This window comes from Streptomyces sp. NPDC057136, from assembly GCF_042670885.1.
GTDB lineage: Bacteria > Actinomycetota > Actinomycetes > Streptomycetales > Streptomycetaceae > Streptomyces.
Map to the genome: position 1 here is coordinate 1 of NZ_JBHUUV010000043.1, position 50964 is coordinate 50964.

The window sequence follows — 50964 nt, forward strand, 5'->3', positions numbered from 1 at the left end:
TGGGGGGTGGTGGTGTGGGGCGGGGCTCGGTCCGGCGGGGTGCTTTGCCCGCCCCCCCCCGGACCGTCGCTGATCAGCCGGTGCCCGCTACAGCAGAGGCTTGGTGCACGCCGTCGCGGTGCCGTCGCTGATGCAGGCCCGTACCGACTGCCCGCTCGTCGCCTTCATAATCTTCTCGGCGGCGACCTTCGTGTACGTCCCTCCGGGCGCCTTGTCCTCCAGCCACACCGTCGTACCCGTGGCCGTCGTGTGGGCCCAGGCGTAGTAGTCGGTGACCGACCAGGACGGACGGGAGCCGCTGAGAGTGACCTGCTGCCCGCCCGGCAGTTTCGCCGTCGACCAGTCCGTGGCGACCGAGTCCCACTGCGTGACCGTGGCGGGGGCCACGCCCTCGCACGCCTCGCCGGGGGCGCAGGGCCCCATCGTCCCCTCCTGGTCGCTCATGCTCATGTTGTTGCCCTGCTGGGTGGCGAACGCCCAGTTCTTGCCGTCGACGACCAGTCCGGCGATCTCCTTGCCGGACAGGGGGTCCAGGGCGAACATCTTCGTCCTGCCGGTTGCCGTGAGCCGGGACCCGGGCACGGGGACCGGCCGCTGGGCGCGTGAGTCGGCGCCCGGGGTGCTGTGTGTCATCAGGGTGGCGAACACGCCCTCGCGGCCCGTCGGGAGCTCGGCCTCGCCCCAGTAGTACATGTGGTACGGGTCCCAGGCGGGACGGCCTTCCCAGATCTTCAGCCGGCCGCCCTGGTAGACGTTGGCGTCCTCCACGAGGCTCGGCTCGTAGTTCGGCATCCACTCGGTGACGGTCGTCGAGTCGACGCCCGCGCAGGGCAGTGTGGCGCACGGTGCCTGGGCCGGGGCGGTCGTCGTGACGTCCGGGTCGCGGGTGCAGGCGGTGCCGCTGCTGTCGCTGACGCAGGCGCGCAGTTCAGGGAGCCACGAGTAGGCGCGGGTCGCACCGGAAGTGGTCCGCGAGGCGCCCTTGGGCGTGAACTCGGTGTACACATCGCCCCAGCGGCCCGCGCCCTGCCATGCCTCCAGCCAGAACCTGCCGCCGGAGGGCGTCAGTTGGCCTTCTGCCCAGCCGAGGTAGCTGCCCTGCTTCAGCCGCCCGTCGACCTTCTGCACGGAGGCGCCGGAGGGCAGTGCCACGCGGTCGAGGTCGGAGCGGTCGACGTAGGACCAGTCGGATGCGGCGATCGCACTCGGATCGGCGTCGGAACACCAGCCCACGCATGGCCCGTTGGGCACGACCTCGGAGAAGGTGGCGTTCACGCACCCCGTCTGCTTGCCGTCCGTGACGCACGCGCCGTTGGCGTACACGACCCCGTACCTGGTCGTGTCGTAGAGGAACATGCCCGTGGTGCCGGTGGTGTCGCGGTACGAACGGGGGTGTTCCAGGGATGACTTGATGTTGATGCCGTCACCGAGATTCTCCTCGGTCCGCAGCCAGCCGCGCCCCTGGGTCGTGCCGGTGAGGGTCACCTCGGCCCAGGAGTAGACCGTTCCGACGGTGTCCCAGGCGGGTTTGCCCGTGTACAGCTTGATACGGGTACCCGAGGACAGGACCGCCTCCTTGACGAGCTTCGGAGCGCCGCCCGTCTGCCATGCGGTGACGGCTCCGGGGTCCGATCCCTCGCACGGCAGCTCCGGACACGGTGCCGCCTGCGCCGCGGGTGCGGCTTGCGCGGCCGTTGCCGAGGGCGCTGTCAGCAGGGCACCGGCGGAGATCGCGACAATGAGTGGAACGCACCCCGCCCATAACCGTCTCCACCGACCACCGTCCGACGTGCTGTTCATGTCTTCTCCTCCGCCTCGTATGCGTGTCGGGTCCGTGACGAAGTGATGCAATGCGCCGCGCCTCTCCCGCCCGTCTCTCCGTTGTCTTCGCGGTGCGGTGCCTGGCTCGTTCGCGATGCTTCAGGGGCGCGGCCAGGGGTGCCCGTCCAGGCGCTCGATGTCGCTGTTGAAGCGAGTGAGGAAGCCGGCGAAGGCGGCCACCTCCTCGGGAGTCCAGTTCTCCAGGACCCTGCCCAGGCCCTGGGTGTAGTCGGCGCGGTCGGCGTCCAGCCGGTGCTTGCCCTCCGCGGTGATGCTGAACTTGCGGGCCATTCCGCCGTCCGGGTCCGCGATGCGCTCGACGACGCCGGCGCGCAGCATGGCTGCGGTCTGCCGGTTCAGCGTGGAGGCGTCCAGGCCGAAGGCGTCGCTGAGCTGCCCGATGGACATCGGACCGTCCATCTCGATGCGGCTCAGCAGGAGATAGGCGCTACGGTCCAGGCGCCCGCCGGTCTGCCGCGTACGGGGATTGAACAGGTGCGAATGCCGCCCGAGCAGCATGGTCTCGAACTCGATCAGATGAACTGGTTTGTTCACGCGAGGCATCCTTCGGCTCCTGGCTCGCTCCGGTACGGGCTGCCCTCGCCAGCCCTCCCGCACATGATGCATGGTATCCCGAATATGCATAATGCATGGTGTGTGTATAGTGCACACTCGGATCTGATCGGGGATCCGGGAACAGCCGAGGGAGACACACAGTGGTCAGCTCCAAGCCCGACGTCCGTCACGGACGGGTCGTCGGGGTGCTCGCACTCGCGGGAATCGTGGCCGCGATCATGCAGACCCTGGTGGTGCCACTCATCGGGGACCTCCCGAAGCTGCTGGACACCAGTGCGTCCAACGCGTCCTGGGTGATCACCGCCACCCTGCTGTCGGCCGCCGTCGCGACGCCCGTGGCCGGGCGGCTCGGTGACATGTACGGCAAGCGGCGCATGCTGCTCGTCTCCACGGTCCCGCTCGTCCTGGGATCGGTGGTCTGCGCCCTCGCCTCCTCCGTCGTGCCCATGATCGTCGGGCGCGGGCTGCAGGGCCTCGGCATGGGCGTGGTGCCGCTGGGCATCAGCCTTCTGCGCGACGTGCTGCCGGCCGAGCGGCTGGGTGCCTCCATCGCCCTGATGAGCGCTTCCATGGGCGTGGGCGGCGCGCTCGGCCTGCCGTTCTCCGCGGCCGTCGCCGAGCACGCCAGCTGGCGTGTGCTGTTCTGGGTCGCAGCCGCGCTGAGCCTCCTGGTCGCCGTACTCGCCCTGCTCTTCGTACCCGACGGGCGGGCCGGGACCGGCTCGGCACGCTTCGACGTACTGGGCGCGTTCGGCCTGGGCGCCGGACTCGTCTCGTTGCTGCTCGCCGTGTCGAAGGGCTCCGACTGGGGCTGGACGAGCGGCACCACCCTCGGACTGTTCGCCACCGCGATCGTCGTGCTGCTGACCTGGGCGTGGTGGGAACTGCGAAGCGACGAGCCGCTGGTCGACCTCCGGGTGACCGCACGCCCCCAGATCCTCATGACCAACGCGGCCTCGATCCTGGTCGGCTTCGCGATGTACGCCTCTTCGCTGGTCGCGCCCCAGCTGCTCCAGCTGCCGGAGGCCACCGGCTACGGCCTGGGCCAGTCGATGATGGCCATGGGGCTGTGGATGGCCCCGGGTGGACTGATGATGATGGTGCTGGCGCCGCTGGGTGCCAAGCTCTCGGAGGCCCGCGGTCCCAAGGTCACCCTGGTCGTGGGGAGCCTGGTCATCTCCATCGGCTACGCGTCCGCACTGCTGCTCCTCGGCTCGACCTGGGGCCTGCTCGTCGTGACCATCGTCTGCAGCGCGGGCGTCGGCCTGGCGTACGGGGCGATGCCCGCCCTGATCATGGGTGCGGTGCCGCCGGAGGAGACCGCATCGGCCAACAGCTTCAACACGCTGATGCGCTCGATCGGCAGCTCCGTCGCCGCCGCCGTGATCGGCGTGGTCCTCGCCCAGATGACGACGGACTTCGGCGGATTCCTTCTGCCGTCCGAGGACGGCTTCCGTGCGGCGTTGATGATCGGCTGCGGTGTGGGCCTCGCGGCAGCGGTCGTCGCCTCCTTCATCCCCGTACGCCCCACCGCCGAGGCTTCCGAGCCCCGGACCACGACCGAGCCGCTTCCGGCGACCGAGGTCAAGGTGTGACGTGACCGGCCGATGAGCTTGTCACCAGGATGAGGGCAGACGGGGGCATCCGTGGATACGGGGATGCGACCGCGGGAGTTGACCAGTCAGGCGGGGCCCGGCAGTAGCTACATGCCGGGCCCCGCCGACGTCTCGCAGCGGCGGGTGGACGTCGGCTCCGGCGAGTCCGGCGAAGCGGCCTGCGCCGCTCGTTGTGCCGCCTGGCCTCGTCAACTCGCGTAACCCGGAGCGTAGTTCCGGCTGGCAGCGGCCCGAACTCGCCTTCCGCTGGCGGGGTGCGGCCCGCGACCCGTTATGGACTTCCGTCGAGGCGACGTCCTCGTAGCCGTCCTTGTTGTGCTCTCCGTGAGCCCGGTCCACCTCGCGTCGCGGCAGTCCTCCGGCACCGCCGACCGGCAGCCGCATCCGAGTGCGAGAGGGCCGGGCCTCGGCCGTGGCGACACCCTGCCTCTTCGTCACGATCCGATCTCGGACGGTCGGAGAGGTCTTGTTTTCAGCCATGTAATCGATTCCAATCATCCTTGTAATCGATTCCACGGCCATCGACCGCTGGTTTCGAGGCTTACGGAAACCACAAGGAGGTGGTCCGGAAATGGCGAGCATCAAGGATGTCGCGGCCCAGGCAGGAGTGTCTGTCGCCACGGTCTCCCGTGTCCTCAACAGCCATCCCTCCGTCAGCCCCGACGCGCGCAGACGCGTCCTTGCCGCTGTCGACGCCCTCGGCTACCGGCCCAATGCCGTGGCCAGGTCGCTGCGCACCGACCAGACGCGCACCCTCGGCCTGGTCATCAGTGACGTACTCAATCCGTACTTCACCGAACTGGCCCGCTTCGTCGAGGAGGAGGCCCGCGCGCACGGCTACAGCGTCATCATCGGAAACGCCGACGAGCGGCCCGAGCTGCAGGACCACCATGTCCGAACGCTGCTCGACCGCCGGATCGACGGACTCCTCGTCTCCCCGGCCGACGGCGGTACCCCGCTCATGCTGGACGTCGCGCGCAGCAGTACGCCGATGGTCTTCGTGGACCGTTGGATCCCGGGCGTCGACGTCCCCGTGGTGCGCGCCGACGGCCGCGACGCCATCCGGGACCTGGTCGCCCACCTGCACCGCCTCGGCCATCGCCGACTCGCGATCATCGCGGGCCCGGCGGCCACCACCACGGGCAACGAGCGCGTCGAAGCGTTCCGTGAGGCGCTGCGCGAGCACGGACTCGCGCTGTCCGACGCCTACATCGGCCAGGGCGACTTCCAGGCCGACAGCGGCCGTCGCGCCACCGAGAGCTTTCTCGCACTTCCCGAACCGCCCGAGGTCGTGTTCGCCGCCGACAACCTGATGGCGCTCGGCGCGCTGGACGCGATCCGCGCACGCGGGCTGCGCGTCCCGCAGGACATCGGGCTCGCGGCCTTCGACGACATCCCGTGGTTCGTGCACACCGATCCGCCGATCACGGCGATCGCCCAGCCGACCGGCGAGCTGGGCCGTGCCGCCGTACGGGCGCTCGTCGACCTCATCGAGGGACGGTCCCCGCAGTCCGTCACCCTCCCCGCCCGCCTTGTCGTACGCAGCTCCTGCGACGAGAACGCTTCGAACCAGAGGAGCAACGTGTGAGCAGCCCCGACGAGTTGCTGCGCATAGAAGGCGTACGCAAGTCCTTCCCCGGCGTCGTCGCGCTCGACAGCGTCGACTTCGACCTTCGACGCGGCGAAGTGCATGTCCTGCTCGGTGAGAACGGAGCGGGCAAGAGCACCCTCATCAAGATGCTCTCCGGTGCCCATCGCCCGGACAGCGGGCGGATCCTCGTCCAAGGGCGCGAGGTCCGCATCCACTCCGCGCAGGACGCCGAACGGCTCGGTATCGCGACCATCTACCAGGAGTTCAACCTGGTGCCCGATCTGACGGTCGCCGAGAACATCTTCCTCGGCCGGCAACCGCGTCGCTTCGGGCTCATCGACCGCAGGCGGATGGAGGCGGACGCCGAGGAACTGCTCCGCCGGGTCGGCGTGCAGGTCTCTCCGAAGACCAAGGTGCGCGAACTGGGCATCGCCCGGCTCCAGATGGTGGAGATCGCCAAGGCCCTCAGCCTGGACGCGCGCGTCCTGATCATGGATGAGCCGACGGCGGTTCTCACCTCCGAGGAGGTGGAGAAGCTCTTCCGGATCGTGCGGCAGCTCCGCGAAGAGGGGGTGGGGATCGTCTTCATCACCCATCACCTCGAAGAGATCGCGGCACTCGGCGACCGCGTCACCGTACTGCGCGACGGCCGCAGCATCGACCAGGTGCCGGCCTCGACGCCGGAGGCGGAGCTCGTACAGCTGATGGTGGGACGCAGCATCGAGCAGCAGTATCCGCGGGAACGCCCGAAGGCCGGGGAGCCCCTGCTCTCCGTCCGCGGACTGACCCGGAACGGCATCTTCCACGACGTCGGCTTCGAGGTCCGGGCAGGTGAGGTCGTCGGACTGGCGGGCCTCGTCGGCGCCGGGCGTACCGAAGTTGCCCGCGCCGTGTTCGGCGCCGACCCCTATGACGCCGGCACCGTCGACGTACTCGGCGAACGGCTGGCCAAGTACGACGTGACCGCCGCCATGAGCGCCGGGATCGGCCTCGTACCCGAGGACCGCAAGGGCCAGGGCCTGGTCCTCGACGCCTCCGTGCAGGAGAACCTCGGCCTGGTCACGCTGCGCTCGGCGAGCCGCTCGGGTCTCGTGGACCTCAAGGGGCAGCGCACCGCAGCAGCCCGGATCGCCGAACAGCTGGGCGTACGGATGGCCGGGCTCGGCCAGCATGTCCGCACCCTGTCCGGCGGCAACCAGCAGAAGGTCGTCATCGGCAAATGGCTGCTCGCCGACACCAAGGTGCTCATCCTCGACGAGCCGACCCGCGGCATCGACGTCGGTGCCAAGGTCGAGATCTACCAGCTCATCAATGAACTGACGGCCTCCGGGCACGCGGTCCTGATGATCTCCAGCGACCTGCCCGAGGTCCTCGGCATGAGCGACCGGGTGCTGGTCATGGCCCAAGGCCGCATTGCCGGTGAACTACCCGCGCACGAAGCGACCCAGGACGCGGTGATGGCGCTCGCAGTCAGCGCTCCGACCCCCACGACAAACCCCGCAGTGAACGAAGTGGAGGGCCCCCGTGGCCACTGACACGCTCAAGAGCAATACGGGCGCGAGTGGCGCCGCAGTCCGAACTGGCCGCCGCATCCTGCTCGACAACGGCGCGCTGAGCGCCCTGGTGGTCCTGGTGGTGGCGATGTCGCTGCTCTCCGGAGACTTCCTGACCACTCAGAACCTGCTGAACGTCGGTGTGCAGGCCGCCGTCACCGCGATCCTCGCGTTCGGCGTCACCTTCGTCATCGTCTCGGCGGGCATCGATCTGTCGGTCGGCTCCGTGGCAGCCCTCTCCGCGACCGTCCTGGCATGGTCGGCGACGTCCGAGGGGGTGCCCGTATGGCTGGCGGTCATTCTCGCCGTCGCGACCGGCATCGCTTGCGGCTTCGTCAACGGCGCCCTCGTCTCGTACGGCAAACTGCCGCCGTTCATCGCGACGCTGGCCATGCTCTCGGTCGCTCGCGGCCTGTCCCTGGTCATCTCGCAGGGCAGCCCGATCGCCTTCCCCGACTCGGTCTCCGTACTCGGCGACACGCTCGGCGGCTGGCTGCCGGTCCCCGTCCTCGTGATGATCGCGATGGGACTTGTCACCGCGCTCATCCTGGCCCGCACCTACATAGGCCGCTCGATGTACGCGATCGGCGGCAACGAGGAGGCGGCACGCCTCTCCGGCCTGCGCGTCAAGCGGCAGAAGCTCGTCATCTACGCCCTGTCCGGCCTCTTCGCCGCTGTCGCGGGCATCGTTCTGGCTTCCCGTCTCGTCTCCGCGCAGCCGCAGGCAGCACAGGGATACGAGCTCGACGCGATCGCCGCGGTCGTCATCGGCGGCGCCAGCCTGGCGGGCGGCGTCGGCAAGGCGTCCGGCACCCTGATCGGCGCGCTCATACTCGCCGTGCTGCGTAACGGCCTCAACCTGCTCTCGGTGTCCGCCTTCTGGCAGCAGGTCGTCATCGGCGTCGTCATCGCACTCGCCGTTCTCCTCGACACGCTGCGTCGCCGGGCAGGATCCGGAGCCGCACCCGCGTCCGCATCCGGCGCACCGGGTTCGGGCCGGAACGGGCCGGGGGCGGCCAAGCTTGCGATCGGTGCCGTGTGCGTCGCGGCCGTTGTCGCCGCCGTGTCGTTCTTCAACTCCGGCACGTCCGGTGTGACCACCAAGGTGGGCATGTCACTCTCCACCCTCAACAACCCCTTCTTCGTCCAGATGAAGATGGGCGCACAGGCGGAGGCCAAGGCCGCAGGGGTCGACCTCACCGTCACCGATGCGCAGAACGACGCGTCCCAACAGGCCAACCAGCTCCAGAACTTCACCAGTTCGGGGATGAAGTCCATCATCGTCAACCCGGTGGACTCGGACGCGGTCGGCCCCGGCGTACGGAGCGCGAACAAGGCCGACATCCCGGTGATCGCCGCGGACCGGGGCGTCAACAAGGCGGACACCGCGACCCTCGTCGCCTCCGACAACGTGGCCGGCGGCAAACTCGCCGCCAAGGCGCTGGCCGAGAAGCTCGGCGGCAAGGGCAGCATCGTGATCCTCCAGGGGACCGCGGGCACCTCCGCCAGCCGCGAGCGCGGCGCGGGCTTCGCGGAGGGCATCAAGGCATACCCGGGCATCAAGGTCGTCGCACGACAGCCCGCGGACTTCGACCGCACCAAGGGGCTGGACGTCATGACCAACCTGCTCCAGTCCCACCCCGACGTCACCGGTGTATTCGCCGAGAACGACGAGATGGCGCTCGGCGCGGTCAAGGCGCTCGGAAGCAAGGCCGGCACGTCCGTTGCCGTCGTCGGCTTCGACGGAACTCCCGACGGTCTGAAGGCGGTCGAGGCAGGCACGCTGTACGCCTCAGTGGCTCAGCAGCCGAAGGAACTGGGCAGGATCGCCGTCCGGAACGCGGTCAGGGCCGCGCAGGGCAAGGAGGTCGACAGCATGGTGAAGGTACCGGTCAAGGTCGTCACCGAGAAGAACGTCGCCGACTTCTCCTGAGCGCCCCTCACTCGCGAACAGACCTGACCACGGAACACACGGAAAGCAGGAGAGATGCACGAGTACGACCACGGCCGGTACGACCTGTTGGTCGTGGGGTCGGCCAACGCCGACCTGGTGATCGGCGTCGAGCGCCGCCCCGCACCGGGCGAGACCGTGCTCGGCTCCGATCTAGCCGTCCATCCGGGCGGCAAGGGCGCAAACCAGGCGGTCGCCGCCGCCCGGCTGGGCGCCGGCGCCGCCCTGCTGGCCCGGGTCGGCGACGACGCCCACGGCCGGCTGCTGCTGGAATCACAGCGCGCGGCGGGCGTCGACACCGTCGGCGTCCTCGTCGGCGGGGCGCCCACCGGGGTCGCACTGATCACCGTGGACCCCTCGGGCGACAACAGCATCGTGGTGTCGCCCGGGGCCAACGCCCGGCTGACCCCGGAGGACATCCGGGCTGCCGGGTTCCTGCTGGCCGGGGCGCGGGTCGTCTCCGTACAACTGGAGATTCCCCTGGAGACCGTGGCCGAGGTGGCTCGTACGCTTTCGCCGGACACCCGGCTCGTACTCAACCCCTCGCCGCCCGCGCCCCTGCCCGATCAGGTGCTCGCGGTCTGCGATCCCCTGGTCGTGAACGAGCACGAGGCGCTGTTCATCCTGGGCGACACAGCGGGGCACACGCCGGAGGACCGGGCGCGGGCACTGCTCGCTCTCGGACCGAGGTCGGTAGTGGTCACGCTGGGGGCGGCGGGCGCACTCGTCGCCGACAGCCGTACGGATGACTTCGTACGCGTACCGAGTCCGAAGGTCGACGCAGTGGACACCACCGGGGCCGGTGACGCCTTCACCGCCGCGCTGGCCTGGCGGCTCGGCCAGGGCGAAGAACTGGCGAAGGCTGCGGAGTTCGCCGTCCGGGTGGGCGCCGCCGCAGTCACCCGGAAGGGCGCGCAGGACTCCTTCCCGACTGCCGATGAGGTCTCCGCACTGTGAAGAAGTCAGGCATTCTCAACCGCCATCTGTCGGGCGCGCTGGCCGAGTTGGGCCACGGCGACGGGGTCCTGGTCTGTGACGTAGGCATGCCCATCCCGGACGGCCCCCGGGTCGTCGACCTGGCGTTCCGGGCCGGGATCCCGTCGTTCGCCGAGGTGCTCGACGGGCTGCTGGCCGAACTCGTGGTGGAGGGAGCGACGGCCGCGTACGAGGTACGGGAGGCCAATCCGGAGGCCGCACGTCTGCTGGACGAACGACTCCCGGACATCGCATTCGTCCCGCACGACGAGCTGAAGGCACTCTCCGCGGGTGCCCGGCTGGTGGTGCGGACCGGGGAGGCCCGGCCCTATGCGAATGTGCTGCTGCGCTGCGGTGTCTTCTTCTGACTCCGGTGAATCCGCTTCATGCCCGCTCCACCTGCTCGTCGCCCCGGGACAGCGCATCCACCAGTGCCGCCAGCGCCGTGGCCAGGGTGGTCAGGCCGGAACCGGCCGGGCCCCCTGGCTCCCGCATATACACATCGCGCCGGATCTCGATCATCAGCGCGGTGACGCGGCTGTCCCTGCCGTATTGCTTCAGCGGCACATACGTACCGGCGAAGGGGCTGTCGACCCCCGTCCCGCCGAACGCGGCGAACGCCTTCTCGGCCTCGGCCAGCAGCCCGGGCGGTGTGTGAAAGGTGTCGGTGCCCAGGCAGACCGGCGGGCGTGGTCCCGCGCCGTGGAGTTCGTACGGCAGCGGGGCGGTGGGGTAGGAGTGGACGTCGATGACGACGGCGCGCCCGGTGGCGGCGAGCCGTTCGTCGACGGCCGCTGTCATCGCCTCCGCGTACGGGTGGAAGTAGCGGTCGATCAGGGGCTGCGGATCGGCGTCCTGGGCGCGCAGACGCTCGCGATGCGTCGTCTGCGTATAGACGGCGCCCATACCGACGGCGAGCATCTCCTCGCGCTCGTCCGGGAATCGTTCGGGGTCGATCACGAGCCTCGACAGTCCGTTGACGAACCTCCAGGGCGCCACAGTCGAAGCCGTCGCCGCCCGCGCCGCCAGCTCGGCGGTGTGCGAGTCGGTGATGTGGTCGATCTCCTGCTCCAGGGCCTCGTCGTCCAGCACGATCCCGGCCCGCACCTCTGCGGGGACTACGCGCGAGGAGTGCGGTACGTGGAGCAGCACCGGCGAATCGGCCGCTCCCGGCAGGAGGTGGAACGGCTGGGGAGCGGGGCCCATGGCGGGGTTCCTTCGGTGTGACTGGCGGCGGATGGCGCGGACAGCGGCGGGGAAGGGGCGGTGCACTGTGCCCGTTCCCCGCCGTGTCCGATTATTCACCGGCTGCCGTTACTGCCCCGACGCGACCACCGGGTAGTGATCCGAGAGGTTCGTGTACGTGTACGCCGTGCCCCAACTGGAGACGGTCCAGGGGGCGCTCTGCTCCTTGATGACCTCGTTCGTCCAGCCGGACGGCTTCACGTGCCCGGCGCGGTGCAGGATGTAGTCGAGGTCCTCGCGCGGGTCGTCCGGGTAGCGCTCGGAGGCGATCGAGTTGTCCTGGGTGTCGAAGGAGTAGAGGTGACCCGTCCGGGCATCCGCTCCGGCGAGCCCGGCGTCGGCGAGAAGGGACGCGTACTCGGCGGAGTGCGAGTCGACGTTCAAGTCGCCCGCCACGATGACCTGTTCGGATGCCGGGATGTTCTTCGCGTCGAGGAACGCGTCGATCTGCTTGAACTGCAGGCTGCGCTTCTGTGCCGCCTCACCGGCCTTGCAGCCGGGGTCGGTCGACTGCGCGTGGGTTCCCACGACATGGACGCGGGTGCCGTCGACGTTCAGAACCGCGTAGGCGAAGCCCTTGTTGGACCACCAGTCGGCGCCGCAGGCGTCCTTGAAGATGTGCTGCTCCTTGCGGATGACCGGCCACTTGCTCAGGACGGCGACGCCGCCGTCCTCCGGGGTCGTCGAGGAGTAGGCGCCGCCCGTCGCGTCCCAGCCGCTCGTGCTCCGGCCCACCACCGGAGTGCGGTACGGGTAATCAGCGGAAGCGTTCCGCATGAGCGCGTCCGAGGCGCCGTTGTCGAACGCCTCCTGGACCACGACGACATCATTGCCGCGGAAGAACGAGGTCTTCGGTATTTCCGCGGCCCGGTGGTCCTGACCCCAGTTCGGGTAGAGGTTCTTGCTGAACAGGAACGTGTTGTACGAGAGCACGCGCAGCGACGGGGTCTCGGCCGCCGAGGCGGGGGGAGCGCCGACGGTGAGCGTGACCGCGGCGAGTGCGGCGGACAGCGTCACGCCCGAGAGGCGGCGGAGCGGGGGGTGCGACACGAGGTCTCCAGGTTCTGCTGAGGGTGTGGTGAACCGGCGACACACATCAAATCAGCGGGAGTTACTTGCGGGTAGACCTCGGGTGGACCCGATCTGTCGATCCGCGCACAACCGCGCCAGGTCGGTCAGCAGCTCCTCGGCCACATGCTCCTCAAGGACGGATGTCCCCCTGGCCGCGAGGGCCGGCGCCAGGTCGGCGTCCCAGGGGGCGTCGGTGATCCGGCCGGTGGCGGGGCCCGAGGGTGCGCGGGTGTGTGCCGTGACGAAGTCGGACGTGGACATGCGCCAGAGCGTGGCAGTGCTCCGGGCCAGGACGTGGGCGGCGATGCGCAGGCCCTCCCCGTCGAAGTCGCCGTGGTAGCGCAGCGGTGCGCCCGCCTCGGCGAGACGGTCGAGCAGGAGGATCACCGCGCTGTTCGGCCAGCCGGAGGTGCAGACCAGGGGCGGGCAGGCCGGCCCGAAGCGCTGAAGGGCAAGGGCCGGGATGCTGGGGTTCTCCGTGATGTGCACGGTCGTACGCGGGAAGTGGAGCTTGCCGGGGTTGCGCAGCTGGGCCAGGGTGAGGTGGGTGGCGTGGCCGGCGGCGGAGAACGCGGCCAGGGCGCGGGCCACCGGGCCCTGACCCGTGGGGTGCATGCCCGCGGTGAGCACCGTGGTGGAGAGCGCGTCGTCGGCGAGTCCGGCGCGCGACCACAGCGCACGCCGGTCCGATGCCGTCTCGGGGGCCGGGACGCCGTAGAGGGCGGACAGTGCGCGCAGTACCAGGGAGGAGAGGCGGGTGCCGTCGTCGAGTGCGTGGGAGTCGTCGAGAATCCGGGTGGCGAAGACTGGCAACGGCTCCCTGCAGGCGGGCAGTTCGGCCAGTACATCGAGGGCGGCGCCGAGGGTGCGCCGGGTGGCGGGTACGGAGCCGCCGATCACACCGGCCCGTCGGACCGGAGCGGCCCAGGCGTCGAGTGCGGGCTGTGCCAGGACGACCGGGTGCGTGGCGAACCATTCCCACAGGGCGGCACGGTCGGCGGCGTCGGAGGCCCGGTCGGCCGCCTGGTCGCCGAGCGGGCCGACGATCCCGGCGACCACGGAGCGGGTGTCCTGGCCGCAGCTGTCGAGAAGGGCTTCGTCGAGCCGCGCCAGTGCCAGCGTGGGGTGCGGACCGGGAAGCCGGTCGAGCCCGAGGAGGTCCGCGAGCGCACTCCGGGCATCCTCGTCCAGTGGCCCGATCCGTACCCGAGTGACCGGCTGCCCGGCGGACAGGCGCGCGTGGAACGCCTGCCACAGCGGGGCCATTTCGGGACGGTCGAGCGGGTGCTTCACGGCTGCTCCTCGCGGGGCAGCGGCACGGGCGGTGTCTCCTCCCCGTGCGGAGACGGTGCCGGCGCCTCGTCCGCCACCAGGTCCGCGCCGTTCCACACGAAGCGAGCCGTGGTCACCGCGTCGTCGTCGGGGCCGCCGCCCCCGGTGATCAGCTGGTGCACGGCGATGCCGTCGAGCTCCCGGTACGTGCACCACTCGTGGTCCGACGTGAGCATGAGATCGAGGTCGAGCGAGCACAGCAACTCGAAGACCTGGCCCCGGTTGGTGGAGTCGACTCCGACGAAGACCTCGTCCAGCAGGATCAGCCGGGGCGCCCTCGGCACCGCCTGATAGTGCGCGGCGACCGCCGCGAACAGCGGCAGATGCAGCGCGATTGCCTTCTCCCCGCCGGACAGCGCGCCATGCAGCTTCTTGGTGAGCAACTGCCAGCCCTGACCGTTGGCCCGGTCCAGCTTCACCACGAACTGGTGCCACGCCGTGTAGTCCAGCACCCGGGTCAGCTGCTCCTCCCAGTTCTTCGCGGTGTCGGACGCCTTGGCCTCCTCGATCCGTTCGCGGAAGAAACGGTGCAGTGCCTCCCGGTCCCCGTCCGACATCCGTACCGGGTCCTTCAGCAGCATGTCGCGGGCGGCCCTGGTGCCCGGCGGCAGCCCCGGATCGACCTGCCACACCAGACGTACGGCGACCCGGGACGCCGTACGCACGCGCTCCAGCCGGGCGTTCATCGCGTCGACCAGCTCGTTGGCCTGCCGGATACGGGCCGCGAGATGGCGTCGGGTGTTGCCCGTGAGCGTGCGGTCGAACAGCTCGCGCTCATCGCTGGTGATCTCGTCCCGGCTGCGGTCGCGCTCCGCCGTCAGCGCGGCGAGCAGGCCCGCCGCGCCCATGCGTACGCCGTCCATCGCGGCGGACAGCACTTGCACGTCGTCATGCGTCTCCATCGCGAGGTCGGCCCGCTCTCCGAGCGCCTGGCGGCTCATGTGGACGGTCTCGCTGAGCCGCCCGAGCGCGTCCGCGACGTTCTTCGGCTCGTACGGTACGGACGGCCACAGCGCGCCGAGGGTGCGGGCGGTCTCCAGCGTGGCCCTGGTCCCTTCGCCTGCCCGCAATTCGGTCTCGGCGCCCGCGTCGGCGGGGAAACCCAGCCGCAGCAGATACCGGAATCGGTCCGCGGCCCCGTCGCGGGCAGTCACCGCGGCGTCGCGGCGTGCCGCCGCCACGGACCGTTCACTGTTCAGCGCGCCTATGCGCCCCTCGATCGTTCGCAACAGTGCGGTGCAGTCGCGCAGTTGGGACTGGGCGTGCCGGTGCGCCGCCCGCATTTCCTCGATCCGGGCGAGCGTCTCCTCGTACGCCGCACCGATGGTGTGCGCGATCTCCTCCAACTGCGCGGCCAGCGCCCGCGCCGTCGATGCCGCGCGGCCCGCCTCCGCCTCGTGCTCCTGCGCGGCCCGGCCGGAACGCTCGGCCCGGGACCGCAGCTCCAGGGCCGTACGCCGCTCCGAGGCCAGCTGCACATGGGCGAGGAGCCACTGACTTCCGGTGTCCTGAAGCCCCTGGACGGTCTCCGCCACCGCGCGCAGCGCCTGCGCGTCGGCCGGCAGCCCGTGCTCGGACGCCACATGGTCGAGTCCGTCCTGCGCCGCCCGGGCGCCGGACTCGCACCTGGTGAGCCGTGCGACCGCGTCCCGTACCGCGTCGTCCCGGGCCTCGGTATCGGACTGGGCCCGGTCGAGCTCGCGTTCCGCCGTGGCGACGGCACGGTGATCGGGGCGGCACTGCCGGTCGAACTCCAGCGTGTCCCGGCGGGCCGTGACCGTCGCCAGCTGTGCTTCCAGCCCGGCCAGCGTGTGATCCAGAGCGCCGATCGCCTCGGCCAGTTCGGCGACGCGGCGCTCCCGGGACCTGGCCCGTGCCGAGGCCCCGATGTAGGCGACGTCCGACTTGGCCCAGCTTCCCGTGGCACTGGCCAGCCGCCAGGTGCCGTCCGCACCGACCGCGGCGCCGTGCTCCGGGGGCAGCGTGTCGCCGTACGCGATGCCGGTCAGCAGCTGGCCGACGCGCTCCGCCGAGACGGGCGCACCCGGCTCCGGCCGCAGCACCTCGCCGAGATGGCGGCCCGGGGCGGGCTCGGCCCACTCGGCCTCGGCGAACGTGTCGTGACCCAGCGCGAACGCGCCCCCGTACGGCGCGACCCACGCGTCGAGCAGGCCACTGGCCTCCAGAGCGGCTTCGACCGCGTTGCGTGTGGCCGCCGGCACCGCATCGTGGAAGGCCACGAGCTTCCACAGGGGTGCACCGGACAGCCGGGAACGGTCGGCGGTACGGAACACCGGGGTCGGAGGCGGCAGTTCAGTGGTGTGCTGCAACCGTTCGGCCTCCGCCGCCAGAGCCTCGCGCTCCGCGCGGGCCGTGGCGGTGCGGGCGGTGACCGTGGCCTCGGCCGTGGTCAGGGCGTGGTCGATCGTACGAGCCGCGGCGTCCACCAGCGCCAGTACCTCGGTCTCTCCGGTGGCCCGGCCGGCCAGTTCCTCCAGGGCGCCCTCGTCGAAGGAGAGCTCCCCGCACTGCCGGGCCCAGGTCCGCAGCCGCTCCGCCTGCGTCGCGGCCGCCTGCTGATACCGGGCAGCGGCCTCCGCACGCCGTTCGGATGCCGCGGCGAGTCCGGCCCGCGAAGCCTCCACGCGCTCTTCGGCGGACGTACGTTCGGCGAGGGCGGCGCGCAGCACGTCGAGCGCTTCGCGTACGTCCTCCACCTGACTCCGCCGACCCCGTACCGCACCGTGCAGAGTTTGCCTGGCCCGGTCGGCGTTGCCCGCTTCGAGCGCGCCGCTCACTTCCGTACAGGCGGCGGACATGCCGGCCCGCCGTGCGACCTGCCAGGAGTCGCTCTCGGCGAGGCGGACCCGCTCCGCCTGCGCGTCCGCCGCCTCCAGCGCCTGGGTGTGGCGGGCCTCGTCCTGGTCCGCGGTCGTCCGGGCCGTACCGGCCGTCAGATGCCGCGCCTCCGCGTCCCGGTGTGCGTCCGCCGCCCGCTGACGGCGCTGGTCCAGGTCCCGCCCCTCCCGGTAGGCGTCGGACTCCGTCAGCACCTCGATCCTCGCGACGAGTTCGGCGCCCGACGCCTCCGTCTCGCGCTGCTGCTCCTCGGCCTTCTCCCGCTCCGCCACGGCAGCGCGGAGATCCTCTTCGCTCTCCGTGGCCGTGCGTGTCCGGTTGTCCATGTCGGTGGTCGCCGAGACCAGGGCGGCGGCCCCGGCACGCAGCACCCGCTGGGCGTACGAGCGCTGGCGGGCGCCCAGTGCCTGCGCGGCATGCACCTCGTCCTCCAGCCGGGCCAGATGCTCGCGGCGGCGGTCCAGCCGCTCGAACCCGTCGGCCAGTTCGGAGATCTCACCCTGATCGAGCGGGGGCAGGGCGCGCGACAGCAGCTCCGAGAGCAGCGAGGGATCGAGGCGCTGGGACAGCTTCGGTGTGCGCAGTTGGAGCAGCGCCGTGATCAGCGCGTTGTAGCGCTGCTCGCTGAGGCCGGGGAACAGCGTCCGGCGCACGGTGTCCCGGTAGTCGGACGCCGACGCGTGCACTTCTCCGTGCCCGGACAGCTCCGCTGCGAGGGCCGCCCTGGTGAGTGGCTGACCCGACTCGTTGACCAGGGAGAGGCCGCCGGGGATGCCGACACGTCGACGGCTGGTGAAGAAGTCCGTGGTGACGGTCGTGGTCCGCTCCCCGGCCTGCAAGCGCGCACCGATGGTGAGGAACCCCTCCGCACCGTCCTCGCCCCGCTCCGTCCGGAACTCCAGCCATACGTATCCCACCCGGGTGAGCCCGGTGGCACCCTCGCCCATGAGGTTCCAGTGCATGGTGCGTTCCGAGCCGCCGAACGTGGACAGCCGGTGGGGGCGCAGACTCGCGTCGAAGAGGAAGGGCAACAGGACTTCCAGCGCCTTCGACTTCCCGGTGCCGTTCGGCCCGCGCAGCAGCAGCCGCCCGCGGTGGAAGGTGAACACCTCGTCGTAATAGCGCCATACGTTGAGCACACCGGCCCGGGTCGGCTGCCAGCGCTCGCCGGGGCCCGGATTCCCGGAGGGGGAGCCGGAGGAGCGGAGGGGGAGTGCGGTGACCGTCATGCGGGGTGTTCTTCCTTGAGAGTGGCACTGGTGACGCGGTAGCGGGCGGCGGCGGGTCTGGGCACGACCCGGCCGCCCTCGCGGCGTACGAGCCGGAAATCGGCCAGGACCTGCACGGCGTCGTCTGCGAGCGCCGCCGCACCGCCCTCCGTCCGGTATGCCTTGCCCCAGCGCGGGAACCGGTCCAGAATCCGTTCGGCTTCGACGGCCAGCTGCTCGGGTGCGCACCCGGTGGGCGCGGCGTTCAGCGTGTCCAGGAGCAGCAGCGCGGCGACCTTGGCGTGGTTCGCGTCGTCGGGGAACCGGCTGTCCGTGGCGATGGCGTCCGGATCGACCAGCAGGAGCCCTTCGGCCCGCTCCTCCAGCACGAAACCCGCCTGTTCGGCGGCGCGCCGCAGGATCTGCCGGCCGGTGGGGGAGGTCAGATAGCCGAGCTCGGCTTCGGTCAGCTCGTCACGGTGCAGCACCGGCTGGTCGAAGAGGCGCCGCAGCACCGAATGCCGCAGCCACAGATTGCGCTGGACCGGGGAGAACGACGTCTCCGGCCGCGCGTCGTCCTCCGCGTCGCCGGTGCCGGGCAGCCCGTACCGACGCTCCTGCACGAGCCCGGTCAGCAGCGCTTCGAACCCGGTCGGTATGTCGGCGGCCGGTACCGCGAGCCGTGACGGCCCGCACGGGGCGGCGAGCAGCCGTATCAGCACACTCGAATCCACCCGGTAGAGAACCTTCGCCTCGGCCGATTCGGCGAAGCTGTCCGTCGTCCCGTCCACGGTCTGCAACGCCCCGTACGACTCCAGCAGCCGTAGGACGTCGACGAACGCGACGCGCTCCGAGCGCTGCGCCGTGTCGAAGGCGGGCAGGGTCTCGTCCGCCGACGCGGCCTGCACGACCCGGTCGGCCAGCAGCCCGATCGTGGTGACCGGGACGGAGAGCAGCTCGGCGGCGGTGAGGCACAGCAGGACGTACCGCCGCCGGTCGAACGGGGCCCGGCCCGCCCGGGTCCGCCTGGCCGGACGGGACGCGTCGGCGTCCGCGTTGACCTTCAGCAGCCGGGCGTACCCGAGACGGGGCTCGACGGCCAGCGTCCAGCCGCAGTGATAGTCGAACCAGTGCGTCAGCGGGTCCCGGCGGCGACGCACGAGATCGAACACCACCGGGTCGGAACGCTCGGTGAGCAGGGGCCGGACCAGCAGCGTACGGATGCAGCGGGACATCTCCTCCCGCTCGGCCACCACGAGTTGATTGGCGAAATTACTCATCAGGCCACGACCTCCCGGTCCGTGACGTCAGCGGCTCCAGACGTACCTGCCGCGTCCCGGACCACGCCCGCGCCCGAAGCGCCCGCCGTGTGCACCGCGATGACGTAATCCGGACAGGTCAGCGTGCCCCGCGCGGTCCGCAGGACAGCGGGTGCCCCCTGCGCGTCGAGGGGTGGCCGAAGCACCACCTCGACCCGCCCGTCCCCGGTCACGGCGCGTCGCACCCCCGTCGAGTCCGGTCGCACCGCCAGCGCCCGACCCAGCAGATCGAGAAGCCGCTCGAACACCTCGTGGTCGAGCGCACCGAAGTGGGAGAGACGCACCGGAGATTCGGTACGCAGCAGACTCCACGCGGCTTCCAGCTCGGCCCGCTCCACCCGCGCCCGCTCGGCCCGTTCCGCCTTCAGCGCCGCCACGTCCCGCACCCGCCCGGTGCGGGTGAACCTCTCGGTACGGCCGCTCGTGCGCAGCAGTGTGGAGACCTCCACGGGCGGGGCGTCGTGCCAGCTCTCGGTAGCGGCGACGAGCTCCGGGTCGGCGTGGGCGAGATGCGCGTGGCGTGACGGCCCGAGCCCGAACGCGGTCGCCCACAGCCGGTGCAGATCGTCCTCGCCCGGGGCGGCGGCGAACCACCGGGCCAGCTCCCGGAAATCCTGCACGGCGCCGGTCGACCTGCGCCGCGACTCGGTGATCCGGTCCAGCACCTGGAGCAGGGTGACGATGGCTCGGCGCGCGACATGGTGCAAATGCTCCACGCGCGCGGGCGAGCCGTCGGCGGGCAGGAACCAGGCCCGCAACCCGTCCCAGCGGGCCTGTCGGCGTGCCAGCCACGCGGGTGCCGGATCGTCACCACCGGTCGGCGGCAGCTCGGCCCCGCGCAGCGCCCGCTCCCACAGCGTCTGCGGGCCGTGCTCCTCGACCCGGGCGACGGCCGCCGAGACCGCGTGGGCCCGTTGATCGAGATTGGTGAGGAATTCCTGGAGATAGGCGACCGTGGCCCCCTTCACCTCATGGAAGGTGGACAGCTCGGCGCCGTCGGTCCGCAGCAGCCGCTGGAGCTCGCCGTTGAACTGCTTGGTGTTCCCCCGGAGGGCGTCCAAGTGCCCCTCCAGCTCCTGCAGGGTGGCGAATATCCGTCGGTCTCCCGAGGTCGCGTCCTGCGCCAGCCGGTCCAGCTCCGCCAGCCGGTCCGCGATCGCGTCGAGCACAGCGGTCTGCAGCGCACCGGTCGACACCAGTACGGCGAGGGCGTGCTGCACCCCCGCGAAGGCGGCCTCCCCGCGCCGCGTCAGCGAATACTGGAGGTTCCGCCGCTCGTACTCCTCCGCGGTGCGGTAGTTCTCCGCGTGGTTCTGGATGACATCCAGCAACTCCCACTCCCGGAGCTGCTTCAGAGCCCCCGTGAGATCGTCGTCCGTCAAGGCACCGAACCACCCGACACCCCGCAGTTGCTCCCGTACCTCGTCCAGCCCCAGCGCCGTCACCAGACGCTCGTTGGCATCGCCGAAGGTCTGCAGAATCGCCGAGTACAGCGGCGCCCTGTCGCCCATGGTGAACCGGAACATCTCGGCCGGGACCCGGTGTGTCATGACCACTGCTCGCTCCCTGCTCCTCACTGTTCCGATGCCGTACGACGAACTTCCCTTGCCGGATGACGAACATCCATTGCCGTACGACGAACATCCGACGCCCTGCCAAGAACAGTAGACGGCACTACTGACACGACGGACATACCAGGCCAGGAAGGCCGATCAGCCCCGCTCCCACCTCGCCTGCCGCTAACGTTGATCCACACGGTGACAGCGCCGGTGCCGGGGAGGGCGCATCGCGCGGAGCACCGGGAACGGGGAGCGCCACATGCTGGAACCCATGTCGCTGGCCGCCATCACGGCGGTGCTCGGCGCGGTCGGCTCAGGCATGGCCAACGAGGCCGGAAAGTGGGCCTGGGAGTCGACCGGCGGTTTCGTCCGGAGAATCGCGGGACGTGAAGTGCCCGCCCCCGGCGCGCCGGGCGACATCGACGAAGTGGCACGCCTGGTGCACGAGCGGGTGAGCGGCGATCCGCGGCTCGCGGCCTCCTGGGAAAGGTTCGCCGCAAGGGTGAGCGCCGACGGTATCCAGGGCATTCCGACGGGACAGCCGCGCATGCCGGCTTCGATACGGTTCTTCACGGACCGCACGGAGGGGATGAAACTCCTCCACCGGGAAGCGACACGCCGTCCCGACGGCAGCCCCCGCATCGCCCTGGTACACGGCCCCGACGGCATGGGCTCCAGCACTCTCGCCGTCCACTACGGCACCCGTCACGCCCAGCACTTCCCCGACGGACAGCTCTACGCCGACCTCATGGGCCACACCACCACCGGCCCCCGTGACGTGGGGACCGTACTGCGCGGCCTCCTGCGCCAACTCGGCGTCCGCGACGAGGAGATGCCGCCCGCGACCGACCGGCTCGGCGACTTCTTCCGGCGGTGCGTCGCGGACCGCAAGCTCCTCGTCGTCCTCGACCACGCGCACTCGGCGGCCCAGATCCGGCCGCTCCTCACCTCGGCCCCCGCCGTGTTCACCATCGTGGTGGCCCGGCACCCGTTCCCCGGCCTCGACGCCGTACGCGTCCCCGTAAGCCCGCTCACCGACAGGGACTCCGTGCGGCTGCTCACCGACCTCGCGGGCAAGCCCGCCGTCGCCGCGGCCCGCGCCACGCTGCCGTCCCTGCTGGCCCGGTGCGGCGGATCACCGTACGCGCTGCGCGCGGCGGTGCCCCGGCTTTCCGTACCGTCGCTGCCGCCCACCACCTCCCCGGAGTCGCCCGCCATGGCCGACAACGATCCTGTGCGCGCAGCGGCGGACGACGCCTACCGCTCACTGGAACCGGCGGCGGCCAGGCTCTACCGCCTCATGGCCCTGCGGGAGTGGCCGGCCTTCGACGCGGCGGCTGCCGCGCACGCCACAGGTCAGGACCCGGCAGCCTGCGGGACCCTGCTGGAGGACCTGGCCGACCGGATGCTGCTGGAACGCCGTACGGACGGGCCGTCCCAGGGCCGCTACCACTACCGGGCCGCCATCCGCGCACACGCCGAGGCCGCCGCCGTCCGCGAGGACGGCATCGCCGCCTGCTCGGCCGCCCTCACCCGGACACTGCGGGGCTACACCGCACTCGCGGCGTCCGCGGCCCACGGTGCGCTCCCGGAAAGCTGGCGCGTGCCCGCTCCGAACTCCGGGCCCCAGGAGCCCGGTTACGCGGACCGGGGCGCGGCGCTCGACGTACTGATCGCGGAGTCCGGCAACCTCGTCCAGGCCGTGCGATGCGCCGAGGAGTCCGATGATCCGGACACCGTCGTACACCTGTGCCGATCACTCTGGCCGCTCCAACTCAAGGCCGGCCACCACGAGATGCTCCTGCCCGCCCTGCGGATCGGGACCCGTATCGCCGACGCACACTGCCCCGGAACGACGGATGCGGGTGCCCTGCACGCGCAACTGGCCCACACATTCACCGAGTTGGAGCACTGGGACGAGGCTCGGGCCGAGGCACTGGCGGCGGCGCGGGACGAGGAGGTGGCGGGCCACACGCGCGGCCACGCGTCGGCTGTCGAATTCCTGGGACTGCTGCGACTGCGGCAGTGGCGCTACCCGGAGGCGTACGAGTGCTTCGACGAGGCCGGAACCATCCTGGACGCGATGGGTGCGCAGGACGAGGGGGCCGCCGATCTCCCGCGCGCACGGGCCCTGTTGGAGCGCCACCGCGGGCGTGCCCTGCGTGGCCTCGGACGCCGGGACGAGGCCATCGAGGCTCTGGGCAGGGCGGTCGAGCGTTTCCGGGCGATCGACGACATGTACAACACGGCCCGCGCCCTGACCGACCTCGCCGAAACGCGACTGGACGGCGACGAGACGGACGCGGCGCTCCCGCTGATCGACGAGGCGATCACGACGCTCACCGGGCTACGAGCCGAGTACCACCTGTCACATCTCCTGCGCATGCGCGAGCGCTGCACGGCCCCGTGAGGCCGCGCCTCTCACGTCGCGGCGAGCGGAGCGACCCGCACCCGCCTTGAGGAGCCGTCTCCCACCCGTACCCACAGTCCGTCGTCCGCCACCTCCGCGACCGGACGCCCCGCCGAGAGCAGCGCGTGCAGGGCCGAGGCGGCGACGGCGGGGTCCGGCCCACCGTCCCGCTCGGTGACCATCCGCAATAGCCCCCCACCCCGCGTACGAACGACGGCTTCGCCCGGGCCGGTCACATAGGCGGCCAGGGAACAGCCCGCATACCGCTGGAGCACTTCGGCCGTCCAGACAGCCGGCGAACCGAAGCGAGGATCGTCCGCCGCCCCGTACCGGAAGATGACGTCGGCCAGATCGAGCTGGTCGACGTCTCGTGTGTCCTCGTGCACCGCGACATGCAACTCCGCGTCCGCAATCGTCACCGGCGCGGGACCGGCCCACCGGCTGACCGAGATCTCGCCGGAGGCGAGCATCCGCGTGACCACGCGCAACGGAACGGTCGGAGTCACCGACTCGCAGGCGGGCAGGGGGAGCGGCGCCAGCGAGGCTTTCCACTCCGGTTCCGGGGCATCCATCAGCGCATAGAACAGCGTCCGTAGCCGCGCGGCCGCCTCGCCCGGTACCGAGGTGGTGAACTCGGCGGGCCCCGGCAGCGGCCGATGGCAGGCGACGAGTGTGTCGATCTGGGCCCGCAGCGCCGCGCCGGGGTCGAGTCGGGGCGCGAGCCGCATGAAGGCGGAGATCGGCGCGTCGGGATCGAGGCAGTCCAGCGGCGTGGCCCCCAGCAGTACGGGAGTGCCGAGCGCCGCCGCGTAATAGGTGACGGAACCGTGGTCCCCGATCACGGCATCCGCCGCCAGCAGCGCCTGCCGCCACCCCGCCAGCGGATCGATCAGCATCAGGCCGCCGCGCCGCGCCCGGTCCAGCCAGGCGCGGATCTGACCGGGGCCGTGACCGTGCCAGATGTTGGGGTGCAGGATCGCGGCGAAGCGGTACTCGTCCACGGGGAACTCGGAGGTGAGCCGCGGCAGGAGCGTGGGCAGCACGTCGTCCCCGCCGTCACCGAACAACGACTCCGGATTCCAGGTCGAGTTCAGTACGACGAGCCGCTGATCCGGTCGCACACCGAGCGCCCGGCGGAACCGCTCACGGTAGGGGCGGGCGGCCAGTATCCGGTCGAAGCACGGGTCCCCGGCGAGTACGGCGGTCGGCGCCGCCTCGGGACAGGCGGCGCGCAGTCGGTCGATCTGCTCGGGGTGGGAGAGGACGAGGGCATCGGCGAGGGGAACGCCGTCCACGAGCAGCCATGGAGGGGACATCCCGAAGACGGGCGCCGACTCCACCACGCGCGCTCCGGACCTCGCACCCGATCCGGTGTCCGGTGTCCGGTGTCCGGTGTCCGGTGTCCGGTGTTGCCAGCCTCTTAGTATAACCAACGCCGTGCGAGAGAACGGCCAACTTCCCTGAAAACAGTTCCAGTTGACCGCCGAAGCTGGCGGACACGGCGAGGTCGACCCGTGTCTCGACCGCCTGCTCCCAGGGGAGGACGGGCACCCCCGTCTCGTGGAGCAGCTCCGCCAGCCCGGCGGTGAACGCCGAGGACCCGGGCGAGGTCGCGAGGAGCTGCACCCCGAGATCGTCGTCGAACAGTGGCAGCACATCGAGCAGCCGGGTCGCGGCGGTCACATTGTGTACGACGATCAGCACGCGCCTGCAGGTGCCGCGGGTGGCCCACCGCGCCGCGTCGTCGCCCACCGGCACCCGAACCCACCCGGCCCGCGCCTGCCCCATCGATGCCCCTTCGCCCAGCCCACCGACCTGCTCACGGGCGCCGACACCGATTGCACGCTCGCCCATCACAGTCAACCAGCGAGAGCTCGTCGTCGGGCGACCGGGGGAGTGCCCGGAGCGTCGGTGTCGGCGTCGGTGTCGGCGTCAGTGCCGGAACGGGCCGCGCACCTCGTACGTCATGCCTCCCGACCCCGTCCGCTCGCCGCTGGTCCCGCGCTGCGAGGAGAAGTACAGCCGGGTGCCGTCCGGGGAGAAGGCGGGACCGGTGATCTCGGATTCGGCGTGCCCGTCGAGGCGGAGGACCGGGGCGACCGTGCCGTCCCTCGTGATGATGTTGATCTCCATGTTTCCGCCGTCCTCCGCGACGTACAGGTCGCCCGCGGTGGTGCCGGTGACGTTGTCGACGCCGTTGAGGGTGCCGTCGCCGTTGTAGACGGCGGTGATGGTCTGTGCGGCCGTGTCGTAGGCCCAGACCTTGCGGTCGCCCTTGGCGGTGAAGTAGCAGATCCCGTCCGCGTAGTGACACCCTTCGCCGCCGTCGAAGTGACGGGCGGCGGGGAGCTGGTGGCGGGTCTGGGTGAGGAGGGCGGACGGGGAGGGCACGGCGCGCCACTCGATGCCGTCGCCGGTGGTCGTGCACGCGACGTCGAGGCGGCCGCGGGACAGGTCGCCCCAGGTCGCCGGGGTGAAGCGGTAGAAGCAGCCGTCCTCCTCGTCCTCGGTGAGGTAAATGGCCCGGTGGTCCGGGTCGCAGGCGGCCGCTTCGTGCTTGAAGCGGCCCATGACGGGGCGCGACACGGCGGTCTGCCGACCGTAGGGATCGGCCTCGAAGACGCGTCCGCGGTAGATCTCCTCGCAGGACAGCCAGGTACCCCAAGGGGTCGCCCCGCCCGCGCAGTTGAGGTTGGTGCCGGAGAGGATGCGGTACGCGCGGTCGGTCGAGCCGTCGGCGCGGAACCGTATGGCGGAGGCGCCGCCGATCAGGGGGAGCTCGGAGTTGGACACGTAGATCCAGCCGTCCCCGTCCGCGTAACAGGCGCCGCCGTCGGGTGCCGAGTGCCAGATCGTGCCCCCGACCGGGTGCAGGGACCTGGCCACCACGCGACTCGTGAAGCCGGCCGGGAGAGCGACGCTGTTGGCATCCGGGGCCAGCAACGGGCCGTACGGGCCCGCGCCGCTGTCGGCGGAGGCGGCATGCTGCCACAGGCTGCCGGAAAAGGCGACGGCGCCCGCTCCGGCAGTGACGGTGCGCAGGAAGGTGCGTCTCTGCATGGGCAACTCACTCCTGTCATCGGGTGGCGCGGCGGGTGCGAGGCCTCGCCGCCGCGTACATCAAGTCCCGCCCAGCGGTCGGGGAGGTGGCCTTCCGCTGAAGGGGGATCGACATGTACATGTAACCCATGGTTACGGTGTTTGCCCGCACCGTCCAGGGCCCGAAGGGCACGTCAGGCGGCCATCGCGACGGACGCTTTGCCCAGCGCGACTTCACCGGCGGTCGCCCGATCGGCGAAGACCACGACCCGCAGCAACGCGAACCGCCCGACACCCGCCAGGGCGGAGGCCGACAGATAGACGGCCTGCTCGACCAGGGCCGAGGGTTCCGGCCGTACGACGTACAGACACAGCAGGGCCCCGGTGGTGAACGCATAGCTCACGGCCACCGTCAGCCCGGACTGGAGGTGGACTCCCCAGCCGCTCCGCCCGCTCCGGAAGGAGACCCGGCTGTGTAATTCGGTCGCGATCAGCGTGGAGACGACCGTGACCAGCGCGTTGGCGACGGCCATCGGCATCCGGTCATTGAGCAGGACGAGCACCCCGCTGGAGGCGAGCCCGACACCACCACCGCACACGACGAAGCGCACGAAAGCCGCGAGAACCGGGTGGGCGGTGCGCGTCGGCCGGTGCGAGGGGGCGGTCACGGGGGTCCTCCGGAGGTCGTGTGAAGCGATGTTTCGATTCCACCCCAGAACCTACGGACCGGTCGTCAGCCGAGCGACCGGGTTTATCCCCGACTTAGCTGGGGGGTTACCCCCATGGCCGTCTGGGGGTCGCCCCCGGCCTCGGAAGCACCGCCGGTCCGGCGTCCCACCCGAAACGTGGTCGAAATGCCCCGTGCGGCAGAGGTTCCTACGCTGAGGAGGAACGCTGAGAAGGAACCGTAGACACGACAGGAGGCGAGCCTGTGGCCGATGCCCCGGAACCCGGACCGCACGCGTCCCGCGCGGACCGTCTGCACGCGGTGGGCGACCATGACGTACGCCTGAGCCACCACGTGGTGCACGGCTACCGTCGCGCGTACCGGATCGTGGGCGAGGGCCCGGCGATCCTCCTGATCCACGGCATCGGCGACTCCTCGGCAACCTGGGCGAACCTGATCCCGGAGCTGGCCCGGAACCACACGGTCATCGCCCCCGATCTCCTGGGCCACGGCGCCTCCGACAAACCACGGGCCGACTACTCGGTGGCGGGCTACGCGAACGGCATGCGCGACCTCCTGGGAGTCCTGGGCATCGAACGCGCCACCCTCGTCGGTCACTCCCTTGGCGGTGGCGTGGCGATGCAGTTCGCCTACCAGTTCCCCGAGCGCACCGACCGCCTGATCCTGGTGAGCGCGGGCGGAGTGGGCGCCGAGGTCACCCCGATCCTCAGGGCCGCCTCGCTCCCGGGCGCCGACCTGATGCTGTCCGCGCTGCGCCTGCCCGGCATGCGCGCCCAGGTGGGCCTCTTCACCCGCCTGATGAAACTGCTCGACACGGACCTCGGCCAGGACGCCGCCGAACTGGTCGACCTGGTGGACGCCCTCCCCGACGACACGTCCCGCAGCGCGTTCATCAGTACCCTGCGGGCGGTGGTGGACTGGCGCGGCCAGGTCGTCACCATGCTCGACCGCTGCTATCTGGCGGAGGGCATGCCCACACTGCTGCTCTGGGGATCACGCGACCGCATCGTCCCGGTCGATCACGCCTACGGCGCCCACGCGGCGATGCCGGGCAGCCGCCTGGAAATCTTCGAAGGCGCCGGCCACTTCCCCTTCCACAGCGACCCCGCCCGCTTCCTCGCCCTGGTCGAGGACTTCATGCGCACCACGACCCCCGCGAACTGGAGCCAGGAACGCTGGCGCGAACTGCTGCGCGCCGGCCGGCCGGGGAGCGCTGCGGGCGACCCGGACGAGGCGTTTCACCGGGCGGTGGAGCGCGGTTTGCGGGAGGCGAGTGAGCGGAGTGCCACCTGAGGGCTTGTCGATGCCCCCGTCACCTGGTCTTGTGTACCGCGGGTAACAACTCTCGAGGACAGGTGCGGCGTGGAATCAGTGGCTGGACAGCCTGAGCAGGACATACGGGGCACTCTGCCCGGGGGACTTGCCAACGCGATACGAGACACCGCCCTGGAGATTGCCGCGCTACTGAGTGAGGCCACCGACACAGGTGCTGCCATACCCGGTTCGGAGTGGAACATCGGCGAGGCGGCAGCGCACCTGGCGCAGGCCAACGAGCTGATGGCCGACATCGCGGCGGGCCAGGAACGGAGCTACGGCGACGGCACGCCGCAGAGCCTCGCAGAGGCGAACGAACGCGCGCTCGCCGTGTTCGACGAGCGTGAGGCCGGTCCGCTGGCCGGGATGATCGTCGCGCAGGCCGACGCTTACCTCAAGGCGATGGACCGGCGCGCGACTGAGGGGACTGTGGTCACCCCGCTGGGTACGATGAGCGCCGAGGTTCTGGGTTCGTATCTGCTGGCACACATGCTCGGCCACGGCTATGACCTCGCCCGCGCCCTGGGCCGCCCGCACATGATCGACCGCGCCCGGGTCGACCTGACCCTGCCTTTCCTGATCACCGCCATGCCCCGGGTGACCGATGCCGCTGCCACAGCCGGCCTGACCGCCCGTTACACGATCCGCCTGTGGAGCGGGGCCCGCTTCGGCGTGACCTTCACCGACGGAGCCGTAACGGTCGCGTCGCAGCCGCCGGCCCGCCCGGACTGCACGATCCACATCGAGCCGGTCACCTTCTTCCTGATGGCGCTGGGCCGCCGCAACCCGGTGGCCGCCATCGCCTCGGGCCGCATTCTCGCCTGGGGCCGCAGGGCGTGGCTCGCTCCGCGCTTCCCGACGCTCTTCAAGGCGCCGTGAACCTTGCCAGGGAACGAGGAGAACAGCTGAACAATCAATCCGGGCTCCGACCAGGCCTGTTCGGGGCTCTCTGTGTCGTACTGCTCCTCACCTCCTGCTCACAAGCCGACGGGGACGATCGGAGCGCGACCGACGGACGCAGCCCGCACTGGGGAAAGGGCATGGGTGCTGCCGAGGCGTCCACATTCATGAAGGTGAGGGTGCCCGAGGGCGCGAAGGAGGTGAAGGGCGCCGTTCAGGTCAACCCGCAAGAAGACGTCTACCTGCTCTCCTTCGTCACTGACGAGAGTGCTGCCGTACGGATCGCGGGGGAACTGCGCTCGGAGACGCCCCTGCGGACCAGGAACCACGACCTTCCCCCTGCGACCGATCTCTTCGGCCACCTCGGTCTTGCCGAGCCTCAGACCAGAAAGGGTGCCCGCTGGGCGGGGGTGTGTCCGCCCTGCGTGGGTGACAAGCGACGGAGTGCGGTCGCCTGGATCGAAATCCACGTCCTTGAACTGGACGCCGGCAACACCCGGGTGTACATGCAGGCGTTCTGACGTTGCTCGCTGCGTGGGGCGGCCTACGATTCGCCCGGTTGTCGTTGTCGCCGGCCCGGCGGAGTCGGACGTCTGAAGGTGCGGCAGCCCCGGGCGTGAGCCGCGCGGAGTGAAGCGGGACGAAGCCCCCAACCATCAGGGCAGGGTGGACTTTCGGTCGGTGCTCCGACATTCTGTGCGGACTTTGATCGCGGATCACCGTCGATCCGCGAGTCCGTCCGCGAGTCCGTCCTTCGTGTGCAAAGGGAACCGCCATGAGCTCGTCCCGCCTGCCCTCCCGCCGGATCGCCGCGGTCTGCGCGGCCGCCGCGCTTGCTCTTCCGCTCAGTGCCTGTAGCAGCAGCGATGACGGAGCGACCGTCAAGGGTGCGAAGTTGGTCAAGTCCGGCCAGATAACCACCTGTACGCATCTGCCGTACGCGCCCTTCCAGTCCGAGAAGGACGGAAAGGTAGTCGGGTTCGATGTCTCGATGATCGATCTGGTTGCAGAGGACCTGGGCGTGAAGCAGGTCGTCGTGGACAAGTCGTTCGAGACGATCAAGACCGGTGCCGACCTCAATGCCAGTGTCTGTGACGTGGCCGCCGCCGGTATGACGATCACCGACGAGCGCAAGGCGAATCTGGACTTCTCCGCACCGTACTTCGACGCCACCCAGGCCCTGTTGGCCCGCAAGGGCGTCAAGGCGGCGACTGTCGAGGACATCACCGAGCAGAAGCTCAAGCTCGGTTCCCAGTCCTCCACCACCGGCGAGGACTTCGCCCATGAGCACGGCGCCGACCCGCAGTCCTTCGAGAGCTCCGATGCCGAGCTCAACGGACTGCGTACCGGCCAGGTGGATGTCATCGTGCAGGACTACCCGGTCGTGCAGAACTGGCTCAAGGACCCCGCCAACTCGTCCAAGTTCGAGATCGTGGGCAATCTCGACACCGGTGAGCAGTACGGCTTCGCGGTCCGCAAGGGCGGCAACCCCAAGCTGCTCGCGATGATCGACCAGGCCATCAAGGACGCGAAGTCCGACGGTACGTACAAGAAGCTGTACGAGCAGTGGATCGGGCCCATGCCGAAGGGTGCCGCAGCCCAGTGACCAGTCTGACCACCCGTAAGGACGCGGAGGAGACGGCTGCGCGGCCCCGGATGTCGCCGCGCCGCCGGCGCCGCATCTCCCGCGGGGCGCAGTACGCCGTCTTCGCGATCGCCGTGATGGTCGTGGGCGCGCTGGCCGACTGGCGGCAGCTCCAGGAGCAGTTCCTGGACCTCTCGGTCGCGAAGCAGCTCTTCCCCGAACTCATCACGGTCGCGCTGCTGAACACCGTGGTGTACACGCTGACCGGTTTCGGCGTCGGACTCGCGCTGGGCCTCGTCATCGCCCTGATGAGGCTGTCGTCCGTTGCGCCCTATCGGTGGCTTGCGATGGCGTATATCGAGTTCTTTCGCGGACTGCCCGCCCTGCTGATCTTCATCTTCGTCGGGGTGGGTGTGCCGCTCGCCTTCCCCGGGATCGTCTTCCCCGGGGAGACGTACGGGCAGGTCGCCTGCGCCCTCGGTCTGGTCGCCGCCGCCTATATGGCGGAGACCATCCGGGCGGGCATCCAGGCCGTACCGCGTGGGCAGTTGGAGGCGGCGCGGACGCTGGGCATGTCCCACGCCACTGCGATGCGGTCGATTGTGATCCCTCAAGCCTTCCGGATCATCGTGCCGCCGCTCACCAACGAAATGGTCCTGCTCTTCAAGGACTCCTCGCTCGTGCTCTTCCTGGGCGTCACGCTGCAGCAGCGTGAACTCACCAAATTCGGCCGGGACTTGGCCAGTACGACAGCCAATACCACTCCCATCTTCGTGGCGGGTCTGTGCTACCTCCTGGTCACGATCCCGCTCGGCTATCTCGTACGGCGCCTCGAGGCCCGTCATGCACAGGCAAGGTGACGGCGGGATGGGGAAGGTGGGTATGACGGACATGACTCCGGCGATCGAGATCCGCGGGTTGCACAAGTCGTTCGGCGATGTCGAGGTGTTGCGCGGTATTGATTTCACGGTCGCCGCCGGCGAGGTCGTATGCGTGGTCGGTCCATCGGGGTCGGGGAAGTCGACCCTGCTTCGCTGTGTGAATCTGCTGGAGGAGCCGACGAGTGGCAAGGTCACCGTCGGCGGTGTCGACATGAGCGATCCGGACATCGATCTGGACGCGATGCGCCGCCGGATCGGCATGGTCTTCCAGCAATTCAACCTCTTTCCTCATCTGAACGTCCTGGACAACCTGACGATCGCTCAGCGCCGGGTACTCGGACGCGACAGGGAGAATGCAGGCCGCATCGCCCGGGAGAACCTTGCCAAAGTCGGCCTGGCCGACCGCGAGGACAGCTTCCCCTCCCAGCTGTCCGGCGGCCAGCAGCAGCGTGTGGCCATCGCGCGGGCCCTGTCGATGGGGCCAGGGCTGATGCTCTTCGACGAGCCGACCAGCGCGCTCGACCCCGAACTGGTGGGCGACGTACTTGGGGTCATGCGCACCCTTGCCGACGAGGGCATGACGATGATGGTCGTCACCCACGAGATGGGCTTCGCCCGCGACGTCGCCGACCGTGTGGTCTTCATGGACGACGGCCGAGTGGTGGAGGAGGGTGCCCCGGAGGATGTACTGGCCCGGCCGGAACACCCCCGGACCAAGGCATTCCTCGCCCGGGTCCTGCACCCGGGCGCCGTGCAGCCCGAGGTCTGACGGAGCGGCGGCGGAGTGTGACCACGGCGTGGAGTCGGTCGACGAGGCCGGTGAGCCGAGTGAAGGCCGGGACGGGCCGGCAGTCCGGATTCAGCCAAGGTGCCGGGCTTGCCCCCGCACACATTTGGCTCCTCACCGCAACGGGACCGCTTCCTGAGTGCGGTGCCATCAGCAAGGAGAACGGCTTCGTGCCCGTGATCGCGCACCCAATTGCGAGGAGATGCCGCCCGTTTGTGTCCGTTCAAGAATGAGAATGATCGCGAACGGCGGTCGTGGCTGCGCATAACCTTCATATAGTGGGGCCGCGTTGATCGTATGATCGCGACGCGTGAAGCTTCCGCCACAGGAGTCAGGACGATGACGCACCCTCCATCCGCCGTGCCATCACCCGATTCCGTGACGGACACCCGCTCCGGTGGCGGCTGCCCCGTGCGCTCGGGTCCTGCTGCCGTTGCGCTCAGTGGGCCCGGGTTTCATACCGACCCCCAGACTCTCTATCGCACGATGCGCCGCGATCACGGGGCCGTCGTGCCCGTGGAGCTGGTCGGGGGCATTCCGGCCTGGTTGGTCATCGGGTACCGGGAGCTTCATCAGGTCACCAGCGACGGCGAGTTGTTCCCCCGGGATGTCGGGCTGTGGAACCAGTGGGGCCGGCTGCCCGAGGACTGGCCGTTGTTGCCGATGGTCGGGCGGCCCATGCCGTCCATCTACTTCACTGCCGGTGCCGAGCACCGGCGGCACGCCGAGATGGTGGGGCCCGCGCTCGAGGGTGTGGAGCCGCACGAACTGCGTGGACACTGCGAGCAGTTGGCCGACCGGCTGATCGACGACGTGTGCCGGAGTGGTACCGCCGATCTGATCGCCGACTTCGCCGAGCCTCTGCCCGTGCTCGTCCTGGCCCGCCTGGTCGGGTTTCCTGACGGCGAGGGGCTGCGCATCGCCCAGGTGCTGAAGGAGCTGGCCGACGGCGGGCCCGGGGCGCAGGAGGCCCACGTCCGGTTCGGGGAGCATATGCAGCGGCTGCTCGCCGCTCGGCGGGCCGATCCGGGGGATGACGTGACGTCCCGGATGCTGGCCCACCCGGAGGCGTTCACCGACGAGGAGTACGTACTCGATCTGATGGCCATCACGGCCGCCGGGCATCTGACCACCGCCGGCTGGATCGGCAACTCCATGCGGCTGATGCTCACCGACGACGACTTCGCCGAGGCGCTCGCGGGTGGTCGGCGCAGCGTTGCCGAGGCGATGAACGAGGTGCTCTGGGAGGACGGTCCCACCCAGATCCTCGCCGGGCGATGGGCGGTCAGGGACACCCAGCTCGGCGGCCGGTCCATCCGTGCCGGGGACATGCTGCTGCTCGGGCTGGGAGCGGCCAACGCCGACCCGCACATGCGTCAGCACATCTCCACCACGGGAAGCCTGTCGGGGCAGGGCGGAAACAGTGCGCATCTCGCCTTCAGTCATGGCGAGTACCGCTGCCCGTTTCCCGCGCAGGAGATCGCCGAGATCATCGCCCGTACCGGTATCGAGGTGCTTCTGGACCGGCTGCCCGACCTCGAACTCGCCGTCGCCGCACAGGATCTCCTACGCCGGCCCTCCGCCTTTCTGCGCGGGATGACGTCGCTTCCCGTCCGGTTCACCCCCGTACGTCCGACAGGAGACTCGTTGTGAAGTGCCCCCATGCCGCCGTGGTCATCGACCCCATGGTGCAGGACCTCGACGGTGAGACCGAGCGGCTGCGCGACGCCGGACCGCTGGCGCGGATCGAACTGCTCGGCGTGCCGGCCTGGACCGTCACCCGTCACGCCGAGGCGCGCCACCTGCTCCTCGATACCCGGCTGGTGAAGGACCTCGACGCCTGGGGGCTCTGGCAGAGCGGAGAGGTGACCTACGCCTGGCCGCTGATCGGCATGATCGACGCGGGGCGCTCCATGTTCACGGTGGACGGGGCGGAGCACCGGCGGCTGCGGACCAAGACCTCCCAGGCGCTCACGCCGCGCCGGCTGGAAGAGATACGTCCGGACATCGAGCGGTTCACCGAGGAGCTGTTGGACGAACTCGCCGCGCAGGGCAAGGACGGTGCCACGGTCGATCTCAAGAGCGTGTTCGCCCAGCCGCTGCCCATGCGGGTCGTCGGCCTGCTGATGGGGGTGGACGGGTCCGAGCACGCCATGCTGACGCAGCGGTACAAGGCGTTCTTCTCCATGCTCACTCCGCAGGAGGAACGACTCGCTCTGCTTGCCGAGTTGGACGTCTTCTACACGCGGCTGGTACGGGACAAGGCCGCCCGGCCCACGGACGATCTGACCACCGCGCTCATCCTCGCCGACGAGGGCGGCGAGCCGCTCACCGAGGAAGAGGTGGTGGGCAACCTCAAGGCGATGGTGGCGGCCGGGCACGAGACGACGATCGGGCTGATCCTCAACGCCGTACGGGCGCTGCTCGCCCACCCCGACCAGCTGCGCATGGTGCTGGCCGGCGAGGTCTCCTGGGAGACCGTGATCGAGGAAACACTGCGCTGGGACACCCCCACGACGCACCTGCTGATGCGCTTCGCCACGGAGGACATCCAGGTGGGCGACGACGTGATCGCGAAGGGGGAGGGTGTGGTCATCTCCTACCGGGCCATCGGCCGCGACACCGCGCAGCACGGGGCCGATGCCGACGCCTTCGACATCACCAGGGCCGCTCCCATCCGCCACATGACGTTCGGCCACGGTCCGCACATCTGTCCAGGAGCCGCGCTGTCCCGGGTGGAAGCGGCCATCGCGCTGCCCGCGCTGTTCGGGCGCTTCCCCGGGCTGCGGCTCGCGGTGGCGGACGGCGAGATCCGTAAGCTGCCGGTGATGACGCAGAACGACATGGAGTCCTTCCCCGTCCTGCTGGAAGGCTGAGTGGCAAAGAGCTGAGCAAGCGCCGTGGTTCGGGTCGCCCCCGCAGGCAGCGCGTGCCTCAAGGGGCGTCGAACCACGGCTTGTTCGCGGCCCAGTGATTCACCCAGCCCGCCAAGCCGGACCCGCCGGTACTGAAGCCGAACTCCGCTCCGAACGGCGCGGCCCCTTCACCGGAGATGTTCCAGACGTGACCCCTGTGTGGTCCGGTCACGACCAGGTGCCAGTACATGCCGCAGCCGTCCGTGCCCAGCACGATCGAACCGTGGTCGAAGACCGGGTCCAGGAGCGCTTCGATCTCCTCCAGGGGGCGCGGATCGTCCTCCCACAGCCATGCCTCGGTGAGCGGAAAGGGCAGGTCCGGCCGGCGCTCGGGACGCTCGTCCCCCCAGTCGTCCGGCAGTTCGGCCAGTGCTACGAGGCCGTATTCGGGAGGCCCGGCATACGAGCCGTCGGATATCTCCGCGACGAACGTCCGGTACGGCTCGGGCAGGACGACGCCGTGCTCGGCCTCGAAGGCGTGTACCGCCGTCCAGCCGAGGGCCGACGCGCCGTTGTCGTCGACGTCGAAGGCCGCACGCAGAGCGGCGAGGTCAGCGGGGGCAGCGTGCTCGGTATCCATGGGGATCATGGATATCACCCGCCTCCGACACCCGCCTCCGACACCCGCCTCCGACACCCGCCTCCGAGAGCCGCCTTCGACACTCGCCTCCGAGAGCCGCCTTCGAGAGCCGCCTTCGACACTCGCCTCCGAGAGCCGCCTTCGAGAGCCGCTTCCGGTTCCCGTCCGGCCCGTCGGGGCCGCCGTTAGTCTGGCGGCTATGACAGGCAGACGACTCACCCGCCGGATCTCCGACGGCGAGCGCATCGAGGGCACCTGGCGGCACGCTGAGGGAGATGTCGAGGAAAGCACGCCGAGGGGTGTGCACGGCAACCTTTTCGCCGTCGGCGGCGACTATGGCATGTCCCTTGCGTCCGCGTCCCGCACCCTCGGTGTATCGAAGCGCTTCGACTCTTCTCTGGACAGGTTGTGCGGAGAGCTCTAGGCTCCAGGTATCTGTGCATGTCAGATGGTCACATAGGTGCTGAGACGGCTTGTTGAAGCGCTTCGAAGATTTCGTCATTCGTCGTCCCGTAAGTAATGGAGAGCTGAATGGTCACGCTTGCCGAGGTCGCCCAGCACGCCGGAGTCTCTGCGAGCACGGTGAGCTATGTCCTCAGCGGGAAGCGCTCCATCTCGGCGTCCACGCGCGAGCGCGTGGAGCAGAGTATCCAGCAGCTCGGCTACCACCCCAACGCGGGCGCCCGGGCCCTCGCCAGCAGCCGGTCCAACATCATCGCGCTGATGGTGCCCCTGCGCACCGACATGTACGTGCCCGTGATGATGGAGATCGCCATCGCCGTCGCCACCACCGCCCGCACCCACGGGTACGACGTCCTCCTCCTCACCGGGGAGGAAGGTCCCACGGCCGTGCGGCGCATCGCCGGGAGTTCCCTCGCGGACGCCATGATCCTGATGGACGTCGAGCTCCAGGACGAGCGGCTGCCCCTGCTCCGGGAGACCGACCGGGCCGCCGTACTTATCGGGCTGCCCGCCGACACGGCCGGGCTGACCTGCGTGGACCTCGACTTCGAGGCGACCGGGGCACTGTGCGTGGAACACCTCGCAGGGCTCGGACACCGTGAACTCGCCGTGATCGGGGAGGCCGCCGCCGTGTACGAACGGCACACCGGTTTCGCCGAGCGCACCGTGGACGGGGTACGGGCCAAGGCCCGTGACGCGGGGGTCCGGGTGCTGCACCGGCCCTGCGAGGGCGGGTACGCGGCGATGGCCGGCACGCTGGCCCGTATCTTCGACGAGAGGCCGGGCACCACGGGCTTCATCGTGCAGAACGAGGCCGCCGTCGAGCCGCTCCTCAACCTGCTGCAACAGCAGGGCCGGGCCGTGCCGGAGGATGTGTCCGTCGTCGCGATCTGCCCCGATCAGGTGGCTTCCCAGGCGTCGGTGCGGCTCACCTCGGTCGCCATACCGGCACAGGAGATGGGCCGCCGGGCGGTCGAGCAGGTCGTGGCCAAGCTCGGGGGCCGCGGCACGGACGAAGTCGAGCTGCTGACACCTGAATTGACCATCAGAGCCAGCACGGGACCGGCCCCCGCAGGAGTGTGAGCGGGAGCTGGTACCCGTACCGTCGGCCATGGTGCACGGGCCCCCGGGGGAGCGGAAGCCGGTGCACCATGCCACCGGTCATGCCGCCGTGGTGCTCCTGAGGGCGGCGACCCCGTAGCGGTCCAGTTCCACGCTACCGTCCGTCTTCGTGCCGGTCAGCAGATCGATGTGCGGGCCCGGCAGCGGTACGGTCACCCGGCCCCGCCCGTGGTGGAGCAGGAACAGCACGTCACCCCGGCGCACCGCCTCCACCCCGGCGGGCAGCTCCGCCAGTACGGGGCGGGCTCCCGCCTCACCGGCCGCGCGGCCCAGTAGGTCGCGCAGGGCTTCCGGGGCCGGCATCGTCGACACGTACCACGCGGTTCCCTTGCGCAGCACGGCCGGAAGGCCGTCGAGCTCGCCGCCACGGTAGGCGGCGACCGTCTCCGCAGTGCCGTCCGGCTCCAGCTCCTCGGACCAGACCTGGCCCTCGAAACCGTCGCACTCCACCACCGCGTCCGCGTCGAGCGGCCACCACTCGTGCACCGTACGGATGCCGAACAGCTCACGCAGCCGGGCGTCCATGCCGCCCGGCCTGATCCGGTCGTCCTCGTCGGCGACGCCCGTGAAGAAGCCGCAGACCAGCGTGCCGCCGCCCCGCACGTACGCGATCAGATTGTCGATCGCCGCGTCCGTGAGCAGATAGAGGTGGGGTACGGCGACCATCCGGTATGCGCTCAAGTCGGCTTCCGGGCGGGCGAATTCGGTCGCGATCCCGTTCTCCCAGAGGCCGCGGTGCCAGGCCTGGACGACCTCCGTGTACGAGAGGAGCGAGGACGGCCGGCCCTCCTGCGCACCCGCCCACCACGCGTCCCAGTCGTGCAGGATCGCCACGTCGCCGGCCACGTCGGCGCCGCTCACCTCCGGGCCGATGAGTTCGAGTTCCGCGCCGATCCGTTTGATCTCGCCGAAGGTGCGGCCCTGTTCGCCCGCGTGGCTGAGCATGCCCGAGTGGAACTTCTCCGAGCCCTGCTGGGACTGCCGCCACTGGAAGTAGCAGATGGCGTCGGCGCCCCGGGCCACGGACTGCAGGGACCAGAGCCGGTTGAGCCCGGCCGGCTTGGGGTGGTTGACCCCGCGCCAGTTGACCGGGCCCGCGGCCTGTTCCATCACCATCCACGGGCCCCCGGCCTGCGAGCGCGTCATATCGGCGAGCATCGCGTTGTACTGGCCGCCCTGCGGGTCCCGCGGATCGGGATAGATGTCGACCGAGACGATGTCCTCCTCGGCCGCCCACGCCCACGCGTCCTGACCCGACCACAACGGCATGAAGTTGGTGGTCACCGGGATGTGCGGGCTGTGCCGGGCGACGATGTCCCGCTCGGCGACATAGCACTCCATCAGGGCGTCGGACGTGAACCGCTTGAAGTCCAGCAGCTGCGCCGGGTTGTGCAGGTACTGCGCCTTTCGCGGGGGCAGGATCTCCGCCCAGGAGTCGTAGCGCTGACTCCAGAAGGCAGTGCCCCAGGCCTCGTTGAGCGCCGGCACCGTGGTGTAGCGGTTGGCCAGCCAGCGACGGAAGTGCTCGGCGGTGGCATCGCACCAGCAGTGCGTGCAGTACTCGTTGTTGATGTGCCACACGGTGAGTGCCGGGTGGTTCGCGTACCGTGCCGCCAGATCCTCGCTGAGCGCGGCGGAGTAACGCCGGTAGACGGGCGAGCTGGCGCAGAAGTGCTGCCGGGACCCGTACCAGATCACCGAGCCGTCCTCGGCGCGCGGCAGCGTCTCCGGATACTGCGCACCCATCCAGGGCGGTGGCGACGCTGTCGGTGTGGCGAGGACGACTCCGATGCCGTGCGCGTGCATCAGGTCCATCAGCCGGTCGAGCCAACCGAACTCCCGTGCTCCGGGGCGAGGTTCGATCGTTGCCCAGGAGAAGACGCCGAGGGTGACGGAGTTGACGCCGGCCTCCCGCATGAGCCGGGCGTCCTCGGCCCACACCTCCTCGGGCCACTGCTCGGGGTTGTAGTCGCCACCGAAGAGGATGCGGCCTCGGGTGGCGTCGCGCAGGGACGGCATGGACGTCTCGTTTCTCACTCGGGGTCCGCGTACTGGATGCCGCGGCCGTTGGTGCCGAGGTAGACACGGCCGTGGACGCGGGGATCGCCGGTGATGACCTCGCCGGTCCAGCCCCACTGGTGCGCCTGGTCGTTGATCCGGATCCAGGTGGCGCCCGCGTCGTCGGAGCGCAGCACCGCCACACCGTCGTACGTGGCGGAGGCCCGGCCGGTCTGGTAGATCGCCGGGTAGGTGGCCCTTGTCCGGCGGCCCGTCGACGGTGCCTCCTTGCCGAAGCCGAGGGCGTGCGAGGCCTGGCAGCCCGCCACCGCGGTGAAGGTGAGACCGCCGTCCGTCGAGCGGAACAGCCCGTTGTCCTTCGCCGACAGCCACAGGTCACCGCTGCGCCCGGGCGCCGCCGCGATACGGAACTGAACGTCGCCGGAAGGCAGTTGTGCGGCCCCCTTGGTGAAGGTGGCGCCCGAGTCCTTCGATACGAACACCGCACCCGTGTCGGTGTCGTACACATAGAAACGGGTGGCGTCGAGCGGGTCGGCGACCGGTGCGCCGCCCTTCGGGAAGGTGGGGACCTCGGCCCAGGTGGCGCCGCTGTCCGTCGAGCGGTGGGCGGCGTACTTCGTGCCGTCCCAGTGGATGAACGACCAGAGCAGCGCCTTGCCGTCCGCGCTCACTGCGATCGGACCGGGCGCCGAGGCGGCGATGGACGGCTGGGAGGCGAAGGGCTGCCAGCTCGCGCCGCCGTCGTTCGAGTACGCCCCGGCAGCGCCTCCGGACGGCCAGCCGGCCCGTACGACGTACGAGGGCTTGAGCGTGGCCAGGGCGAGCCCGGTGGCCGAGCCGAAGACCGGATTCGACGCCATGCCGCGCGACGGGGACGCGGTCAGCGAGTCGTGGTACATCACGCCGATGTCCCCGAGCCCACTGAGCAGTTGGGCGCCGCCGGCGGGCGGAGCGATCAGCTGCCGCACCGCGGACTCCTCCAGGCCCCGGATCTCCGGCGCCCAGTGCACGAGGTCGCGCGTCCCGAAGATCGTGGCGCCCGTGCCGTACACGATGTGCCGCGAGTCGAAGGGGTCGACGGCGAGGGCCTGAATCCACCAGCCGAACTTCGCGTCGGTCCCGCCCCAGCGCAGGTACGGGGTCTCGGACACGTCGAGGACCGCGGAGTCCTTGAGCGAGGTCCAGCTCGCGCCGCTGTCCGTGGACCGGAAGAGGGTGTCGACGGCCCCCCAGCGGTTGTTGGTCGAGACGACGACCGTGCCGGGGCGGCTCGCGTCGACGGCGACACCGCCGTAGCCGAAGGCGTCGCCGCTGTTCGGTGCCACGGGAGAGACGTCTGACCAGACGCCCGTCACCGTGTCGAGGCGGTGGACGGAGCCGTTGGACTGGTTGTTGGGGCCGGGGCCGTCCGCGTAGGTCACGTACAGCGCCTGTGCGCCCGCGTCGTACGCGGCACGGATCGGCACCTTCGTCGCCGCCGCGCCGGCGGACGGCTGGCCGGGCACCGCCTGCCAGCCGCCGGAGCCGTCCGTACGGTAGAGCGTGGTGCCGCCGTCGCCCCACCCCGCGTACACCGTCCGGCCCGCCGCCACGAGCACGGTGACGCCCTGGCCGCTGGCCGACGGAGTGGCGGGGAAAGCGGCCGGGGCCCAGGTGGCACCCCGGTCGGTGGAGCGCAGCAGGCCGTCGTGACGGGTGCCGAGCCAGAGCGTTTCGCTGTCGCGCGGGTCGACGAGCAGCCGCTCGCCCGCACCCCGGCCGTCCTCGTTCGCCCCGAGCCGTACGGTCAGGTCCGTGCGGGCCCAGGTCGCGCCCCGGTCGTTCGATCTGAGCACCGCGCCGGGACCCGCCCAGGACTGGGCGTACGTACCGAGTGCGAGGTACAGCCGGTCGGGGAAGGCCGGGTCGACGGCCAGGGCCTCGACGCCCAGCAGGTTCCAGTCGTCCCAGCCGAGGTGATCGGTGAGCGCGGTCCAGCGGGCCTCGGCCGCGTCCCACCGGTACGCGCCGCCGATGTCGGTACGGGCATACGCCAGGCCCGCGACGGCCGGGTGGAAGAGCACACCCGTCACGAAGCCGGTGCCGCCGATGGCTGCGGTGCGCCAGCGGTACGCCTGCGTGGTCGCCCTCCCACGCCGGGTCGCGGCCCCGGCGGCGGCCGCGACCGGCAGGGTGACGGCCGCCGCCGCGACGCCCGCTCCGGCGAGCACGGTGCGGCGGCGGGGCATGGGGAGGGACGAATCGCGCATGACGAACACCTTCCGGTGGGGGAGTGGCGGGGGTCGTACTGTGCGGGGAAGGACGGAGGGCGCCGGGTTCAGCCCTTGATCGCGCCGGTGAGCATGCCCTTCTTGAAGTGTTTCTGGACGAAGGGCGACAGGACCGCGACGGGCAGCAGAGCCAGTACCATCACGGCCATCTGGATGGCGAGCGGGGAGAGCCCTTGGGTGTTGATGGCCTGGGCGAGCCCGACGGGCCGCTCCTGCTTGAGGACCAGCTGGTTCATGATGTTCTGCAACGGGAGCATGTCCGGATCGCTGATGTAGATCGAGGCGTTGAACCAGGCGCTCCAGTAGCCGACCGCGTAGAAGAGCGTGATCACCGCGATGACGGCCCGGGAGAGCGGCATGACGATCTGCCACAGGATGCGGAAGTCGCCGGCCCCGTCGATCCTGGCGCTCTCGATGAGCTCCTGTGCGGTGCTCATGAAGAAGGCGCGCAGGACCAGGATGTTGAAGACGTTCAGGGCGCTGGGGAGGATCAGCGACAGATACGAGTCGGTGAGGCCGAGGCCCTGCACCACCAGGTATGTGGGGATGAGTCCGGCGCCGAAGAACATCGTGGCGAGCAGGATGATCAGGAGCGGCCGGTGGAGGACCGATCCGCTGCGGGAGAGCCCGTACGCGCACATGATCGACACGGTCATGCTGAACAGCGTGCCGACCACCGTCACACAGAGGCTGACGAGAGTGGCCCGGGTCACCTGACCGCCGCCGAGGAGTTCCTGGTAGGCGACGAAGGTGATGCCGCGGGGGATCACGACGAGTCCACCGGTCTCGGTGATGGTCTTCACCGAGGAGAGGCTGGTGACGATCACCACCCAGAGCGGGAAGAGCACCGCGAGGCAGACCCCGACCAGGACGACGCCCTTGGTCGCGAGTCCGGCGCCGGTCGGCTCCTCCTCCCAGACGGGCCGCAGCCTGCCCCGTACCATCGGGCCCTGCTGCCGTCCGTTCAGTTTCCCTGCGAGCAGGCTCACTTCTTGTACACCCCCTGCTCGCCCATGAGATGGGCGACCTTGTTGGCCGCGAGTACGAGCAGCAGGCCGAAGATTCCCTTGACGATGCCGACGGCCGCCGCGTAGCTGAAGCCGCCGTAGGTGATGCCGACGTTCCAGACGTAGGTGTCCAGAACCTCCGAGGCGCCGGGGCCGACCGCCGTCCGTTGCAGCAGGATCTGCTCGAATCCGACGGTCAGCGCGTTGCCGACCTGGAGGACGAGCAGCAGGGCGACGACGGGGCGCAGGGCGGGCAGCGTGATGTGCCACATCCGGCGCCACCGGTTCGCCCCGTCCATCGCGGACGCCTCGTACAGGTCGGGACTGACGGAGGCGAGGGCAGCGAGGAAGACGATGACGCCCCAGCCGGCGTCCTTCCAGATCATCTCGAAGGTGATCAGGAACTTGAACAGACCCGGGTCGGTCATCAGGTCGATGCCGTCGTGGCCGTGGTCGCGCAGCGTCTGCGAGATGAGGCCCGCGCCACCGAACATCTGCTGGAAGACGGTGACGACGAGCACCCAGGAGAAGAAGTGCGGAAGGTAGAGGATCGCCTGCGCGACGGCGCGGACGCGTGGCCGGACGAAGCTGTTGATGAACAGGGCGAGGAGGACCGGGACCGGGAAGAACAGCGTCAGCTGAATCAGGAAGATCGCGAGCGTGTTGCGCAGCGCCGCCCAGAACAGGCGGTCGTTCACCATCTGCTGGAACTGGTCGAGGCCGACCCAGGGGCTCTGGAGGATGGCCTGGAAGGCGTTGTCGGCGATGTACGGGTCGTACTCCTGGAACGCGACGACGTTCCCGGCGAGCGGGATGTACGCGAAGACGAACAGGAGGAGGATGGCCGGGAGCGTCATCAGGATCAGCGTGCGATCACGCCGCAGTCGGTGCCGCAGCGTGATCCCACCCGTCACCTTGACCGCTTTGACGCGCTGTTTCCTCACGGCCGGGCGACGCGCCTCGGCCTTGGTGCGGGGTTCGGTGTCGACCATGTCAGGAAGCCGAGTTGCCGGTCTCGTCGAGCAGCTTCTTGTACCAGTCGCGGAGCTTGTCGCCGCCGCGCGAGCGCCAGTCGGAGACGTTCTGCTGCATGTCGCCGATCTTCTTGCGGCCGCGGACGATGTCCTTCTCCAAGTCCTCGAACTGGGCGTTCAGCTCCGCGTAGCGGGCCGGCTCCTGGATCTGCATGCCGTAGAACAGCGGCTTCTGGGTGTTCGCGCCCTGGCGCTGCTGCCACTCGACCATGCCCTTGGCGACGTCCGGGTGGTCGGGGAAGGCGCGGAAGGGCGCCGGGCTCGCGATGTACTCGTACGTGGCGAAGACCTGGTTGTTTCCGTCCTCGGTCTTGGAGATCATGCCGTCCTTGACCGTGTGGTGCACACCCTCGACTCCGTACGCCCTCAGCCGCTGTTCCTTGCTGCCGTACGGGGCCGCCGTGAAGTTGGCGAGGGCGAGGATGTCCTCGATCTTCTTCTTGTCGGCCTTCTCGCTGATGAAGCACCAGATGTTGGAGGGCGGCGCGGCGTACAGCGTGGGCTTGCCGCCGTCGTGGGCGAAGTAGTCCATCGCCGCCATGGAGAACGTCGGGTCGGCCAGCCGCTGGACGGCCGTGGCGCCGTACCAGTCGGAGATGTCGGCGTTGTACATGCGCAGCTTGCCCGAGGAGAACAGGTTCTTCTGGTCGCCGCGTTCGGCCTTGACGTCGGGGTGGACGAAGCCGGCCGAGTACAGCGAGCGCGACCACTCCAGCGCTTCGAGGTACTCATCGGTCTCGTAGCGGTTGACGAGCTTGCCGTCCACGAGCTGCCAGTAGTGCGGCTTCTCGTCCAGTACCCCGAAGAACTTGTACGCCGCCCACGTCATGTCACCGCAGGCCCACACCTTGCTCTTCGGAGCGTTCATCTCCTTGCAGAGGTCGTAGAACTCCTGGGTGGTGGTGGGGACCTCGTACCCCTTCTCCTCGAAGAAGCCGGGCGAGTAGAACGGCGCGATGTTCGACGTGTACTCGGCGGGCATGGGCAGCCCGCGCAGTTTGCCGCCGAAGACCGCCCGCTGCCAGGCGCCGGTCGGGATGGCCGCGAGGTTCGGGTACGCCTTGACCTTGTCGCCCGCCAGGTAGGGGCCGAGGTCGGCGAACTTGTTGGCGATCGCGCTGGGGATCTTGCCGTTCAGCTCCCAGCTGGGCACGACCACGGCGTCGGGCACATTGCTGGAGGCGAGGACCGCGCCCAGCTTCTGGCCGTAGACGTTGCCGTCCTGGTTCTGCCACTTGACCTTGACGCCTGCCGCTTCGTCCATCGCGGTCCAGTACGCGTTGCCGGTGCCCGGCGAGGTGCCCCACAGCGGGGCCATGATGCTGACCTCGCCGCCCTTGCCCAGCTTCTTGGGCACCGACACGGCCAGCTGGTCGGCGGGCTTGGCGGTGGTGAAGCCGATCGCGGAGCCGTTCTTGGCGGGGATGTCCGGGGTGACCGCCGCGGAGGGGACGTACGTCGGCAGCAGGCCCTTGAGCTTCTTACCGGTCGTGGTGCCCTCGTTCTTCTCGTTGTCCGAACCGCCGCAGGCGGCGAGCAGCGGTATCCCGCCGCCGACCGCGGCCACGACGACCGCCGTGGAGGCGAGGAAGCTTCTCCGGCTCGGGGAAGAGGAGGAATTCGGCGTCATTGCGTCAACCCTTCGAGGCGCACCAGGACGACACACGGCGGGCGACCGCCGATCGGCTCCTGTGTCTGAGGTGGGGCGTTACTGACTGAGCCGGATGAACCGGCCTGATTCACAACGGTGTCGAAGCTCTGTCGAAGCGCTTCGATGTTGCAGCGAGGTTAAGTGAAGCAATCCGGCCGCACAAGAGTCCGATACTGGATTCCTCGGAGCTGTTTCCGTTCCGTTTCCCCTGTGCTGCGGGCGGTAGCTGGGCCGCAACTGGGTGTCAGGGCTCAGCTGAGGGGTGCCGCACCCTTGACACCTGCCGGGTTCGGCACGGAGCATCGAAGCGCTTCGAAAGATCTTCTCGGGCTTGCGCCTCGACGGAGCGCTCAGACCTCCCACCTCTCCAAGGGGACCCGCACGTGACGGACCATTCGCTGCCCTTCCGCGACCCGCAGCTGCCCTTTGCCCGGCGCACCGACGATCTGCTCCGGCGGCTCACGCTCGACGAACGGATCGCGATGCTCCACCAGTTCGCGCCCCCGGTGGAGCGGCTGGGACTCGGGGCCTTCCGCACCGGACAGGAAGCACTCCACGGAGTCGCCTGGATGGGCACCGCGACCGTCTTCCCACAGGCCGTCGGTCTCGGCGCGACCTGGAACGACGAACTGGTGCGCCGGATCGGCGAAGCCGTGGGCAACGAGGTCCGCGCCAAGCGCGCCGAGGACGACCGGGTCGGCCTCAACGTCTGGGCCCCGACAGTGAATCTGCTGCGCCATCCGCTGTGGGGCCGGGGCGAGGAGGGATACGCCGAGGACCCGGCGCTGACCTCCGCCATCGCCGTCGCGTACACCCGGGGGCTGCGCGGCGACGACCCCCTCTACTGGCGTGCGGCCCCGGTCCTCAAGCACTGGCTCGCGCACAACAACGAGACCGACCGCGACACCGCCTCCTCGTCGGTCCGCCCGCGTGTGCTGCACGAGTACGACCTGCGGGCCTTCCGCGATGCCGTACAGGCCGGGGCGGTCGCCGGTGTCATGCCGGCGTACAACCTGGTCAACGGCCGCCCCAACCACGTCTCGCCGCTCCTCGGCCGGCAACTGCGCCGCTGGACCGACCAGTCCCTCGTCGTCTGCTCGGACGCCGGGGCGCCCTCCAACCTGGTCGACTCCGAGCACTACTTCGACACCCACGAGGAAGCGACCGCCGCCGCCCTGAAGGCAGGCGTCGACAGCTTCACCGACCACGGCCAGGACTCCGCCGTGATGACCGGCCGCATCCGTGACGCGCTCGCCAAGGGCCTGATCGACGAGAGCGACATCGACACGGCGGTACGCAGACTGCTCGCCCTGCGCTTCTCGCTCGGCGAGTTCGACCCGGACCTCGACCCGTACGCGGGCGCCGCCGACTTCGATACGGCCGGGCACCGCGCCCTCGCCCAGGAGGCCGCCGAGCAGGCCGTGGTCCTGCTCAAGAACGACGGCCTGCTGCCCCTCGCACCGGAGGCGGGCCGGACCGTCGCCGTCGTCGGGCTCCTCGCGGACGCCTGCAAGCTCGACTGGTACAGCGGCACGCTCCTGCACCGCTCGACCCCGCTCGACGGACTGCGGGAGCGGTACGGCGCTACGAGCGTCCTGTTCGCCGAGGGCGCGGACCGGGTCCGGCTGAAGTGCGCCGACGGCTGGCTCCAGGTCCCCGAGACGGACGAGGACGCCGACCGGGCGCGCGGCGCCGAGGGCGCACTCGACCCGGCGCTGCTCGCGGGCCGCACCGATCTGCCGCCGCTCACCTGCGGGGAGCTGGCCACCGAACTCGCACTGGTCGACTGGGGCGGCGGTGTCCTCACGCTGCGTACCGCAGGGGGCCGCTATCTGTCGGTCGCGGACGACGGGTACGTACGGGCGTCCGCCGACGAACCGGGAGGCTGGGTCGTCCAGGAGACGTTCCGCCTGGAAGCGGTGGAGGGGCTGGAGGGGCACGACGGCGGACACCGCCTTCTGCATGTCGGGACAGGTGGGTACGTGACTGTCGCCACCGACGGCGTAAAGGTTGCCGACTCGGGCGAAAAAGTTTCCGCCGCCCTCGGCACGGTCTTCGAGGTCGAGATGGTCGAGCGCGGCGAGGACGCCGTGGCGCGCGCCGCCGCAGCCGCGGACACCGTGATCGTCGTCGCCGGGAACGACCCGCACATCAACGGCCGCGAGACCGAGGACCGTACGACGCTCGATCTGCCGCCCCAGCAGGAGCGGCTGTGGCGCGCCGCGCACGCCGCCAACCCGCGCACCGTCCTGGTGCTGACCTCGGCATACCCGTACGCGGTCACGGAGGCCGCGGCCACCCTGCCGGCCCTGCTGTGGACCGCCCACGGCGGTCAGGCCGCGGGCACCGCGCTCGCGCGCGTCCTCGCAGGTGACGTCTCCCCGGCCGGCCGGCTCCCGCAGACCTGGTACGCCTCCGACGCCGACCTGCCGGACCTGCTGGACTACGACATCATCGGCTCCCGGCAGACCTACCTCTACTTCCAGGGGGCCCCGCTCTACCCGTTCGGCCACGGACTCACGTACGCCGACTTCGCATACTCCGGTCTGGGCGCCGCACGCGAGGAGGAACTGATCCGGGTGTCGCTCACCGTCACCAACACCGGTGCGGTCGACGCCGACGAGGTCGCCCAGCTCTATGTGCGGGCCGTCGAACCGGCCGCCGACCTGCCGCTGCGCAAGCTGATCGGTCACCGCAGACTGCACCTCGCGCCGGGCGCGGCGGAGCGCGTCGAATTCCTCGTCCCGGTGGCGGAGCTCGGCCACTGGGATGTGGCGCACGGCCGCTGGACCGTCGAGCCGGGTATGTACGAACTGCTGGCGGGCTCCTCAAGTGCCGATATCCGGGCCGCTGCCACGGTGGTCGTCGACGGTGGACCGTCCGGCCCCCGGCCCGTCCTGGAGAGCGGGCTGGAGGCGGCCGACTACGACGAGCAGCGGGACACGGTGATCGTCGACCGCTCGAAGACGGACGGGGACGCGGTGTCCCCTGCCGGTGAGTTCGGTCAACTCCTCTTCAGGTGCTGCGACTTCGGCGACGGTGCGCGAGCCGTCACGGTGTCGGCGGCGGGGCAGGGGTCCGTCGTGGTGACGGTGGAGGGAGCGTCGATGGACATCCCGGTCCCGGGAGGCGAAGGACCGTACGACGTCCGCAGCCATGAAGCGGAACTCACCGTCCGCGGAGTCCATGACGTACGAGTCGCGCTGCACGGCGGCGTACGCCTCGCCCACCTTGCCTTCGTCTCCGGCAAGGAGTCCTCATGAAATTCACCGACGGCTTCTGGCTCATGCGTGAGGGCGTCCGCGCCTGCTACGCGACCGAGATCCGTGATCTGCGCACCGAGGACGACCGGTTCACCGCCTATGCGGCGGTCAAGCACGTCGCCGGGCGCGGAGACACCCTCAACACCCCGCTGATCACCGTCGAATGCTTCTCGCCGGCCGAGGGGATCATCGGCGTACGCGCCACCCACCACGCCGGAAAGGCGAGACGCGGGCCCGACTTCACCCTGCTGCCCGACCCTGTGCCCGCCTCGTCCGCGCACGTCCGCCGGGACGGTCAGGTCACCGAGCTGACCAGCGGTCCGCTGACCCTGCGCATGGACGGCGACGGCCCATGGGGCATGACCTTCCTCGACGACCAGGGGCGACGCCTCACCGGAGTCGACACCAAGGGCACCGCCTTCGCCACCACACCCGACGGCGCACACCACATGATCGCCCAGCTCGCCCTGGCGGTCGGTGAGAACGTCTACGGCCTCGGTGAGCGCTTCACGCCGTACGTCAAGAACGGCCAGAGCGTCGACATCTGGCAGGCCGACGGTGGCACCAGCAGTGAACTGGCCTACAAGAACATCCCGTTCTACCTCTCCTCGCGCGGCTACGGCGTCTTCGTCAACCACCCGGGCAAGGTCTCCTTCGAGATCGGCTCCGAGTCGGTCGGACAGGTGCAGTTCAGCGTCGAGGACCAGTCGCTGGAGTTCTTCGTCGTCGCCGGACCGACGCCCAAGGAGGTGCTGTCCCGCTACACCGCGCTGACCGGCCGGCCCGCGCTGCCGCCAGCCTGGTCCTTCGGCCTCTGGCTGACCACCTCGTTCTGCACCTCGTACGACGAGGAGACCGTCACGTCCTTCGTCGACGGGATGGCCGAGCGCGACATCCCGCTCACCGTCTTCCACTTCGACTGCTTCTGGATGCGTGAGTACCAGTGGTCGGACTTCCTCTGGGACCCGGACGTCTTTCCCGACCCGGAAGGCATGCTGGCCCGCCTCAAGGAGCGCGGACTGCGGATCAGCATGTGGATCAACCCGTACATCGCGCAGAAGTCCGCCCTGTTCGCGGAGGGTGCCGAGCACGGCTATCTGGTGCGCAGGCCCAACGGTGACGTCTGGCAGTGGGACCTGTGGCAGCCCGGCATGGCACTCGTCGACTTCACCAACCCCGCCGCCCGTGAGTGGTACAACGGCAAGCTGCGGGTCCTCCTCGACCAGGGCGTCGACTGCTTCAAGACGGACTTCGGCGAGCGCGTGCCCACGGATGTGGTCTGGCACGACGGCTCCGATCCGGAGCGGATGCACAACTACTACGCGCAGATCTACAACCGCACCGTCTTCGAACTCCTGGAGAAGGAGCGCGGCCACGGCGAGGCGGTTCTGTTCGCCCGCTCGGCGACGGCGGGCGGCCAGCAGTTCCCGGTGCACTGGGGTGGCGACTGCTTCGCCTCGTTCACCGCGATGGCCGAGTCGCTGCGCGGCGGTCTGTCGCTGAGCCTGTCCGGGTTCGGCTTCTGGAGCCATGACATCGGCGGCTTCGAGGGCACGCCCGACCCGGAGGTCTTCAAGAGGTGGCTCGCCTTCGGGCTGTTGTCCTCGCACAGCCGGCTCCACGGCAATGTGTCCTACCGGGTGCCGTGGGCCTTCGGCGAGGAAGCGGTGGACGTGGCACGGCAGTTCACCCTCCTCAAGCACCGGCTGATGCCGTATCTGTACGGGGTGGCCGCCGAGGCGCACCGCACGGGCGTCCCGATGATGCGTCCCATGCTGGTGGAGTTCCCCGAGGACCCGGCCACCCGCACGCTGGACCGCCAGTACATGCTCGGCCCCGACCTGCTCGTCGCCCCGGTCTTCTCCGCCGACGGCGAGGTCGAGTTCTACGTCCCCGAAGGCACCTGGACCTCGCTGCTGACCGGTGAGCGGATCACCGGCCCGGCGTGGCGCCACGAGACGCACGGCTTCGACAGCCTGCCGCTGCTCGTCCGGCCCGGAGCCGTACTTCCCTGGGGCTCCGACGACCAGCGGCCGGACGGGGACTGGCTGGACGGACTCACCCTGCGGGTGTTCGGCCCGGACGCCCCCACCGCCGAGCAGACCGTTTCCGTACCGGACCTGTCGGGGGTCCCGGCCGCCGTGTTCCGCGTCGTACGGGACGGGGACGCCGTGCGCGTGACGGCGGAGGGGACGGACCGGGTGTACCGCGTGAGCGTGGAGGACGCGGGGGCGACGGGGGAGGGGACCGGCACGGTCACCGTCGCTGTCTGAGCGAAGAACGAAACCGTACCGAGAGCGCCTGCCCGCTCACGCGTCGTCGACGGCCCGCCGGGTGGTCCCGCACCAGGGACCCCCGGCG

The 50964-nt window shown here is 70.1% G+C and carries 36 protein-coding genes; 19 read left to right on the forward strand and 17 right to left on the reverse strand.

The window, feature by feature from the left end:
• Positions 1 to 87: 87 nt before the first annotated feature.
• Positions 88 to 1800: a hypothetical protein gene (locus ACFT7S_RS33320; RefSeq protein WP_382738467.1), complete on the reverse strand. Its 1713-nt coding sequence runs from the start codon at positions 1798 to 1800 to the stop codon at positions 88 to 90.
• Between the two features lie 120 nt (positions 1801 to 1920).
• Positions 1921 to 2385, reverse strand: coding sequence for a MarR family winged helix-turn-helix transcriptional regulator (locus ACFT7S_RS33325; protein WP_382738470.1), 465 nt, complete (start codon positions 2383 to 2385; stop codon positions 1921 to 1923).
• Between the two features lie 152 nt (positions 2386 to 2537).
• On the opposite strand from ACFT7S_RS33325, the gene ACFT7S_RS33330 reads away from it, so the two are divergent.
• The 6 genes from ACFT7S_RS33330 to rbsD all read left to right on the forward strand — a co-directional run bounded on the left by ACFT7S_RS33330 (position 2538) and on the right by rbsD (position 10451).
• Positions 2538 to 3992: an MFS transporter gene (locus ACFT7S_RS33330; protein WP_382738473.1), complete on the forward strand. Its 1455-nt coding sequence runs from the start codon at positions 2538 to 2540 to the stop codon at positions 3990 to 3992.
• 592 nt (positions 3993 to 4584) lie between these two features.
• A complete protein-coding gene (locus tag ACFT7S_RS33335; protein WP_382738476.1) occupies positions 4585 to 5601 on the forward strand; it encodes a LacI family DNA-binding transcriptional regulator in 1017 nt (338 codons plus the stop codon).
• A complete protein-coding gene (locus tag ACFT7S_RS33340; protein ID WP_382738478.1) occupies positions 5598 to 7139 on the forward strand; it encodes a sugar ABC transporter ATP-binding protein in 1542 nt (513 codons plus the stop codon). The genes ACFT7S_RS33335 and ACFT7S_RS33340 overlap by 4 nt, the downstream gene beginning before the upstream one ends.
• On the forward strand, positions 7129 to 9090 hold the full coding sequence (locus ACFT7S_RS33345) for a substrate-binding domain-containing protein (RefSeq protein ID WP_382738481.1): 1962 nt from the start codon (positions 7129 to 7131) through the stop codon (positions 9088 to 9090). The genes ACFT7S_RS33340 and ACFT7S_RS33345 overlap by 11 nt, the downstream gene beginning before the upstream one ends.
• A 54-nt stretch (positions 9091 to 9144) precedes the next feature.
• A complete protein-coding gene (locus ACFT7S_RS33350) occupies positions 9145 to 10065 on the forward strand; it encodes a ribokinase (protein ID WP_382738484.1) in 921 nt (306 codons plus the stop codon).
• On the forward strand, positions 10062 to 10451 hold the full coding sequence (rbsD, locus tag ACFT7S_RS33355) for a D-ribose pyranase (protein WP_382738487.1): 390 nt from the start codon (positions 10062 to 10064) through the stop codon (positions 10449 to 10451). The genes ACFT7S_RS33350 and rbsD overlap by 4 nt, the downstream gene beginning before the upstream one ends.
• Positions 10452 to 10467: 16 nt before the next feature.
• On the opposite strand, the gene ACFT7S_RS33360 is transcribed toward rbsD, so the two are convergent.
• The 6 genes from ACFT7S_RS33360 to ACFT7S_RS33385 form a co-directional block, all read right to left on the reverse strand.
• The gene (locus tag ACFT7S_RS33360; protein WP_382738490.1) at positions 10468 to 11289 is read right to left on the reverse strand and encodes an N-formylglutamate amidohydrolase; all 822 of its coding nucleotides are present in this window, start codon (positions 11287 to 11289) and stop codon (positions 10468 to 10470) included.
• A gap of 108 nt (positions 11290 to 11397) precedes the next feature.
• Positions 11398 to 12378, reverse strand: a complete 981-nt coding sequence (gene sph, locus ACFT7S_RS33365; RefSeq protein ID WP_382738492.1) for a sphingomyelin phosphodiesterase — start codon at positions 12376 to 12378, stop codon at positions 11398 to 11400.
• Between the two features lie 51 nt (positions 12379 to 12429).
• Positions 12430 to 13692, reverse strand: a complete 1263-nt coding sequence (locus ACFT7S_RS33370) for a TIGR02679 family protein (protein WP_382738495.1) — start codon at positions 13690 to 13692, stop codon at positions 12430 to 12432.
• A complete protein-coding gene (locus tag ACFT7S_RS33375; RefSeq protein WP_382738497.1) occupies positions 13689 to 17819 on the reverse strand; it encodes a TIGR02680 family protein in 4131 nt (1376 codons plus the stop codon). The genes ACFT7S_RS33370 and ACFT7S_RS33375 overlap by 4 nt, the downstream gene beginning before the upstream one ends.
• Positions 17816 to 19078: a TIGR02678 family protein gene (locus ACFT7S_RS33380; RefSeq protein ID WP_382738500.1), complete on the reverse strand. Its 1263-nt coding sequence runs from the start codon at positions 19076 to 19078 to the stop codon at positions 17816 to 17818. The genes ACFT7S_RS33375 and ACFT7S_RS33380 overlap by 4 nt, the downstream gene beginning before the upstream one ends.
• The gene (locus tag ACFT7S_RS33385) at positions 19078 to 20667 is read right to left on the reverse strand and encodes a TIGR02677 family protein (RefSeq protein WP_382738503.1); all 1590 of its coding nucleotides are present in this window, start codon (positions 20665 to 20667) and stop codon (positions 19078 to 19080) included. The genes ACFT7S_RS33380 and ACFT7S_RS33385 overlap by 1 nt, the downstream gene beginning before the upstream one ends.
• Before the next feature lie 268 nt (positions 20668 to 20935).
• On the opposite strand from ACFT7S_RS33385, the gene ACFT7S_RS33390 reads away from it, so the two are divergent.
• The gene (locus ACFT7S_RS33390; protein WP_382738506.1) at positions 20936 to 23086 is read left to right on the forward strand and encodes a tetratricopeptide repeat protein; all 2151 of its coding nucleotides are present in this window, start codon (positions 20936 to 20938) and stop codon (positions 23084 to 23086) included.
• 11 nt (positions 23087 to 23097) lie between these two features.
• Here the strand turns inward: ACFT7S_RS33390 and ACFT7S_RS33395 are convergent, their stop codons facing one another.
• From ACFT7S_RS33395 to ACFT7S_RS33405, 3 genes are all read right to left on the reverse strand, one after another.
• Complete coding sequence (locus tag ACFT7S_RS33395) at positions 23098 to 24429, reverse strand: hypothetical protein (protein ID WP_382738508.1); 1332 nt, start codon at positions 24427 to 24429, stop codon at positions 23098 to 23100.
• A 589-nt stretch (positions 24430 to 25018) separates the two neighbouring features.
• Positions 25019 to 26146 carry an alkaline phosphatase PhoX gene (locus tag ACFT7S_RS33400; protein ID WP_382738511.1) on the reverse strand — a complete coding sequence of 376 codons (1128 nt, stop codon included), beginning with the start codon at positions 26144 to 26146 and terminating at the stop codon, positions 25019 to 25021.
• A 173-nt stretch (positions 26147 to 26319) separates the two neighbouring features.
• Positions 26320 to 26793, reverse strand: coding sequence for a hypothetical protein (locus ACFT7S_RS33405; RefSeq protein WP_382738513.1), 474 nt, complete (start codon positions 26791 to 26793; stop codon positions 26320 to 26322).
• 263 nt (positions 26794 to 27056) lie between these two features.
• Here ACFT7S_RS33405 and ACFT7S_RS33410 point away from each other — a divergent pair, with 263 nt between their 5' ends.
• From ACFT7S_RS33410 to ACFT7S_RS33445, 8 genes are all read left to right on the forward strand, one after another.
• Complete coding sequence (locus ACFT7S_RS33410) at positions 27057 to 28106, forward strand: alpha/beta fold hydrolase (protein ID WP_382738516.1); 1050 nt, start codon at positions 27057 to 27059, stop codon at positions 28104 to 28106.
• Between the two features lie 78 nt (positions 28107 to 28184).
• Positions 28185 to 29006 carry a maleylpyruvate isomerase family mycothiol-dependent enzyme gene (locus ACFT7S_RS33415; RefSeq protein ID WP_382738519.1) on the forward strand — a complete coding sequence of 274 codons (822 nt, stop codon included), beginning with the start codon at positions 28185 to 28187 and terminating at the stop codon, positions 29004 to 29006.
• Between the two features lie 161 nt (positions 29007 to 29167).
• Positions 29168 to 29548: a hypothetical protein gene (locus ACFT7S_RS33420; protein WP_382738522.1), complete on the forward strand. Its 381-nt coding sequence runs from the start codon at positions 29168 to 29170 to the stop codon at positions 29546 to 29548.
• Between the two features lie 254 nt (positions 29549 to 29802).
• Entirely contained in the window at positions 29803 to 30633 is an 831-nt protein-coding gene (locus ACFT7S_RS33425; protein WP_382738524.1) for an ABC transporter substrate-binding protein, read from the forward strand.
• Between the two features lie 50 nt (positions 30634 to 30683).
• A complete protein-coding gene (locus ACFT7S_RS33430) occupies positions 30684 to 31472 on the forward strand; it encodes an amino acid ABC transporter permease (protein WP_382738555.1) in 789 nt (262 codons plus the stop codon).
• Positions 31473 to 31494: 22 nt separating this feature from the next.
• The gene (locus ACFT7S_RS33435) at positions 31495 to 32262 is read left to right on the forward strand and encodes an amino acid ABC transporter ATP-binding protein (RefSeq protein ID WP_382738527.1); all 768 of its coding nucleotides are present in this window, start codon (positions 31495 to 31497) and stop codon (positions 32260 to 32262) included.
• Positions 32263 to 32619: 357 nt separating this feature from the next.
• Positions 32620 to 33933, forward strand: coding sequence for a cytochrome P450 (locus tag ACFT7S_RS33440; RefSeq protein WP_382738531.1), 1314 nt, complete (start codon positions 32620 to 32622; stop codon positions 33931 to 33933).
• A gap of 32 nt (positions 33934 to 33965) precedes the next feature.
• A complete protein-coding gene (locus ACFT7S_RS33445; RefSeq protein ID WP_382738558.1) occupies positions 33966 to 35156 on the forward strand; it encodes a cytochrome P450 in 1191 nt (396 codons plus the stop codon).
• 58 nt (positions 35157 to 35214) lie between these two features.
• Here the strand turns inward: ACFT7S_RS33445 and ACFT7S_RS33450 are convergent, their stop codons facing one another.
• Positions 35215 to 35775, reverse strand: coding sequence for an SMI1/KNR4 family protein (locus ACFT7S_RS33450; protein WP_382738561.1), 561 nt, complete (start codon positions 35773 to 35775; stop codon positions 35215 to 35217).
• A gap of 199 nt (positions 35776 to 35974) precedes the next feature.
• Here ACFT7S_RS33450 and ACFT7S_RS33455 point away from each other — a divergent pair, with 199 nt between their 5' ends.
• A complete protein-coding gene (locus ACFT7S_RS33455; RefSeq protein WP_382738534.1) occupies positions 35975 to 36199 on the forward strand; it encodes a hypothetical protein in 225 nt (74 codons plus the stop codon).
• A gap of 107 nt (positions 36200 to 36306) precedes the next feature.
• Positions 36307 to 37320: a LacI family DNA-binding transcriptional regulator gene (locus ACFT7S_RS33460; protein ID WP_382738537.1), complete on the forward strand. Its 1014-nt coding sequence runs from the start codon at positions 36307 to 36309 to the stop codon at positions 37318 to 37320.
• Between the two features lie 78 nt (positions 37321 to 37398).
• Here the strand turns inward: ACFT7S_RS33460 and ACFT7S_RS33465 are convergent, their stop codons facing one another.
• From ACFT7S_RS33465 to ACFT7S_RS33485, 5 genes are all read right to left on the reverse strand, one after another.
• Positions 37399 to 39378, reverse strand: coding sequence for a beta-galactosidase (locus tag ACFT7S_RS33465; protein WP_382738540.1), 1980 nt, complete (start codon positions 39376 to 39378; stop codon positions 37399 to 37401).
• Positions 39379 to 39392: 14 nt separating this feature from the next.
• The gene (locus ACFT7S_RS33470; protein ID WP_382738542.1) at positions 39393 to 41627 is read right to left on the reverse strand and encodes a 1,4-beta-glucanase; all 2235 of its coding nucleotides are present in this window, start codon (positions 41625 to 41627) and stop codon (positions 39393 to 39395) included.
• 68 nt (positions 41628 to 41695) lie between these two features.
• Positions 41696 to 42592, reverse strand: coding sequence for a carbohydrate ABC transporter permease (locus tag ACFT7S_RS33475; protein WP_382738562.1), 897 nt, complete (start codon positions 42590 to 42592; stop codon positions 41696 to 41698).
• Between the two features lie 41 nt (positions 42593 to 42633).
• On the reverse strand, positions 42634 to 43647 hold the full coding sequence (locus ACFT7S_RS33480; RefSeq protein WP_382738545.1) for an ABC transporter permease: 1014 nt from the start codon (positions 43645 to 43647) through the stop codon (positions 42634 to 42636).
• A gap of 1 nt (position 43648) precedes the next feature.
• The gene (locus tag ACFT7S_RS33485; protein ID WP_382738547.1) at positions 43649 to 45319 is read right to left on the reverse strand and encodes an extracellular solute-binding protein; all 1671 of its coding nucleotides are present in this window, start codon (positions 45317 to 45319) and stop codon (positions 43649 to 43651) included.
• Positions 45320 to 45723: 404 nt separating this feature from the next.
• Between ACFT7S_RS33485 and ACFT7S_RS33490 the strand changes: the two genes are divergently transcribed.
• On the forward strand, positions 45724 to 48603 hold the full coding sequence (locus ACFT7S_RS33490) for a glycoside hydrolase family 3 C-terminal domain-containing protein (RefSeq protein ID WP_382738549.1): 2880 nt from the start codon (positions 45724 to 45726) through the stop codon (positions 48601 to 48603).
• Positions 48600 to 50876 carry an alpha-xylosidase gene (yicI, locus tag ACFT7S_RS33495; RefSeq protein WP_382738552.1) on the forward strand — a complete coding sequence of 759 codons (2277 nt, stop codon included), beginning with the start codon at positions 48600 to 48602 and terminating at the stop codon, positions 50874 to 50876. Before ACFT7S_RS33490 ends, yicI begins: the two co-directional genes overlap by 4 nt.
• The last annotated feature ends 88 nt before the right edge of the window (positions 50877 to 50964 follow it).

Coding starts and splice junctions, on each gene's coding strand:
- ACFT7S_RS33320 (WP_382738467.1), bottom strand. CDS start 1,800: ATGAACAGCACGTCGGACGGTGGTCGGTGGAGACGGTTATGGGCGGGG.
- ACFT7S_RS33325 (WP_382738470.1), bottom strand. CDS start 2,385: ATGCCTCGCGTGAACAAACCAGTTCATCTGATCGAGTTCGAGACCATG.
- ACFT7S_RS33335 (WP_382738476.1), top strand. CDS start 4,585: ATGGCGAGCATCAAGGATGTCGCGGCCCAGGCAGGAGTGTCTGTCGCC.
- ACFT7S_RS33350 (WP_382738484.1), top strand. CDS start 9,145: ATGCACGAGTACGACCACGGCCGGTACGACCTGTTGGTCGTGGGGTCG.
- ACFT7S_RS33360 (WP_382738490.1), bottom strand. CDS start 11,289: ATGGGCCCCGCTCCCCAGCCGTTCCACCTCCTGCCGGGAGCGGCCGAT.
- ACFT7S_RS33375 (WP_382738497.1), bottom strand. CDS start 17,819: ATGACGGTCACCGCACTCCCCCTCCGCTCCTCCGGCTCCCCCTCCGGG.
- ACFT7S_RS33380 (WP_382738500.1), bottom strand. CDS start 19,078: ATGAGTAATTTCGCCAATCAACTCGTGGTGGCCGAGCGGGAGGAGATG.
- ACFT7S_RS33385 (WP_382738503.1), bottom strand. CDS start 20,667: ATGACACACCGGGTCCCGGCCGAGATGTTCCGGTTCACCATGGGCGAC.
- ACFT7S_RS33390 (WP_382738506.1), top strand. CDS start 20,936: ATGCTGGAACCCATGTCGCTGGCCGCCATCACGGCGGTGCTCGGCGCG.
- ACFT7S_RS33400 (WP_382738511.1), bottom strand. CDS start 26,146: ATGCAGAGACGCACCTTCCTGCGCACCGTCACTGCCGGAGCGGGCGCC.
- ACFT7S_RS33420 (WP_382738522.1), top strand. CDS start 29,168: ATGGGTGCTGCCGAGGCGTCCACATTCATGAAGGTGAGGGTGCCCGAG.
- ACFT7S_RS33425 (WP_382738524.1), top strand. CDS start 29,803: ATGAGCTCGTCCCGCCTGCCCTCCCGCCGGATCGCCGCGGTCTGCGCG.
- ACFT7S_RS33430 (WP_382738555.1), top strand. CDS start 30,684: ATGTCGCCGCGCCGCCGGCGCCGCATCTCCCGCGGGGCGCAGTACGCC.
- ACFT7S_RS33435 (WP_382738527.1), top strand. CDS start 31,495: ATGACGGACATGACTCCGGCGATCGAGATCCGCGGGTTGCACAAGTCG.
- ACFT7S_RS33440 (WP_382738531.1), top strand. CDS start 32,620: ATGACGCACCCTCCATCCGCCGTGCCATCACCCGATTCCGTGACGGAC.
- ACFT7S_RS33445 (WP_382738558.1), top strand. CDS start 33,966: ATGGTGCAGGACCTCGACGGTGAGACCGAGCGGCTGCGCGACGCCGGA.
- ACFT7S_RS33450 (WP_382738561.1), bottom strand. CDS start 35,775: ATGGATACCGAGCACGCTGCCCCCGCTGACCTCGCCGCTCTGCGTGCG.
- ACFT7S_RS33455 (WP_382738534.1), top strand. CDS start 35,975: ATGACAGGCAGACGACTCACCCGCCGGATCTCCGACGGCGAGCGCATC.
- ACFT7S_RS33460 (WP_382738537.1), top strand. CDS start 36,307: ATGGTCACGCTTGCCGAGGTCGCCCAGCACGCCGGAGTCTCTGCGAGC.
- ACFT7S_RS33465 (WP_382738540.1), bottom strand. CDS start 39,378: ATGCCGTCCCTGCGCGACGCCACCCGAGGCCGCATCCTCTTCGGTGGC.
- ACFT7S_RS33470 (WP_382738542.1), bottom strand. CDS start 41,627: ATGCGCGATTCGTCCCTCCCCATGCCCCGCCGCCGCACCGTGCTCGCC.
- ACFT7S_RS33475 (WP_382738562.1), bottom strand. CDS start 42,592: ATGGTACGGGGCAGGCTGCGGCCCGTCTGGGAGGAGGAGCCGACCGGC.
- ACFT7S_RS33480 (WP_382738545.1), bottom strand. CDS start 43,647: ATGGTCGACACCGAACCCCGCACCAAGGCCGAGGCGCGTCGCCCGGCC.
- ACFT7S_RS33485 (WP_382738547.1), bottom strand. CDS start 45,319: ATGACGCCGAATTCCTCCTCTTCCCCGAGCCGGAGAAGCTTCCTCGCC.
- yicI (WP_382738552.1), top strand. CDS start 48,600: ATGAAATTCACCGACGGCTTCTGGCTCATGCGTGAGGGCGTCCGCGCC.